A 55,459-nucleotide genomic window follows, 5' to 3' on the forward strand; every position below is an offset into this window, starting at 1 on the left:
CCGCCACCCCCGTCCGCCCCACCCGAGAGGAGGCGACCGCATGTACGAAGGCATCGTCCAGGAGCTGATCGACGAGCTCGGCCGGCTCCCCGGCATCGGTCCGAAGTCCGCCCAGCGCATCGCGTTCCACATCCTGCAGACCGAGACGTTCGACGTCACCCGGCTCGCCGAGATCCTGCTCGAGCTGCGCGGCCGTGTGCACTTCTGCGACATCTGCGGGAACGTGGCGGAGGAGGCGACCTGCGGGATCTGCCGCGATCCGCGCCGCAGCCGCGCCGTCATCTGCGTCGTGGAGGAGGCGAAGGACGTCCCGGCGATCGAGCGCACCCGCGAGTTCCGCGGGCTCTACCACGTGCTCGGCGGCGCGATCAGCCCGATCGACGGCATCGGCCCGGATCAGCTCCGCATCCGCCAGCTGCTGCAGCGGCTCGCGGACGGCGAGGTGCAGGAGGTCATCATCGCGACCGACCCGAACCTCGAGGGCGAGGCGACGGCGACCTATCTCTCGCGCATGCTCAGCACCCTCGGCATCCGCATCACCCGTCTGGCCTCCGGGCTGCCCGTCGGCGGAGACCTCGAGTACGCCGACGAGATCACCCTCGGCCGCGCCTTCGAGGGCCGCCGGCTCGTCGAGAACTGACGCGGCCGCCGGAGTCGCATGACCGCTCCGGCATGCGGTCGACCGGTAGACTCGCCCGTCGGGTCGCGACGGCGGTCCAGCCACCGACACGGGAGCAGCACGTGAGCCTGATCGTCCAGAAGTTCGGCGGGTCCTCCGTCGCCGACGCGGAGAGCATCAAGCGGGTCGCGAAGCGGATCGTCGCCACCAAGCAGGCGGGCAACGACGTGGTCGTCGCCGTCTCGGCCATGGGCGACACCACCGACGACCTGCTCGAGCTCGCCCACCAGGTCACGCCCATCCCCGCCCCTCGCGAGCTCGACATGCTGCTCTCCTCGGGCGAGCGCATCTCGATGGCGCTGCTGGCGATGGCGATCAAGAGCATGGGCTTCGAGGCCCGCTCCTTCACCGGCAGCCAGGCCGGCATGATCACGGACGCGCAGCACGGCGCCGCCCGCATCGTCGACATCACCCCGGTCCGCCTCCGCGAGGCGCTCGACGAGAACGCCGTCGTCATCGTCGCGGGCTTCCAGGGCTTCAACCGCGACACGAAGGACATCACCACCCTCGGCCGCGGCGGCTCGGACACCACCGCCGTCGCGCTCGCCGCGGGACTCGGCGCCGACACCTGCGAGATCTACACCGACGTCGACGGCGTCTTCACCGCCGACCCGCGGGTCGTCAAGAAGGCCCGCAAGCTCGATCGCATCACCAGCGAGGAGATGCTCGAGCTGGCCGCCGCGGGAGCGAAGGTGCTGCACATCCGCGCCGTCGAGTTCGCCCGCCGCCACGGAGTCACGCTCCACGTGCGCTCCTCCTTCAGCCCCAATGAGGGCACCATCGTCTACAACGCCGAGACCGCCGGCGCCGAGCAGAACGGACAAGCCGTGGAAGAGCCCATCATCGCCGGAGTCGCCGCCGACCTGAACGAGGCGAAGATCACCGTCGTCGGAGTCCCCGACATCCCGGGCAAGGCCGCGCAGATCTTCACGATCGTGGCCAAGACCGGCTCCAACATCGACATGATCGTGCAGAACGTGTCGGCTGCGGCCACCGCCCGCACCGACATCTCGTTCACCCTGCCCAAGGCCGACGGCCAGACGGTCCTCATGGCTCTCAACGCCGAGAAGGACGAGGTCGGCTTCGAGTCCCTGCAGTACGACGACCAGATCGCCAAGCTCGCGCTCGTGGGCGCCGGGATGCGCACCAACGCCGGTGTCTCCGCGAAGCTGTTCCGCTCCCTCTACGAGGCCGGGATCAACATCGAGATGATCTCCACGAGCGAGATCCGCATCTCGGTCGTCACCCGCGCCGACACCGTGAACGAGGCTCTGCGCGTCGTGCACACCGCCTTCGGGCTCGACGCCGAGGACGAGGCCGTCGTCTACGCCGGCACCGGCCGCTGACGGCCGGACACCCTCGCGATCCGGCCGTTCCTCCCGAGCGGCCGGAGCGACCGGTACCCTCTCCCTCGATCCCCCCGCCACGAGCGGCCCGCGCGCCGCACGGACGAAAGAGCACAGCATGAGCAGCACCCCCCTCCACGTGGGCGTCGTCGGCGCGACCGGCCAGGTCGGGAAGGTGATGCGCCGCCTCCTCGAGGAGCGCGACTTCCCGATCGCGTCCATCCGCTTCTTCGCCACCGCCCGCTCGGCGGGCACGACGCTGCCGTTCCGCGGCGAGGACGTCGTTGTCGAGGACGTGGAGACCGCCGATCCGTCGGGGCTCGACATCGCCCTGTTCTCGGCCGGAGCCACGGGATCGCGCGCGCAGGCGCCCCGCTTCGCCGCGGCCGGCGTCACCGTGATCGACAACTCCAGCGCCTGGCGGATGGACCCCGAGGTCCCGCTGGTCGTCAGCGAGGTGAACCCCCACGCCATCGACCAGGCGGTCAAGGGCATCATCGCCAACCCCAACTGCACCACGATGGCCGCGATGCCGATCCTCAAGGTCCTCGACCGCGAGGCGGGGCTCACGCGCCTGATCGTCAGCACCTACCAGGCCGTGTCCGGCAGCGGACTGGCCGGAGCGAACGAGCTGGCCGGCCAGGTCCGCGCCGCCGTCGCCGACGAGCACCTGCTCGACCTGGTGCACGACGGCTCGGCGGTCGACTTCCCCGCGCCGGACAAGTACGTCGCCCCGATCGCCTTCGACGTCATCCCCTTCGCGGGGAGCCTGGTCGAGGACGGCTCGAACGAGACCGACGAGGAGAAGAAGCTCCGCAACGAGAGCCGCCGCATCCTCGAGCTCCCGGAGCTGCTGGTCTCGGGCACCTGCGTGCGCGTCCCCGTGTTCACCGGCCACTCGCTCTCCGTCAACGCCGAGTTCGCCTCCGCCCTCAGCCCCGAGCGTGCTCGCGAGCTGCTGGCGCACGCGCCCGGCGTCGTGCTGCGCGAGGTGCCGACTCCGCTGGAGGCCGCGGGCAAGGACCCGAGCTTCGTCGGCCGCATCCGCGCCGACGAGGGCGCCCCGGAGGGACGCGGCCTCGCGCTCTTCATCAGCAACGACAACCTCCGCAAGGGCGCGGCCCTGAACGCCGTGCAGATCGCCGAGCTCATCGCGGCGAAGCAGCCCGTCTCCTGACCGGCGTAGACGGGGCCGGCGCCGAGCGCTCCGGCCCCCTCCGGGTGGAAAAGCCGCGAATTTGATGGGGGAGCGGGTCCCCTCCCGGCCGCGGCGTCCGCGGGCGAGCGTAAACTCGACTCTCGTGAACTCCTCGGAACCGGTCGACGTCGCCCTCATCGGTGGGGGCATCATGAGCGCCACGCTCGGCGCACTCATCACCCAGCTACAGCCCGACTGGACGATCGCCGCCTATGAGCGCCTCGGCGACGTGGCGCAGGAGTCGTCGAACCCGTGGAACAACGCGGGCACCGGTCACGCGGCCCTCTGCGAGCTGAACTACATGCCCGAGGCGGCCGACGGCTCCGTCGACCCGGCCAAGGCGATCCAGATCAACGAGCAGTTCCAGATCTCGCGCCAGTTCTGGTCGAGCCTGGTGGAGTCCGGCGACATCCGCGAGCCCTCCAGCTTCATCAACCCGGCGCCGCACATGACCTTCGTGCACGGCGAGGCCAACGTCGAGTACCTCCGGAAGCGCTACGAGGCGCTCAAGGACCAGCCGCTGTTCGCCGGCATCGAGTTCACCGAGAGCGTCAAGACCATCCACGAGTGGGCGCCCCTGCTGATGGAGCAGCGTCCCGCCGGCGGCGGCCCCTACGCGGCGACGCGCATGCCGGCCGGCACCGACGTCGACTTCGGCTCGCTGACCCACCAGCTGTTCGACCACGTCGTCGCCCACGGCGGCACGCTCGACACCGGCCGCGAGGTCACCGACATCACCCGGCAGAAGGACGGCACCTGGCGCCTCGACCTCAAGCAGGTCGTCGGAGGCACGCCCCAGTCGGTGACCGCCCGCTTCGTCTTCGTCGGCGCCGGCGGCGGTGCGTTGCACCTCCTGCAGAAGTCGGGCATCCCCGAGATCAAGGGCTTCGGAGGCTTCCCGATCTCGGGGCAGTTCCTCCGCACCGACAACCCCGAGCTGGTCGCCCGGCACAAGGCGAAGGTCTACGGCAAGGCCGCCGTCGGCGCGCCCCCGATGTCGGTGCCGCACCTCGATGCGCGCGTCGTCGACGGCGAGTCGTCCCTCCTCTTCGGCCCCTACGCGGGCTTCACGCCCAAGTTCCTGAAGCGGGGCTCGTGGCTCGACCTGCCCCTGTCGATCCGGCCGCACAACATCGGCCCGATGCTCGCGGTCGCCCGCGACAACCTCGACCTGATGAAGTACCTGATCGGCGAGGTGCTCGCCGGCCGTGGCAAGAAGATGAAGGCCCTGCGCGAGTTCCTGCCCACCGCCCGCGACGAGGACTGGTACCTGATCACCGCCGGCCAGCGCGTCCAGGTGATGAAGAAGGACGAGAAGAAGGGCGGCGTGCTGCAGTTCGGCACCGAGGTCATCACCGGAGGGGACGGCACGATCGCCGGCCTGCTCGGCGCCTCGCCCGGAGCCTCGACCGCCGTGCCGATCATGCTCGACATCGTGCAGAAGTGCTTCCCCGACCGGATGAAGGCCTGGGAGCCGCGGATCCGCGCGCTGGTGCCGAGCTACGGCTCGACCCTCAACGACGCGCCCGAGAAGGCCGAGCAGACGGTCACCGCGACCGCCGAGACGCTGGAGCTGTCCGCCTCGGTCTGATCGGCTGCGATCCGTTCGAACGTATGTTCTAATGGCTCCATGAGGTGGAGCGGGCAGTCGATCGGCACGGCCGACGAGGCCGCCCTGCCCGGCCTCGTCAAGCTCACCGACCTGGTGCGGACGGTGCGCACGCCGGAGTTCGAGGGCGTCACCTTCTACGAGGTGCTCGCGAAGTCGGCGCTCAACCGCGTGCACACCTCCTCGAAGATGCCGTTCGGCTGGAGCATCAACCCGATGCGCGGCTGCACCCACGCCTGCACCTACTGCTTCGCCCGGCCCACGCACGAGTACCTCGAGTTCGACGGCGGCCGCGACTTCGACTCGCAGATCGTCGTGAAGGTGAACGTCGCCGAGGTCCTCACCCGGGAGCTCGCGAAGCCGAGCTGGGAGCGGCACCCCGTGGCACTCGGCACCAACACCGATCCGTACCAGCGCGCCGAGGGCCGCTACCGGCTGATGCCGGGCATCATCGCCGCGCTCGCCGCCTCGGGCACCCCGATCTCGATCCTCACGAAGGGCTCGCTGCTGCGGCGAGACCTGCCACTGCTCCGCGAGGCCGCCGAGCACGTCCCGGTCGACCTCGGAGTGTCGATCGCCGTCTACGACGAGGGCCTCCAGCGCTCCGTCGAGCCGGGTGCGCCGACCGCGGCGGCCAGGCTGGCGACGGTCACCGCGGCACGGGAGGCCGGCTTCGACTGCTCGGTGTTCCTGATGCCGATCCTGCCGTTCCTCACCGACACCCGGGCGCACCTCGACGAGTCGCTCCAAGCCTGCCGCGAGGCGGGCGCCAGCACGATCATGTACTCGACCCTCTACCTCAAGCCCGGGGTGAAGGAGTGGTTCCTGCAGTGGCTCGGGCAGGAGCACCCCGAGCTGGTCGACAAGTACCGAGCGCTCTACCCGGGCCGCGACGCCTACGCGCCTCTCGAGTACCGGCGCTGGCTCTCCGCGCGCATCCGCCCGCTGATGCGCGCGCACGGGCTCGAGCGCGGCGAGGAGGACCCGGCCACCGGCTCCGTCAAGTCCTCCGCCCTGAATTCGCTGGGGACGCTGCGGACCCTCGGCGGCGAGCGGCGCTCCCTCCAGCACGACGGGCTGCTGGTCGGGGAGCTCGGGCCGGAGCGCGCCGCGATCCTGCCCGGCGTCGGGCAGCCGACGCTGTTCTGAGCCGGGGGCGGGCCCGGCCGCGGCTAGGATCGTCCGCATGGTCACCCGCTCCGGTGAGCCCTCGGGCTCCTCCGCCCGGAGCGCCCGCGACGCGCCACCCCGTGCGGTCCGGCTCGGCCTGCTCGACCCGCGCGAGGACCTGCTCGCGGCGACGAGCGCGTGGATCCGCACCCACGCCCCGGACTTCGAGGTCGTCGTGGCCGCCTCCACCTGGCACGACCTGGTGACGAGCGATGTCTTCCCCACCCAGGTGGTCGTGATGGACGTCGAGCTGCGCGAGCCGATCTCGATCGAGGCGCGGATCCGGACCTGCCGGGCGGCGGGAGCCGCGGTCGTGGCGCTCTCCGCGAGCGAGGACGACGAGGTCCGCGAGCGCGCCCTGAAGGCCGGAGCCGTGCGGCACCTGGCGAAGTCGCGCCCGCTCGCTGAGGTGATGGAGCAGACCCGCGCCGCTCTCGAGATGCGCTCGGCCGACGTCTCGTCCGCGCAGTGGCGGCCCCTGCCGTCCGGAGTCGCGGCGCAGCAGCGCCCACGGCTCAGCGCCGGCGAGCTGGAGGCGCTGCGCCTCTACGCGTCCGGATCGAGCACCCCCGAGGTCGCCGCCAAGATGAACGTGCAGTTCGAGACCGCGAAGACCTACCTGCAGCGAGTGCGCCGCAAGTACGTCGCGGTCGGCAGGCCCGCGAGCCGCCGGGCCGACCTGATCCGCCGCGCCGGCGAGGACGGGTTCCTCCCGTGACCGGCCCCTGCTCACCCCGGGGGCCCCGCCCCCGGACCCGCCCCGAGGAGACCTGATGGCCAAGCTGTACTTCCGCTACGGAGCGATGAACAGCGGGAAGAGCACGTCGCTCCTGCAGGCCGCGCACAACTACGAGGAGCGCGGGCACCGGGTGCTGCTGGCCAAGCCGGCCGTCGACACGAAGGGCGAGGAGCTGATCGTGTCGCGGCTCGGCGTGACCCGTCCGGTGGACATCCTGTTCGAACCCGACGGGGACCCGGTGGCCGTCTTCACCGCCGCCCGGGCCCGCGTGCTGGCCGAGTCGAAGCGCGACGTGAGTGCTCTGCTCGTCGACGAGGCGCAGTTCCTGCCGGAGTCGCACGTCGACGATCTGCTCCGGATCGCCATCCTCGAGAACGTGCCCGTCCTGGCGTACGGCATCCGCACGGACTTCCGCACCGCCGCGTTCCCGGGAAGCAGGCGGCTCCTGGAGATCGCCCACAGCCTCGAGGAGCTGAAGACGATCTGCCGGTGCGGGCGCAAAGCGATCTTCAACGGGCGCGTCGTGGACGGCCGCTTCGTGTTCGACGGCGATCAGGTCGCGATCGACGGAACGGCGGTCACCTACGAGTCGCTGTGCGGCGCGTGCTACCTCCAGGAGAGCCGCGGCCGGCTCCGCGGGTGACCGGTCGAGCGTTCCTCACCGGCGCGACACCCCTCCGAAACGAGGAAGTGGGTAGCCTGACGACGTGACAACACCGGAAACGGAATTACGCCTTTCGAAGCAGCAGGAAAGGTCGGGGGAAACGATGACGGCGCAAGGGGCACCGCTGAGGCGTCGGCCGTCGTGGGAGCAGGACTACCGGCGACGGCTGCTCATCACGGACGTCGTCGCGATCGTCCTCTCCGTCTTCGGCACGCAGCTCTTCTGGTTCGACCTGAACCTGAACTCGGACCTGGGGTTCAAGAACCCCGCCGACATCGCGGTCAGCTACACCTGGGTGTCCGTCGCCCTGTCGGTCGGCTGGCTCCTCGCCCTCCAGGTCTTCGACACGCGCGACCGCCGGATCGTCGGCACCGGCTACGTCGAGTACCGCCGCGTCGTCGACGCCTCCATCTGGCTCTTCGGCATCGTCGCGATCATCGCCTACCTGCTCCAGATCCTGCTCGCGCGCGGCTACATCATCACGGCGTTCCCCGCCGGGATCGTGCTGATCTGCGTCGGCCGCCTGGTCTGGCGCTCCTGGCTCACCCGGCAGCGCCGGGCGGGCCGCTTCTCGAGCCAGGTCGTGCTCCTCGGCTCCCGCGCGAGCGTCCTGCACACCGCACGCGAGTTGCGCCGCGGCACCGAGGCCGGCTACAAGCTCGTCGGCGCCGTCTCGACCTCGGTCGGCGGTGCGGACGCGCTGCGGAGCGAGCAGGAGCTCTCGGGCCTCGCGGTCCACGGGTTCACCGGGATCGACGGCGTCCGCGCCGTGATGGACGCCACCGGCGCCGACACGGTGGTCGTCACGAGCTCCGACGAGCTGGCGCCGCAGCGGATCCGCGAGCTGAGCTGGACGCTCGAGCCCGGGCGCGAGCACCTCGTCGTGGCGCCGAGCCTCACCGACATCGGCGGTCCGCGCATCCACACCCGCCCCGTCGCGGGCCTTCCGCTGATCCACGTCGAGACCCCGCGCTTCGACGGCCGCCAGCGGTTCGCCAAGCGCCTCTTCGACATCCTCGCGTCGACCATGCTGATCATCCTCAGCGCGCCGGTGCTCGTCGTCGTCGCCGTGCTGGTCAAGGTCACCAGCCCCGGGCCCGTGCTCTTCCGGCAGGAGCGCATCGGTCTGAACGGCGCGACCTTCGAGATGCTGAAGTTCCGCTCGATGGTCGTCGACGCGGAGGCGCGACTGGCGGCTCTCGCGTCGCAGCAGCGTGCGGAGGGGAACTCGATCCTCTTCAAGATGGCGAAGGACCCGCGCGTCACCCGGGTGGGCGCGATCCTCCGGCGCTTCAGCCTCGACGAGCTGCCCCAGTTCCTGAACGTCTTCCGCGGCGACATGTCCCTGATCGGCCCCCGCCCGCCGCTGGCCCGCGAGGTCGAGCAGTACGAGGAGCACGTGCACCGCCGCTTCCTGATGAAGCCGGGCATCACCGGGCTCTGGCAGGTCAGCGGACGCTCGAACCTCTCGTGGGAGGACACCGTCCGCCTCGACCTGTACTACGTCGAGAACTGGTCGATGACCGGCGACATCGTCATCCTCTTCAAGACCGCGCGCGCCGTCCTCGCCCGCGACGGGGCGTACTGATCGCCGGGGGGAGGGGCGCCGAGCCCCGCACCCTGTCCGTCTCGGTCCTCGAGACCCCGTTCCGCGTGGTCTTCGGACGCGGCGTCGGCGACGAGGACGCGGCGCGGATCGCCGACAGCTGGGCCGCCTGCGCGTCCGAGCCCGACGCGGGAGCACGCGACGTCCTCGCCGAGGTGGGGCACGATCCCTCCGTCCCGGTCGACGGCTCGCCCCGGGTCTCGAGCGCCACGCTCGCGCAGCTCGAGGAGTCCCTGACCTCGACCCTGACCCTCGAGGCGATCGGCGCCCGGCGCGCCGACCTGCTGATGCTCCACGCCTGCGGGATCTCCGACGAGTCCGGCCGCGTGCTGGCCTTCGTCGCCGCCTCCGGGACCGGCAAGACCACCATCGCCCGGACGCTCGGGTCCCGCTTCGGCTACGTCACCGACGAGACGGTCGGCGTGACCCCGGAGGGGCGCGTCCTGCCCTATCCCAAGCCGCTGTCGGTGAAGCCGCTGACCGGATCGGCGCCGAAGGCGCAGCTGGCCCCCGGGTCGCTCGCCCTCCGACCGGTCCCGGAGGCGCCCCTGCGTCTGGCGGGCGTCCTCCTGCTCGAGCGCCGCGACGGCGTCGGGACGCCCTTCCTCGAGCACGTCGACCCGGTCGACGCGATCGAGGATCTGGTGCCGCAGACCTCGTACCTCTCGGCCCGACCGCGGCCGATCGCCGATCTCGTCCGCACCCTCTCGGCGCTGGGCGGCGTCCGGCGACTGGTCTACTCCGAGGCCGCGAGCGTGGTGCACCTGGTCGAGGAGGTCTTCGCGTCCCTCGGCGCCGAGGCCCCGTCCGCCTGGTCCGACGTGGTCTCCGTGCAGCTCGACCCTGTGGGCGAGGCCCTGCCCGGCACCGTCCTGCGCACCCCTGCGGACGACGCGGTGGAGCTCGCCGACGGCCAGCTGCTCGTGTTCTGCGGCGGCACCCTCGTGCGCCTGTCCGGCATCGGCCCGACGATCTGGCGCCACGCCGGCCGGGGCTCCGATCTGCCCGGTCTCGTCGCCGCGGTGCTCGAGGAGGCGGGCCCGCCGCCCGCCGGCGTCGATGCGGAGGCGGTCGTCGAGTCGGCGGTCGTCGAGCTCGAGGGCCTCGGAGTGATCACGAGAGGGACTCCGCCGGAGCCCACCCCCGACAGGTGGCACGGTTGACGCGCCTGGCGCCGAGGGCGCGGAAGCGCTGTGTCAGAATTCGGAAGAACCCGTCGCCGGCGCCCGCCGCGTGATCCGTACCAGCGAAGGAAATCTGACTCTGTGGAACTTCGAGACGTCCTCCGGCTGCTGCGCGACCACTGGATCCCGATCGTCGCGGCGATCCTCCTCGGCACTCTCGTCGCCTTCGGCTGGTCGCTGACGCAGAAGCCGCGGTACGTCGCCGACTCGCAGGGCCTGGTCTCCGTCGCCACCACCGGTGCCGACGACAGCCAGGCGATCTACACGCAGCAGATCGCGCAGTCCGTCGCCAAGTCGAGCCTCGCCACGTACGTCCCGATCGCCACCTCGCGCGACGTGGCGCAGATCGCGATCGACAGCCTCGGCCTCGACGTCTCGCCCGCCACGCTGATCTCGGCGATCACGGTGCAGGCCGACACGGTCGCCCCGGTGATGAAGGTCAGCGCCACCGCCTCCACCCCCGAGGGCGCGCAGAAGCTCGCCGACGCCTGGGTCGCGGCCATCGCCACCAAGGTGCAGCAGGTCAACCAGGAGACGGGCGTCGGCGACACGGTCTCCCTCACCGTTCTGCAGGCCGCGGCGCTCCCGTCCTCGCCGGCGTTCCCGAACCTGCGCCTCGTCCTCGCGGTCGGCGCGCTCGCGGGCCTCGTCCTCGGTCTCGTCTACGCGTTCGTCCGCAACACGCTGGACCGGCGCATCCGCACCGCCGAGATGGTCGAGCGCCTGTTCGACCTCCCCGTGGTCGGCACCCTCCCCGTCGACAAGCGCCTCAGCGAGACCAACCGCATCGTCCCCGAGGCCGACACGACCGACTACATCAAGGCCGACGGCAAGCACGCACTCGCCGAGGCGCTGCGCGAGCTCCGCACGAACCTGCAGTTCATGAACATCGACAGCCCGCCGCGCATCATCGTCGTGACGAGCCCGCTGCCCTCGGACGGCAAGTCGACGGTGACCGCGAACCTCGCGGTGACGCTCGCCGCCTCCGGCCAGCGGACCGTCGTCGTCGATGGCGACCTCCGCAAGCCCACCGTCGCCAAGTCGTTCGGCCTCGTTCCCGGCGTCGGCCTGACCGACCTGCTGATCGGCAAGGCGGAACTGCAGGACGTCCTGCAGCCGTGGGGCCCGTCCGGCAACCTCTGGGTGCTCGGAGCCGGGTCGATCCCGCCGAACCCGTCCGAGCTGCTCGGCTCCAACGGCATGGACATCCTCCTGCACGAGATCGCTCGCGAGGCCATCGTGATCGTCGATGCGCCGCCGCTCCTGCCCGTCACGGACGGCGCCATCCTCACCGCCCGCACCGACGGCGCGCTCGTGGTCATCTCCGCGGGCAGGACGACGACCGACGAGCTGGGCAAGGCGATCCAGAACCTCGAGCGGGTCAGCGGCCACACCCTCGGCGTGATCCTCAACCGCGTGCCCGCGCGCGGCCAGGTCGGCCGGGGCTACGGCTACTACTACACGAGCTACTACGGCTCCGAGCGATCGGGTGCCCGCCCGGACACGGCCGTCGAGCCCGAGCCCGCGTCGACCTCGGCCTGAGCGCCCCGCGATGATCTTCCCGGCAGACGACTCCGCCCGCCCCGCCCGCCGGAGCTGGCGACCGGACGAACCGGTCGCCGCCTCCGCCGCCCCCGTCTTCACCGTGCTCTCGGTCTGCACCGGCAACATCTGCCGGTCGCCGATGGCGGAGCAGCTGCTGCGCGCCGCACTCGCCGACGCGACATCACCCGCGGGAGGTCCGCTCTTCGCGTTCACGAGCGCCGGAGTGAGGACGCGCGACGGACTGGCGATGGACCCGGTCTCGGCCCGCTTCTCGGCTCAGCACGGGGGAGACCCGGCCGCGCACACGAGCGCGGTGCTCGGCGACGCGATCGTCGGCGACGCCGACCTCCTGCTGACGATGACGCGCGACCACCTGGTCGACGCCTCCCGGCGCTTCCCGTCGCTCCTCCTCCGCGGCTTCACGCTGCTCGAGTTCGCCCGCGTGCTGCCGTTCGTGCTGCGGGAGGTGCCGCTGCCGACGGTCGAGGACCCCGCCGCGCGGCTCCGCGCCGTCGTGCGGCTCGCCGCCGCCCACCGCGGGCGCGCCCCGCGGGGCGAGGGCGGCGACGACATCGAGGACCCGATCGGCCGCAGCGAGGCCGTGCACGAGCGCGTGGCGGCGCAGATCGCGGCGGCTGTCGCCGACGTCTCCCGCGATCTGAGAGCATTGGCGCGGCGGTAGTCGCGCGTCCGCGGGCGCGCTGACGCCTCGCCGCATCGCATCGCTCCTCCTCACCGTCGCGACCGCGACACGAACCCGCCACGATTCGGAGAACCCCTGTGAAGCTTTCTGTCATCGGCTGCGGCTACCTCGGTGCCGTCCACGCTGCCGCCATGGCCGAGCTCGGCCACGACGTCATCGGCATCGACGTCGACCAGAAGAAGATCGACGCCCTGGCCGCCGGCACCGCGCCGTTCTTCGAGCCCGGCCTCCCGGAGCTGCTGTCCTCCGGCGTCGCGTCCGGGCGTCTGCGCTTCTCGACCGACATGGCCGACGCCGCCGGTGCGGCCGTGCACTTCGTCGCCGTCGGCACCCCGCAGAAGCCGGGCGAGAACGCCGCGGACATGACCTACGTCGACTCGGCGATCGACGGTCTCCTGCCCTACCTCGAGGCGGACTCCCTCGTCGTCGGCAAGTCGACCGTCCCCGTCGGCACCGCCGCCCGCCTGGCCGACCGCATCGCCTCCTCCGGTGCGACCCTCGCCTGGAACCCCGAGTTCCTCCGCGAGGGCTTCGCGGTCAAGGACACGATCAGCCCCGACCGGCTCGTCTACGGCGTGCCCGCGGGCGAGGCCGGAGCAGCGGCGAAGGCGACCCTCGACGAGGTCTACGCGACGGCGCTCGCGGCCGAGACCCCGCTCGTGGTCACCGACTACGCCACCGCCGAGCTGGTGAAGGTCTCGGCCAACGCCTTCCTCGCGACCAAGATCTCGTTCATCAACGCGATCGCCGAGATCGCGGAGGTCACCGGCGCGGACGTCACGCAGCTCGCCGACGCGATCGGCTACGACGTGCGGATCGGCCGCCGCTTCCTGAACGCGGGCATCGGCTTCGGAGGCGGCTGCCTCCCGAAGGACATCCGCGCCTTCTCGGCCCGCGCCGACGAGCTCGGCGTCGGCGAGTCCGTGGCCTTCCTCAAGGAGGTCGACGCGATCAACCTGCGTCGCCGCCAGCGCGTCGTCGACCTCGTCACCGAGGGCCTGGGCGGCTCCGTCGCGGGCCGCCGCATCGCGGTGCTCGGTCTGGCGTTCAAGCCGGAGTCGGACGACATCCGCGACTCGCCGTCGCTCGACGTCGCCGCCCGCCTGCACGACCTCGGTGCGACCGTGGTCGCGACCGACCCCGAGGCGATCGAGAACTCGCGCCGCCGCTACCCCGAGATCACCTACACGACCGACGTCGACGAGGCGCTGGCCGGTGCCGACGCCGTGGTCGTCGTGACGGAGTGGAAGCAGTTCCGCGCCCTCGACCCCGCGGCCACGGCGGCGAAGGTGGCCAACACCTTCCTCGTCGACGGTCGCAACTGCCTCGACCCCGCCGCCTGGCGTGCGGCCGGCTGGGAGTACCGCGGCCTCGGCCGCTGACGCGGCAGAGCCGTCGTCTCAGCGGACGCGGCTCGGCTGGTCCGCCACGACGCCGGAGGTGCCGCGGAGGGGGATGTGCGCGAAGGCGTCGTCCCACTCCGCCGCCCTCCGGCGTCGTCGTGCGCGGACGACCATCCGGAGCAGTACGCCGGCGACCGCGCCGAGGAGGGCGCCGGAGGTGTTCATCACGACGTCGTCGACGGTGGCGAAGCGCGCCGAGAGGAAGAGCAGCTGGCCCGCCTCGATGAGCGAGCTCACGACGGCGCCGACGGCGACGGCGACCCACGCCCTCCGGAGCCGCAGGTTGAGGGCCAGGAGCAGCCCCAGGGGCACGAACAGGGCGATGTTGGCAGTCGACTCGATGAACGCGTAGTCGACCATCGGGAGGCCGTGCCGGGCGAACCAGGAGGTCACCCGGCCGAGATCCCCCCGCACTCCCGCATCGACGGGCGTCGGCCAGAAGGCGATCGCTGCGAGAGCGACCACGTAGGGCACGCCGATGGCGAGGGTGAGGCGGGTGAGCGACCGGGTCACGGTGCTCCTCTCGTCGGTCGTCGGGCGGGGGCGGCGACGACGGCGGAAGAACAGTCTCGCTCCCGGCTGCTGGGATCGGGCCGGGAGGCGCGGGGGAGTGGGCTGGAGGCACGCCCGTGCGCAGGACGCTCGGGACGCCGACAGGGGTGCTCGAGCCGGAGAGCGCGGGGCGGTGATCGCGCCGGCTCCGTCGTCGACCGGGCTCCGGCCCGGGCGAGCCTCCGCCTGCGGGCGAGCCCCGCCACAGCAGAATTCCGAGAACGCCCCGGGAACGACGAAGCCCGGCCGGATCATCGATCCTGGCCGGGCTTCTCACCGGTCGGGGTAGCGGGATTCGAACCCACGACCTCCTCGTCCCGAACGAGGCGCGCTACCAAGCTGCGCCACACCCCGGTGTGCTCATCACGGAGAACCGCTCACGAGCCTCGACAATAGTAGCCGATTTCCGGACCGCCGTCGGACACCCCTCGTCAGGCCGCCGGAGTGAGCGTGACGAGGGTCACCTCGGGCCGGCAGGCGAAGCGCACCGGTGCGTAGATCGAGGTGCCGACTCCGGCGGACACGTTGAGGTACGAGCTGCGCAGTCCGTTGTCCCACGTCGTCGAGCCGGCGACCTTGTCGCGCGGGATGTCGCAGTTGGTGACGAGGGCGCCGAAGCCCGGGACGCAGACCTGCCCGCCGTGCGTGTGCCCGGCGAGGATCACCTCGGCGCCGCGGGCGACGAAGTCGTCGAGGATGCGCTGGTAGGGCGCGTGCGCCACCCCGATGCTGACCCCGGCCGGTCCGTCCTCCGCGCCGCGCAGCTCGTCCACGGCTCCGGCGACGAGGTCGATGCGGTCCAGGCCGATGTGCGGGTCGTCGACGCCGAAGAACTCGATGCGCGTCCCCTTCACCGTGATGCTTTCGGCGCGGTTGTTGAGGTCCACCCAGCCGAGCCCGTCCGAGAAGAAGCCGGTCAGCCCGTCGGTGTCGAGATCGGCCTCGTGCTGCTTGGGGTTCTTGGAGGGGCCGACGAAGTAGCGGAGCGGGTTCTTGATCCGAGGGCCGAAGTAGTCGTTGGATCCGTTGACGAAGGCGCCGGGGATCCCGGCGAAGGGCTCCAGGGCCCGGCGGATGCCGAGCACGCCGTCGCGGTGGCCGAGGTTGTCGCCGGTGTCGACCACGACGTCGGGCGCCAGGGCGAGGAGCGAGCGGATCCACTCCTGCTTCTTCGTCTGCCACGGGGCCATGTGCAGGTCCGACACGTGCAGGACGCGGATCGGCTCGGAACCGGCGGGCAGCACCGGGAACGACGTGCGCCGGACGGTGAACAGCGTCCGCTCGACGCCGATGCCCCAGGCCGCGGCGACGGCTCCGGCCGCGGCGACGGCTCCGGCCGCGGCGACGGTCGCGAGGGCGGTGGTGAGGGGGCGACGGGTGCGTCCGGTCATGGGTCCTTCTCTCGCACGTCGGCCGCGAGCGCGGCCGCGTTCATTCTGCCGGACGCTCCCTCGGGAGCAGCCGGGGGTGCAGGGGCTCAGCCCGCGCGGGGCGGGGCGCCCGGTCCGGCGCTGATCTGCAGGGTGATCTCCGCGCCCCGGGAGACGCGCGACCCGGCGGGCGGGTTCGTCTGCGCGACCGTCCCTGCCGGGCGGTCGGAGGGGACCGGAGAAGTGTCGACGCGGACCGTGAAGCCGACGGAGCGCAGGCGTGCGGCCGCCGCAGAGGGGCTCTGGCCGGTGACCTGGGGCACGGCCTCCTGCGGAGCGTCGAGGAGCGAGCGGACGGGAGCCGGGAACGCCGTCCCACCGTACTTCGCGTCGGCGACGCGCATGATGCGCGGCCAGATCTGGTGGCGCACCTGACCGGCGTTCACCCGGTTGAGACTGAATCCGCGCATGGAGGTGAAGCCGGTCACGTTGCCGACCCAGGTGGCGGTGGCGACCTCGGTGCTCGCGCCGACCATCCACGTGTGCAGCGCGTCGTCCGTGGTGCCGGTCTTGCCGATGTGCGGCACCCCGGTGCGGGGGTTGGAGGGGGCGCCGGTGCCGCCCGTCACCACTTGCTGCAGGGCGTAGCCGGCGGTCGCGGCAACCTCCTCGGACATCCCCTGGCTGCACTCGGAGGCGGGCGGCGCGACGTCCGCGCCCGTGCGGTCGACGATCCGGTCGATCGCGATGGGCGTGCAGACGGTGCCCTTGTTCGCGAAGCCGGCGAAGGCCGTGGCCATCGTGAGCGGAGCGATCTCGTTGGTGCCGAGGATGGTCGGCGCGAGCTTCTGCAGCTCGGTCCCGTCGGCACGGTGCACGCCCATCGCCAGCGCCGTGTTGCGGATGCCGCAGAGGTCCAGCTGCTGGGCCATGGCGGCGAACGAGGTGTTGATCGAGCCGGTCGTGGCCTGCAGGGCCGTGGTCACTCCTCCGTTGCCGCCCTCGTCGTTCCCGGGGTTCCAGGACTCGCCGTAGTAGACGCCGTCGGGCTCGCAGCTGTCACGGAAGGTCGTGTAGGCGCGGCGGGTGCCGTCGACGCTCTCGCCGAGCGAGTGCCCCTCCTGCAGCCACTCCGCGAGGGTGAACACCTTGTAGGTCGAGCCGACCTGGAATCCCGAGGAGCCGCCGTACCCGAAGTCGGTGTTGTAGTTGACGCTCGTGTAGTTGGGGCCCGTCAGGTCCGGATCGTTGGAGTAGTCCTTGTTCTGGGTCATCGCGAGGATGCGGCCGGTGCCGACCTCGACCGAGACGCTCGCGCTGCCGATGTTCACGTTCGCCATCGACTTGGGCACCCAGTCGTCGGTGGCCGAGACGGCGGCCTGCTGCAGGTCGGAGTCGAGGGTCGTGTAGATCCGGTAGCCGCCGCGCTTGAAGGTGGCGTCGCGCTCGTCCTGGCTCGCACCGAACGCGTCGTCGTTCTTGATGACCCAGGTGACGTAGTCGCAGAAGAAGGCCGCGACTCCGGCCGTCTGGCAGCCGGTGCTCGGCTCGGTGATGTTCGGCGTCACGGGCTCGGCGACGGCCGCCTGCGCCTGCTCGGACGTCACCTTCGACTCGAGGTCCATGCGGGTGACGATGTAGTCGCGCCGGTCCCGGGTCTGCGGGTAGCCCTCCGCGGCGGGGTTCGCCGGGTCGCCGGGCCGGTCGAAGCGGAACTTCTCGGGGTTGTTCACGATCGCGACGAGCGCGGCGGACTGCGCGAGCGAGAGGTCCTTCGCGCTCACTCCGAAGTAGTAGCGGGCGGCCGCCTCGACGCCGTAGACGGTGCCGCCGAACAGGGCGATGTTGAGGTAGCCCAGCAGGATGTCGTTCTTCGGGTACTCCTTCTCAAGCCCGATGGCGAGCCGCATCTCGGCGACCTTGCGCTCCGGAGTGGTCTCCGTGGCCTCGCGGTAGGCCGCGTCGCGCTCGATCGGATCGCTGAGCGCCTCCGCCTTCTGCACGAGCACGTTCTTGACGTACTGCTGCGTGATGGAGGAGCCGCCCTGGACGTCCCCGCCCATGGCCGTCGTCGCAGCCGCGCGGACGGTGCCGAGCAGATCGATGCCGCCGTGCTCGTAGAAGCGGGGGTCCTCGGAGGCGACCACGGCGTCCTTCACGAACGGCGAGATCTCGTCCCAGCCCACCTCGACGCGGTTCTGGGCGTAGAAGGAGGCGAGCAGCACGTCGCCGCCGGAGGAGTCCTTCGCGTACACGTCGCTCTTCTCGGCGAGCGTGCCGATCTCGAGGTACTCGGGGAGGTTGTCGAACATCTCCACCGTGTTGCCGGCGGCCATGCCGCTCAGCGCGATCGCCGGCGTCACCGAGGCGGCCACCAGGACTCCCGCGACGACGCTCATGGCGACGATGCCGATCAGACCGCCGACGGCGCCCCCGATGGTCTTCACGACTCTGGTCCCGCCCTGCCCCGACATAGAATCAGCGTAGTCGCCGCGCTCGGACGAGCCGCGGCGCTCATCCCGCCGACGCGCGGCGCTCAGCAGTCGTCCCGCACCGGCCGCACCCGAGGAGAGCCATGTCCGTCCCGCGCTGGGAGTACATCACCACCCCGCTGATGATCCACAACACCACGGCGATCCTGAACACCTGGGGATCCGAGGGCTGGGAGCTGGTCCAGATCGTGACCGGTCCCGAGGGCGGCCTCGTCGCGTACCTCAAGCGCCCCGTCGCCGAGGCCGGCGCGTGATCGCCGAGCGCCTCGCGGAGCTCGGCGTCGAGCTGCCCGCCGTGGCGGTCCCCGCCGGCGCCTACGTCCCCGCCGTCGTGCACGGCGGCCTCGTCTACACGGCCGGGCAGATCCCCTTCGTCGACGGCGCTCTGCCGCTGGTCGGCAGGGTCGGCGACGAGGTGTCGCCCGAGCAGGCGAAGGACCTGGCCCGCACCTGCGCCCTCAACGCGCTCGCGGCCGTCGCCGACGCGATCGGATCGCTCGACCGGGTGACGCGGATCGTGAAGCTCACCGGCTTCGTCGCGTCCGCCTCCGGCTTCACCGGGCAGCCCGGCGTGATCAACGGCGCCTCGGAGATGCTCGGCGACGTGTTCGGCGAGCCCGGCCGTCACGCGCGCTCGGCCGTCGGGGTGGCGGAGCTGCCCCTCGGCGCTCCCGTCGAGGTCGAGCTGATCGTCGCCTTCGACTGACGCACCGCCCCCTCCTGCCCACGCGGCGGGAGGGGGCGGCGCCCGGTCAGTCCGCGGCGATCGCGGAGGAGATCACCGCCATCACCTGCGTGTCCGCGAGCGTCGTCGTGTCGCCCACGGCGCGTCCCTCCGCCACGTCGCGCAGCAGCCGGCGCATGATCTTCCCCGAGCGGGTCTTGGGCAGCTCCTGCACCACGAAGATCCGCTTCGGGCGGGCGATCGCGCCGATGTGCTCGGCGACGTGCGCCTTCAGGGTGGCCTCGAGCTCGTCGTGCCCGTGGGCCAGCGCCTCGGCCTGACTCGCCTTCGCGATCACGAACGCGACCACGGCCTGGCCGGTGGTCTCGTCCGCGGCTCCCACGACGGCCGCCTCGGCGACGACCGGGTGCGAGACGAGGGCCGACTCGATCTCGGCCGTCGAGAGGCGGTGGCCGGAGACGTTCATCACGTCGTCCACGCGCCCCAGGAGCCAGAGGTCGCCGTCCTGGTCGCGACGCGCTCCGTCGCCCGCGAAGTAGCGGTCGCCGAACTTCGACCAGTAGGTCTCGACGTAGCGCTCCGGGTCGCCCCAGATGCCGCGCAGCATCGCCGGCCAGGGCTCGGTGATCACGAGCAGTCCGCCCTCGTCGGCGCCGACCGGCGTCCCGGAGTCGTCGACCACGTCGATCGAGATGCCCGGCAGAGCGACCTGCGCGGACCCGGGCTTGAGCGTCGTGACGCCGGGCAGAGGGGACACCATCATCGCGCCGGTCTCGGTCTGCCACCACGTGTCGACGATGGGGGTGCGGCCGCCGCCGATGACGTCGCGGTACCAGACCCACGCCTCCGGGTTGATCGGCTCGCCGACCGATCCGAGCAGGCGCAGGCTCGAGAGGTCGAAGCGCTGCGGAATCTGCCGGCCGAGCTTCATGAAGGAGCGGATCGCCGTGGGCGCCGCGTAGAGGATCGTCACGCCGTGCTTCTCGACGATCTCCCACCAGCGGCCGGGATGCGGGCTGTCCGGAGTGCCCTCGTACATCACCTGGGTGGCGCCGTTGGCGAGCGGGCCGTAGACGACGTAGCTGTGCCCGGTGATCCAGCCCACGTCCGCGGTCGACCAGTAGACGTCCGACTCGGGGTGCAGGTCGAAGACCGCGCGGTGCGTGAAGGCGACCTGGGTGAGGTACCCGCCGCTGGTGTGCAGGATGCCCTTGGGCTTACCCGTGGTGCCACTGGTGTAGAGGATGAAGAGGGGCTGCTCGGCGGGGAACGGCTTCGCGACGTGGTCGGCGTCGACCGCCACGATCTCCTCGTGCCACCAGAGGTCGCGCCCCTCGTGCCAGGCGACCTCGTTGCCTCCGCGGCGCACGACCAGGACGTGCTGGACGCTGGACTCGCCGCCGAGGGCGAGCGCGGCGTCGACCGCCGGCTTCAGGGGCGAGACGGCGCCCTTGCGCCAGCCGCCGTCGGCGGTGATGACGAGTGTCGCCTCCGCGTCGTCGATGCGCGCGCGCAGGCTCTCGGCGCTGAAGCCGCCGAAGACGACGGAGTGGACCGCCCCCAGCCGGGCGACGGCCAGCATCGCGATGACCGCCTCCGGGATCATGGGCAGGTAGATCGCGACGCGGTCGCCGGCGCGGACGCCGAGGCTCGTGAGCAGGTTCGCGGCGCGCTTCACCTCGGCGGTGAGCTCGGCGTAGGTGATCGAGCGGGAGTCGCCGGGCTCGCCCTCCCAGTGCAGGGCGACGCGGTCGCCGTGGCCGGCCAGGACGTGGCGGTCGAGGCAGTTGTAGGCCACGTTCAGCTCACCGTCGTCGAACCACTTCGCGAACGGGGGCTCGCTCCAGTCGAGGGTGCGCGTGAACGGCCGGTGCCAGTGCAGGAGCTCTCGGCTCCGGTCGGCCCAGAAGGCGAGGCGGTCGGCCGCGGCCTCGTCGTAGAGCGCGGCGGTCGCGACCGCTCCGGCGGCGAGATCGGCCGGCGGCGGGAACCGGCGGGTCTCGTGGAGGAGATTGTCGATGGCGTTCCGGTCGGCGGCCGGGGCGTCGGGGGGAGTGGACATCTGCGATTCGCTCCTTCGCGAGTGAGACGTTCGCCGGCCCGCGCGGTCGGCGTCGCACCACCGTAGCGCCCGCCTCCAGCGCGGATCGCCGAGCGCCGCAAGCTGGGTGCGGGGCGGGTGTCAGATAAGAGTCCGCAGAGAACAGGATCCGGGCTTGGCGAATCGCGATCCGTCCCCTACAGTTGCATACGGCCGAATGAACTTCGGCCCAGCGGCGCAAGTGATTCCCCCCAATCCAGCGCCGCCGAGGCGGCACCTGTTCCCCCCAATGGGTGCCGCCCCCTTCTTCCCGCCGGATCCGGCGGAGGGACGCCCCCGCTCGAGCCCTGCTCGCGGGGGCGTTTCCGCGATGCCGGGACGTCTCCTCGTCGACTGAGCTTCTCTGCGCCGTGGGGACCCTCCTCGGAGCGGCTCCCTGCCGAGAGCCCCGGGCCGCTCCTGCGCGCGCGTCCGGCCCGGGTCGTTCCTCCACAGGCGCCGACGCGGGCGTCTCTCCTCCGATCGGGCAGGGAGCGCCCCGGCGCGCGGAACGGGCTCCTAGCGTGCCGGGATGACCCGCGACTTCGTCCCCCTCGTCCCCGCCGAGCACCGCCGCGACCCGCTGCCGGTGCGGCCCGCCGCCGCCGGCCTCGGGCTGCTCGCGCCGCACGCCGCGGACCCCGCGGTGACCGACCTCTTCGTGAACGGCGGCGCGGGCCTCTGGATCGACCGGGGCGGTGGTGCCGAGCGGGTGCCGGAGTGGACGCTCGACGCCGCCGGAGCACGGCGGCTGGCCGTCGCGCTGGTCGCGGCCGGTGGACGGCACGTCGACGAGGCGAGCCCGTGCGTGGACGTCAGGCTCCGCCACGGGGTCCGTGTGCACGTCGTGCTGCCGCCGGTGGCGACCGGGGGAGCGCTCGTGTCGGTGCGGGTGCCGCGGTCGGACTCCTGGACGCTCGGGGAGCTGCAGGCAGCGGGGATGCTGGACGACGACGGAGTGCGGCTTCTGCGCCGGGCGGTCCGCGAGCGGTGGAACCTGCTGATCACGGGAGCGGGTGGATCAGGCAAGACCACCCTGCTCGGCGCCCTGCTCGGGTGCGCGGCGCCGACCGAGCGGATCGTCGCCATCGAGGACGTCGGCGAGCTCCGGCCGGCGCACCCGCACGTCGTCTCGCTCGAGGCGCGGCAGCCCAACCTCGAGGGCGCCGGTGCCGTGGGCCTGGACCGGCTCGTGCGGGAGGCGCTGCGGATGCGTCCGGACCGCCTGGTCCTCGGCGAGTGCCGCGGCGTCGAGCTGCGCGAGCTGCGGTCCGCGCTGAACACCGGGCACGACGGCGGTGCGGGGACCCTCCACGCGAACTCCCTCGAGGACGTGCCCGCGCGTCTCGAGGCGCTCGGGGTCCTCGCAGGGCTCGGGCCCGAGGCGATCGCCCGCCAGACGGTCAGCGCGATCGACCTGGTGCTCCACCTCGAGCGCCGCGCCGGGCGGCGGCGGCTGGCGGCATCCGGGACGTTCGCACTCGACGCGGCCGGCCGCCTGAGGGTCGAGGACGGGTCGCTCCCGAGCGCCTCGAGGTCGAGCGCGTGACGGGCCGCGACGGGCTGGACGAGGTCGCGGCCGTCGTGCACCGACTGGCCGTCCTCCTCGCGGCGGGAGTGGCTCCCGCGTCGGCCCTCGGGCATCTCGCGGGGGCGGAGGGGGCGGACAGCGGGGACGCGCGGCGGCGGCGACTGCTCCGGGCGGTGTCGGAGGAGGCCGGCCGCGGGGGCGACGTGACGGAGGCGCTGCTGCGCGGGACGCCGGTTTCGCGGCGGAGCGGCTCGGAGCGGAAGCGGCCGCGACGGCGAGCGCCGGACACCGGTGAGGTGACCGCGTGGGCGGCGCTGGCCGCCGCGTGGCGGGTGGCCGCCGACTCCGGCGCGCCGGTCGCCGCCGCTCTCGGCGAGCTGGCGGAGTCCCTGCGCGAGCTGGCGCGCGCCCGCCGGGACATCGAGGTGGCTCTGGCCGGTCCCTCCGCCACCGGGAGGGTCGTGAGCGCGCTGCCGCTGGCGGCGCTGGGTCTGGGGGCACTGCTGGGCTTCGACGTGGTCGGCGTGCTCCTCGGGACGGTGCCCGGTGCGGTCTGCCTGGTCGGGGGAGCCGGGTTGATGGCGGCCGCGCACGCGTGGACGCGGCGCCTCGTCCGAAGCGCGGCCCCGGCCGATCCGGCGCCCGGGCTCGCGCTCGACCTCCTCTCGGTGGCGCTGGCCGGTGGCGGCTCGATCGAGTCGTCGCGCGCCCGGGTCGTGGCGGCGCTCGCCGAGTGCGGGCTCGACTCGGGCGAGCGCGTGCTCTCCGACGCGGACCCGGTGCTCGCCCTCTCCGCGGCGGCGGGCGTGCCGGCCGGACGCCTTCTCCGGAGCGAGGCGGCTCTGGTCCGGGCACGGGCGTCCTCCGGGGCGCGGGAGCGAGCCGCTCGGCTCGGCGTGACCCTGATGCTGCCGCTCGGGATCTGCGTGCTGCCGGCGTTCCTGCTGCTCGGAGTGGCTCCGATGGTCGTCTCGGTGCTGCTCTCGACGTTCTCGGTGGCGGCGTGACGCGGTCGACCGCTCCTCCACAGGGGCGGGATCGGGAGGCGTCTCCACGGATCGGCCGGAGGGTCGATCGGTGGGATCGGGAGTCAGCGATCCTCGGAGGAGGGGCACGGAGCGGGGCGGAACGGAGCAGGACGGATGAGAAGTGACACGGCGATCAGCGGCGGGGGAGTCTCCCGGAGTCGAGGACTCGGTAGGAGCAGGGATGCGGGAAGTGGTGTGCCCGGAACGAGCCGGGGCTCGAGGAGCGGCGGAGGTGCGGCGTCCGGCGGAGGAACTGGCATCGACGTCTCCGCGGGGCGCGTCGAGTGGCGCCGACCCGGGTGGGGAGGTCTCGGCGCTCTGGGCGACGAGGAGGGGTCGGCGACGGCGGAGTACGCGATCGCGACGATGGCCGCGGTCGGCTTCGCCGGACTGCTCGTGGTCATCCTCAAGGGCGACGAGGTGCGGAGCATCCTGACCGACCTGGTGACCCGCGCGCTCACCGCGGCGGGATGAGAGGCCTTCCGCTGCTGCGCGGGCGGCTCGTCCAGGAGGAGGGCTCGGCCACTGCCGAGCTCGCGCTCGTGCTCCCGGCGGTGGTCGCGGTGCTGGCGCTGTGCCTGGGGTCGGTAGCGGCCTCGGCGCAGTACGTCCGGCTCGTCGACGCGGCCGCCGACGCGGCCCGGTCCGCGGCCCGGGGCGACGACCCCCGCGCGCCGCTCGCCCGGGTGACGGGGGCGTCGCTCACGGCGGGGGAGCAGGACGGACTGGTCTGCGTCGACGTCGCGGCCCGGCTGCGCCCGCTCCCGGCGGTCTCGCTCCCGGTCTCGGTCCGGTCCTGCGCGCTGGGCGGGGGCGGATGATCCGCCGGCTCCCCGGGGCTGTCCGCGACCGGGAGGAGGGATCGGCCGCGGTCGTGGCGATCGGAGTCGTCGCGGGCACGATCCTGGTGACGGCCGCCGTCCTCGCCGGCTGCGCAGGAGTCGTCGGGCACCAGCGAGCGGTCGCCGCCGCGGACGCCTCGTCCCTGGCAGCGGCCGACGTCGCCTCCGGCCTGCTGGCCGGGGATCCGTGCGGACGTGCCGCCGCCGTGGCCCGCGCGAACGGCGCCGAGCTCGTCCTCTGCGACGTCGACGGCGGCGTCGCGAGAACGGAGGCGGCCGTCGCCGCGGGTCCGCTCTCCCTCACGGCGCGGTCGAGGGCCGGCCCGCCGCCCTGAGGGCGGAGGCAGCAGCGGGCGTCGTCCGGACCGAGGTTCGGACGACGCCGCGGGAGCGCGTCAGTCGGAGGAGAGTCGCTGGTACCGGTACGCGGCGGCGGTCGGCAGGGCGCCGGCGCCCTCGTCGTGCTCGAGGCCGCCGGCGAGGAGGTAGATGTAGCGGGAGCCCGCCCTCGCCCCGGGGATCTCGAGGCGTGCGGCGGGGGCCTGATCGTCGCCGTATCCCCGGCGGAGGGTCTTGCCCTCCAGCGGTCCGTCGAGGAGCTTGGCCGTGTAGGCGGAGGTCGTGGTGGTGTGCGTCGTTGCCATGCCTCATCATGCGCCGATCGGCGCCGCGCGTCACCCCCGTCGACGGCAGGCCGGGCAGGCGGCTCCGAGGCCGTGTCCAGCGTCCTCCCGAGGTCCCCGTGTCCTCGGGAGGGGGCAGCACGTCCGGGGTCAGTGTGTATGGTGTGCCTGTCGGGCGCCCCCGCCGATGGGGACGCGTCGCCGTTCCCCGCACCACGTCGCCGCGCACCGTCTCCCCGCAGCAGGGGACGTCGGACCACTGGTCGTCCGACCCGACAGCACCAATCGAGGAGAACTGTGTCCGGCACGAAGAAGCTGGTGATCGTCGAGTCGCCGGCGAAAGCCAAGACCATCGCCCAGTACCTGGGCGACGGCTACGAGGTGCTCGCCTCCGTCGGGCACATCCGCGATCTCATCGAGCCGAAGAACCTCCCCCCGGAGCTGAAGAAGGGCCCGCTGGGCAAGTTCTCCGTCGACGTCGACAACGGCTTCGAGCCCTACTACGTCGTGTCCGACCAGAAGAAGAAGACGGTCGCCGACCTCAAGCGCGCGCTGAAGAACGCCGACGAGCTCTACCTCGCCACTGATGAGGACCGCGAGGGCGAGGCCATCGCGTGGCACCTCCTCGAGGAGCTCAAGCCCAAGGTCCCCGTGCACCGCATGGTCTTCCACGAGATCACGAAGGACGCGATCCAGAAGGCGCGCGACAACACCCGGGACATCGACACCTCCCTGGTCGACGCCCAGGAGACCCGCCGCATCCTCGACCGCCTCTACGGCTACGAGATCTCGCCCGTGCTGTGGCGCAAGGTCGGCCCCGGGCTCTCGGCCGGCCGGGTGCAGTCGGCCGCGACCCGCCTGGTGGTCGACCGCGAGCGGGAGCGCCTGGCGTTCGTGTCGGCGAGCTACTGGGACCTCGCCACCGTGCTGGCGCCCGAGTCGGACGCCGCGGCGGGCTTCGACGCCCGACTGGCTCGGCTCGACGGCAAGCGGATCGGAAGCGGCCGCGACTTCGACGACCGCGGTCAGCTGAAGGGCGACGTCACCGTCCTCGACGAGTCCACCGCCGGTGCCCTCGCCGAGGCCCTGCGTGACCCCGCCACCACGGTCCGGGTCTCGAACCTCGAGTCCAAGCCGTACTCGCGCCGCCCCGCCGCCCCGTTCACCACGTCCACGCTCCAGCAGGAGGCGGCGCGCAAGCTCCGCTTCTCGGCGCGCCAGACGATGAGCGTCGCGCAGTCGCTCTACGAGAACGGCTTCATCACGTACATGAGGACCGACTCGCCCGGGCTCTCGCAGCAGGCGCTGAACGCCGCACGCACCCAGGCCGCGTCCCTCTACGGAGCCGAGACCGTCCCGGACAAGCCCCGGCTGTACTCCGGCAAGAACAAGAACGCGCAGGAGGCGCACGAGGCCATCCGGCCCGCGGGCGAGACCTTCCGCACCCCGGATCAGCTCTCGGGCACCCTCCGCGGCAACGACCTCCGCCTCTACGAGCTCATCTGGAAGCGCACCGTCGCCTCGCAGATGGCCGACGCCAAGGGCTCGACCGCCACCGTGACGCTGCTCGCCGAGCCGGCCGGCGACGTCGCGAAGACCGCCGAGTTCACCGCCTCCGGAACCGTCATCACCTTCCGCGGATTCCTCCTCGCCTACGAGGAGGGGCGCGACGAGGAGCGTCACGGCGCCCGCGACGAGAAGGACGCCAAGCTGCCGGTGCTCGAGGTCGGCCAGAGCCTGGTCGTCGCCGAGGTCGAGGCCAAGGGCCACGAGACCTCGCCGCCCCCGCGCTACACGGAGGCGAGCCTGGTCAAGGCGCTCGAGGAGCTCGGCATCGGCCGGCCCTCCACCTACGCGTCGATCATCTCCACCATCGTCGACCGCGGCTACGTCACTCCGCGCGGCACCGCCCTCGTGCCCAACTGGATCGCCTTCTCGGTGGTCCGGCTGCTCGAGGACTTCTTCTCCGACCTGGTGGAGTACGACTTCACCGCCGAGATGGAGGGCGACCTCGACCGCATCGCCGGCGGCGAGGAGGACCGCGTCGCCTGGCTCAACCGCTTCTACTTCGGCGGAGGCACGCACCCCGGGCTCCGACACGTCGTGGACAACCTCGGCGAGATCGATGCGAAGAGCATCAACTCCGTCCGGATCACCGACGACATCACCCTGCGCATCGGCAAGTACGGCCCCTACCTCGAGGTGGCCCAGGAGGAGGGGCAGGAGACGCCGCGTCGCGTCAACCTGCCGCTCGAGCTGGCTCCCGACGAGCTCACGCCCGCCAAGGCGCAGGAGCTCGTCGACGCCCCGGTGCAGACCGACCGCGTGCTGGGAAGCAACCCCGACTCGGGCAAGACCGTCGTCGTCAAGGACGGGCGCTTCGGCCCCTACGTGACCGAGGTCGATCCGGAGCCGGAGACCACGGCGGATCCCGCCACCGGGGAGGTCGTCGAGCCCGCGCCCGCGAAGCGCGGCGCGAAGAAGCCCGCTGTCGTGAAGCCGCGCACCTCCTCCCTCTTCAAGTCGATGGACGTCGCGTCGATCGACCTGGCGACGGCGCTGCGCCTGCTCGACCTGCCGCGCACGGTCGGCGACGACCCCGAGAGCGGCGAGCCGATCACGGCTCAGAACGGCCGGTACGGCCCGTACATCAAGAAGGGCACCGACAGCCGGTCGCTCACCAGCGAGGACCAGATCTTCGAGGTCGACCTGCCGACGGCGCTCGAGATCTTCGCCCAGCCGAAGTACGGGGCGCGACGCGCGTCGAGCGCGCTGAAGGAGTTCGAGGCGGACCCCGTCAGCGGCAAGCCGATCCGGATCCGCGACGGACGCTTCGGCGCCTACGTGACCGACGGCGAGACCAACGTCACGATCTCCAAGGGCCTCACGATCGAGGAGATCGACTTCGAGCAGGCGGTCCAGATGCTCGCCGACAAGCGCGCGAAGGGCCCGGCCAAGAAGGCTCCGGCCAAGCGCGCGCCTGCCAGGAAGCCCGCGGCCAAGACCACGGCGGCCAAGACCACGGCGGCCAAGACCACGGCGGCCAAGACCACGGCGGCCAAGACCACGGCGGCCAAGACGACCGCGGCGAAGACGACGGCGGCCGCCAAGAAGACGACCGCAGCGAAGAAGCCCGCCGCGCCCCGCGCCACCGCCGCCAGCCGCGCGGCCGCGGCGGCCGCCGCCGAGACGTCGGACGCGACGGAGTCGTGACCGGGCTGTTCGTCACCCTCGAGGGCGGGGACGGCGCGGGCAAGACCACGCAGGCCCGGCTGCTCGAGGAGTGGCTGGGCACGCGGGGCGAGACCGTCGTCCGCACCCGCGAGCCCGGAGGCACCGAGGTGGGCCTGCAGATCCGCGAGATCGTTCTGCACCACCGCGGCGAGATCGACCCGCGGGCCGAGGCCCTGCTCTACGCGGCGGACCGCGCCCAGCACATCGGCACGCTCGTGCGACCGGCGCTCGAGCGCGGAGAGGTCGTCGTGCAGGACCGCTACATCGACTCCTCCGTCGCCTACCAGGGAGCCGGGCGGGTCCTCGACGCCGTCGAGGTCCGGCGGCTCTCGGAGTGGGCCACCCACGACCTGAGGCCAGACCTCACCGTCCTGCTCGACCTCGACCCCGCCGTCGCGCGGGGCCGGCTCGACGCGGCCCGCACCCGCTTCGACCGGCTGGAGGCCGAGAAGGCGGAGTTCCACGGGCGCGTGCGCGAGGCGTTCCTGGCGATCGCCGAGACGGACGCCGAGCGCTTCCTCGTCGTGGACGCCGCTCTCCCCGTCGAGGAGATCGCGGCCGCGGTGCGGGAGCGGGTCGCCGTCCTCCTCGACGGCGCGTCGGCTGTCGGTGCTCGCGGTTAGCCTGGTTGCATGACCGTCTGGAGCCAGCTCGTCGGGCAGGAGCACGCCATCGGCGCCCTGCAGGACGCCTCGACGCCCCGGGACGACCGTGGCCGGGAGTCGTCGTCGATGACGCACTCCTGGCTCATCACCGGCCCTCCCGGGTCCGGCCGCTCGAACCTCGCCTACGCGTTCGCCTCCGCACTGCTCTGCCGCCACGGCGGCTGCGGGGAGTGCCCCGACTGCCGCCAAGTCGCCGCCCGCTCCCATCCCGACCTCGCCGTGCTGACCACCGAGCGCGTGATCATCTCGATCGACGAGGTGCGGCGGCTGGTCAGCAGCTCGCAGTACTCGCCCTCGGTGTCGCGCTACCGCGTCATGGTCATCGAGGACGCCGACCGGATGAGCGAGCGCACGTCCAACGTGCTGCTGAAGGCGCTCGAAGAGCCGCCGGAGCGCACTGTCTGGATCCTGTGCGCCCCGAGCGAGGCCGATCTGCTCCCCACCATCCGCTCCCGCGTCCGCTCCGTGCGGCTCCGCGTGCCGAGTGTCGAGGACGTCGCCGGTCTCCTCGAGCGCCGCGACGGGGTCGACCCCGAGACCGCCGAGCGCGCCGCCCGCCAGGCTCAGAGCCACATCGGGATGGCGCACCGCCTGGCGACCGACGCGAACGCGCGCGAGCGGCGCGAGGAGACGCTCCGCATCGCCCTGCGCCTCCGCGGCGTCTCGGACGCGGTGCTCGGCGCGGCGCGGATGATCGAGGTCGCGACCGAGGACGCCAAGGCGATCACCCTCGAGCGCGACGAGGCCGAGCGGCAGCAGGCGCTGCGCTCGCTCGGCGTCGAGCCCGGGGGCACCGTGCCCGCGCAGCTCCGCTCGCAGCTGCGGGCGCTCGAGGAGGACCAGAAGCGACGCGCGACGCGGAGCCTCCGCGACGGCCTCGACCGGATCCTCGTCGACCTGCTCTCCCTCTACCGCGACGTGGTGCGCCTCCAGCTCGGAGCGCCCGGAGGCGTCATCAACGAGGAGGTCCGGACCGAGATGACCGCGCTCGCCGACGCGACTCCGCCCGACCGCACGCTCGCCGTCCTCGACGCGATCGCGACCGCCCGGCAGCGGATCGACGCGAACGTCTCCCCGGTCCTCGCTCTCGAGGCGCTGCTCGTCGTCGCGGCGCGCCGTCCGGTGGCCGCGTGAGGCGGGGGCGCCGTTCGGCCGTCGTCGTCGCGCTCGTCGCGGCCGCGTCCCTCCTGACCGGCTGCTTCGCGCCCGGCCCGAGCGTCGACCGGACCTCCACCCCCTATCCGCAGACCGTCGACGACTCCCTGGAGCGCTACTACTCGCAGGTGCTGGTCTGGGACGACTGCGGCGACGGCGCTCTCTGCACCGACGCGACCGTCCCGCTCGACTGGGACGACCCCTCGGAGGAGATCGCGTCGATCGCTCTGGTGCGCCGACCCGCGACGAAGGGCCCGGCGATCGGGTCCCTGCTCGTGAATCCGGGCGGACCGGGAGCGTCGGGCGTCGACTTCGTCCGCGACAGCGCCGACTACGCGGTCGACTCCGCGCTCGCCGCCCGGTACGACGTCGTCGGCTTCGATCCGCGCGGGGTGGGCGCCTCCACCGCGGTCTCCTGCCTCGACGCCGCGGGGCTCGACTCCTACCTCTACGACATCACGCCGGGGGAGCGGGGCAGCGACGAGTGGATCCAGGCGCAGCGCACGACCGCTGCCGCGTTCGCCGCCGCTTGCGAGGAGCGTAGCGGGCCGCTGCTGCCCGAGGTCGGCACCCCGAGCGCCGCCCGTGATCTCGACGTGCTGCGCGCGGCGCTCGGCGACGAGACGCTGCACTACCTCGGCTACTCCTACGGCACGTTCCTCGGAGCGACCTACGCCGGGCTGTTCCCGGACCGGGTCGGCCGCCTCGTCCTCGACGGCGCGATCGACCCGGCGGCCACCTCGTTCGACGTGGTGCGCGAGCAGGCGAAGGGGTTCGAGAGCGCACTGCGCGCCTACCTCTCCGACTGCCTCCGCTCGGACGACTGCCCGTTCACCGGCACTGTCGACGCGGGGATGGCCCAGCTGAAGCGCATGCTCGAGGACGTGGACGCCTCGCCGATCCGGGCCGCCGACGGCCGTGAGCTCGGCGCAAGCACGCTGTTCACCGCGATCGTCTACCCGCTCTACGACGCCACGGCGTGGGGAGCGCTGAGCGAGATGCTGGCCGGCGTCCGCCGGGGCGACCCCGCGGTCGCGTTCCAGTACGCGGACGCCTACAACGGGCGCGACGCGGACGGCCGGTACGCGGACAACACCACCGAGGCGTTCCTCGCGATCAACTGCGTCGACTACTCCTACGACGCCGACACCGCCTCGATGCGCGCCGACGAGGCCGCTCTCGAGCAGGCCGCGCCGACGATCGGCCGCTACATGGCCTACGGCGACATCCTCTGCAGCGAGTGGCCGGCGGCGTTCGAGGGCTCCCGCGAGCCGATCACCGCGGAGGGCTCGGCGCCCATCCTGGTCGTGGGCACCACGAACGATCCCGCGACGCCCTACGTATGGGCGCAGGCGCTCGCGGGCGAGCTCTCCGCCGGTCACCTGGTCACCTACGACGGCGAGGGCCACACGGCCTACAACAAGTCGACGTCCTGCGTGAACGACGCGGTCGACGCGTACCTGCTCGAGGGGACCGTCCCGGAGGTGGATCCGCAGTGCTGACCGAGCAGGAGCGGTCCCGCGAGCAGCAGCCCGGGCTCCGCGAGCGCAAGCGCCTGGCCACGCGGCGGGCGATCGAGATCGCCGTCCTCCGCCTGGCGAGCGAGCGCGGGCCGGAGCGGGTGACCATCGACGACGTCTCGCGCGCCGCCGACGTCTCCACGCGCACCTTCTTCAACTACTTCGCCTCGAAGGAGGACGCGCTGGTCGGCGGGCTCCCGGTCATCGCCGACGAGACGGCGGCGGCGTTCGTCGCGGGCCGGGGCGCCGTGCTCGAGGACCTGCAGCGGGTCTTCGTCGCCGCGATGGAGGAGCCGCTCGAGGAGGATCGGGAGCTGCACGTCCTCCGCCGCGCGCTCTTCCGCGAGCACCCGCATCTGGTCGGTCTGAAGATCGCGGGCATGCGCGAGTTCGAGCTCGCGGTCGAGGGGCTCGTCGCCGAGCGTCTCGGCCAGGAGGACGACGACGCGGAGCGGGTGCGCAGCCGGGCGCGGATGCTGACGCTCCTCGGGCTCGCCGCCGTCCGCCACGCCTGGGCGGCCTGGGTCGATCACGACGGCCGGGAGGCCCTGCCCGGACGCATCGCCCGCTCCTTCGAGGAGCTCCGCGGCGCGCTCGCCTGAGCCGAGCGCGGCGGTCGCCGCCGCCGTCGCGGAGCCTCTGCTCGACCGCGCCGTCCTGATTCACGCCCGGGGGCGCGAGCAGGCTATGCTGTGTAATCGTGTCCGGGGCTCAGGCCCCGCGTGCACGCCGCCTTAGCTCAGTCGGCAGAGCGTCTCACTCGTAATGAGAAGGTCGAGGGTTCGATTCCCTCAGGCGGCTCAAGAACTCCGTGAACTCGTTGTCCGGGTCGTCATCCGGCCCAGGTGCAATTCCCGTCTGCAACCACTGGTGTGACACTCCCGTGCGCAGCGCCCAGAGGATCACAATTAGTCGCCGCGGCACGGCCTTGCCGGTCTGGTAGTGGCTGAGGGCTGACACGCTCAGGTCCAGGTGCTCCGCCATCTCGGCGTTACTGAGCCCGGCCTCCTCTCGCGCCTTCCGCAGCCGGTCGTGCAGCTCAAAGGTCGGCACTCTGCCGCCGACAGGCATCACATTCGTCACGTCCGCAATTATGGCCACCACGGCCCAGCCATGCAACAACTGCGGCGTGTCAGTTCGTCGCTGCTGTAAACAGCTCACAGATGTGACAACATCCTCGACGTGACACACACTGACCCAGAGTTTGACCCGCGCATGATTTGGCCCGGGCAGCTCATCGGCGCGACGACCGTCGCCCAGATGCTTGGGATCGATCGCTCCACCGTCTCCAAGATGGTCAAGGATGGTCGGCTCTGCCCGCTCGCCCAGCTCGACGGTTCGACTGGTGCTTACGTCTTCGACCGCTCTGACATCAAGGCGACGAAGTGAAGACCGAGCCCCGCCAGAAGGCGGGCGTCATCGTCCGCACGAAGCTCAGCTTCGAGACGCACTTCACGCAGATCCCGAACGCCTACGCCCGCGACAACCGCATGAGCTACAAAGCTCGCGGCATCCTCGTGCTCCTCATGAGCCACGCTCCCGGCACTCCGGTGAGCCTCCAGAGCCTTGCGGACGACTCCGACCCGGACGGCCTGACCGCCGTGCGCACCGGCGTCATGGAGCTGGAGCAGCACGGCTACCTGTCGCGCGAGCCCGTCCGTGAGGGCTCCGGCGTATACGGCACCCGCTGGCACCTCACCGAGCCGACGATCCCCCTGTTCGAGGGTGACGGAACCACCGCGTCAGAAAATCGCACGCGGTCCCCGAAGCCTGTGGATAACTCGCGCACCGCGTCAGAAAATCGCATGGCAACCGCGTCAGAAAATCGCACGCAAAGAAGAACACTACTTAAGAACACTTATAGAACTACCCAGGACAACCCCAGTACGCGCACGGGGGAGTCCGAGCGGCAGAGCCGCACGCCCTCTGGCGACGCCTTCGACGTCGCGGCGTCGCTCCGCTCCGCGGCTGAAGCCATCGACTCTCCGAGCGGCCTATGCGGCGCGTTCGGAGCGCACCGAAAGGTGCACCACCAGTACCACCCACTGAACGGACGCTGCATCCACTGCGGCGAACGCAACCCCTACGAGATCGAGGGCGTTGCCTTCGACCAGCAGACAGGAGAAGTCCAGTGACCATCGACCGACCCGCCCACCGCGACGACCGACCCGAGTACGTCCTCGTGACCGTCTCGGCCGACCTCCGCCACGCCGCCACCGAGTACGAGCGCGAGGAGGACGACCACCACCTCGCGACCTTCGAGGAGCGCGAGGTGTTCCGCCACACCGCCGCGAAGCTGCGCCTCGTCGCCATGTTGGTCGAGACGCGCACCTGGTCCACCGACGTCGGGATCGCCTTCCTGGAGGCCGCACGCGGGAACCTCCTGGCCATACACGTCGGCGAGGTGGTCACCGCCAGAGCGGCCGAAGACGAGAAGCAGATGGTCCGGGACTCAGCGCACCTCCCGACCCTGGGGGTGAAGCTCTGATGCTCAGCCGTGCCGCCTTCCTCGCAACCATGGACCTCATCGCGAGCGACGCCTTCACCGAGGAGCGCTACCTCGACCTCCTCGACCAGCACGTTCCGACCTGGAGAGAGGCCGTCGAGCTGATCTGTGGAATCGCTGGGTTCGCCTCCCGGTGCCTCACCGGTGGCGTCGTCGTCGCGCTCCGCCCGAGCAGCGCCATCGCCCAGCGCGCCGCGGCGGACGTCATGCCCGCCTTCGCCGAGGCCGCCACCGCCCCGGACACCGACGCCGCGGAGGTAATCGCCCGGACCGCCGCCGTCATCCTGCCGCTCATCGAGGACCCCGCCACCACCGACGAGCGGGTTACAGCCCTCCTCGTCGCCGCCGCGCAGATCGCCCGCACCATCATCCGATCCCAGAATCCCGCCGCCATGGACGCGCGGCTCACCGCCTTCGAGGAGGCCAACTCATGAGCACCCCCGACACCATCCCCGCCGCCATCGTCCTGCCCCTCGCGGGCGTGCTCTGGACCGTCGTCCTGTGGCCGGCCATCCCCCGCCGCGTGCGCGAGTGGCTGACCCCGCACCGCTGGGTCGGATCGTCCTCGCGCTACTGCGTCGCCCACGACCGGTGCCGCGGCCGACTCCGGTACTACAACCCGCGCGGCGTCCGGCTCTGCGAGTCGGTCGTGCACTCCTCCGGCCGGGGCATCGCCCTGCCCGTCTACTGCGAGCTGCACCACGGGCACCGCGGCCGGCACTACTCCATCGACGCGGATCGGACGTGGGCACGATGAGCCCGCTCCAGACCATCCGCCTCGCCGCCTTCGAGCTGCGCCACTACCGAGCCCTCTGCCTCGTCCTCGGCCGGATGCTCGACGCGGCCGACACCCCGGGCCTGGTCGCCTCGGTGCGATCAGAGCTACGCCGAGCGGATGCCCGCGTGGCAGAGCTGGAAGGCGTCGGGCACTGATGGACCTGGACCGGTGCAACGCGGCCGGCGCCCGCATCGCCGAGGCCGTGCCCGTCGTGGACCGGAGCGACGCTGAGGTGGTCGAGCGGTGGCGCCTCGTCGCCGAGGAGCTGGCCTCGATGGGCGTGCACGCGGGGCCGCTGGTGTGGCGACACACGCTGCACGACGACGGCGGGCAGCACGGCCTGTGGTCCTACTCCGACGAGCAGGCGGCCATCGAGTGCGCCATGTGGTGGCACGTGCCCGTCGTCGCCGTGAGCATCGAGCCGATCAGTGAGCTGGTGTTCGACGTGCCGGCCGAGGAGCCCACCCTGTGGTGAAGCCGAGGGGTGGGGACGGGGCGCTCCGGGATCCCGACCTCCCGGCCGAGGACTGGGGCGGACGCAAGGCACAGACCTACGTCCGCCTCACCCTCGCCGAGTACGGGACCATCTGCCACCTGTGCGGTCTGCCCGGTGCGGTGACCGCGGACCACGTGATCCCGAGGTCGAAGGGCGGCGCGGTCTACGACCTGCGCAACCTCGCGCCCGCGCACAAGAGATGCAATGAGAGTCGCGGCAATAGAGACGCGGAAGGTCCGGCCGCAGTGATAGAGAGCGGCCTCGAATGGTTCGCGATAAGCGCGTGATTCTTTAAGAATCCGGCCTCACGGACACCCACGCGCAGCCCCGTCCATTTCTCTCCGACCTCCCACAAAAAACCGGGCTCGCCCGGAAACGCGAACCGAACGGAAAAAGATGCCCGAGTCTGATTCGATGCTCGACGGCCTGGAATTAAATGGCGGCTATGGCGCCGCTAATGGGGCGCTGCGCGAGTCGGTAGTGAAGACCATTACCGCCCTCAATGACGAGGGCCTTATCCAGCCTCGGCACTTCGCCATGTGCCAGCTCGCGCTGGAGCTGGCCGATGCGGTGACCGCGGGCACGCGCGCCGGCCGAGCGTCGGCGGTGGCGATGGCGGCGGCGCAGCTGCGCGAGACTCTCCTCGCTCTGCCGCAGCCGCGCGAGGGCTCGGAGATGGACAAGTTCAACGCCTGGGTGCAGGCGCTCAACGCCGCCGCCGCCTCCGCGCAGCCGGGCGTCCTGACCCTCCCGCCCGCCTCGTGATCGACACGTGGACCTGGCAGAACGCCCGACCCAAGTACGCGACCCCGCACAACCCCGCGGCGACCACGGACGGCCACCGCCAGGCGCTCATCGCGGACGGCATGGGCAAGAGCTTCATGGAGTGGCAGCGCTACGTCGCGTGCGTCGCTGGCGAGCGAACCGTGTTCGGCAATCTCCGCTACGAAATCGTGATCGTCACCGTCCCCCGCCAGTCCGGGAAGACCACCCTCGTCGGCCCGGTCCAGATCGACACCGTCATCTCGACGCCCAACGTGAAGACGTTCTACACCGCCCAGACCGGCAAGGACGCGCGCTCTCGCTTCACGGACCTCGTGAACCTCGTCAAGGCGTCGCCCATGTCGGGCGTCGCCAAGTTCCGCTACTCCGCGGGCGACGAGGGGATCATCTTCCCGAACGGCTCGGCCATCAAGATCTTCGCGCCGACCGAGCAGGCCCTCCACGGCGAGACCCCGCCCAAGGTCACCCTGGACGAGATCTGGGCCTTCGAGGAGGCCTTCGGCGACGCCATGCTCGAAGACGCGATCCTCCCCGCGCAGATGACGCTGGAGGGCGTGCGCCAGGTGTGGATGATCAGCACGGCCGGCACCGCGCTCTCCACGTTCATGAAGAAGTGGGTGGACCGCGGGCGCGCCTCCGTGGCCGACCGGGAGCGCGGCGGCAACGGCGGCCAGTGGTCCAAGATCGCCTACTTCGAGTGGGGCCTCCCGGACGGCGGCGACCCCTACGACCTCGACACCATCGAGAGCTTCCACCCCGCCGTGGGCTACACGGTGACCGCCGAGGGCCTGCTCCTGTACTCCGCGAACATGGCCCGCGCCAAGTGGCTCCGTTCGTTCTGCAACGTCTGGACCGAGGCCGCCGACCCCGTGGTGCCCATGGAGGACTGGGACTCACTGAAGATGAGCGACCGCACGAAGCGGCCCACGCGCAGCGATATCGCCATCACCTACGAGGTCGCCCCCGACAACGAATGCGCCGCCGTCATGGGCTCCTGGGTCGATGGCCGGGGGATCCCGCACACCCGCGTCATCCACGCTGCGCCCGGCACCGCGTGGCTGGTCGCGTTCCTCGTGAAGCTCCACGCTGAGTGGCGGCCGGCCGTCTTCGGCGCCGACGACGGCGGCCCGACTCGCGTGATCACGGCCGAGCTGCGCCGCCTCCTGAAAGACCCGGACGGCGAGAAGGTCCGCACCCTCAACGCCCGCGAGTTCGGGACCGCCTGCGTCTCCGCGCTCGGCGATATCAAGGACGGCCGTTTCCGCCACGACGGGTCCAAAACCCTCCGCTACAACATCGCCAATCTGGCCTTGAAACACATCAATGACGTGATCCGATTCTCCCGCTCCGACTCGACCGCACCCATCGCCGGAATCATCGCCGCAGCGGTCGGGATCTTCCTCTTCCAGAACAAGCCCGCACCCCTGTCCAAGCCCAAATTCCGGTCGGCCTGAAAGGCATCATGATAAAGCTCGACTTCACCACCCACTCCGTTGTCGTGGCCTGCGACAAGTGCCCGTGGTGGTCCGCGTTCGCCTTCGACCGGGAGGAGGGCTGGAGGACTGCGCGCCGTCACGAGCTGGCCTTCCACGAGGGCGACCAGCAGGCGCTCCGCGCCCTCGCCGCGTTCCTCTGGAAGGCCTCGCGTTTTCAGGAGAATACGTCCGTCTCAATAGTTGACGAGTGCCCACCCCAGACTTCATCACCCGGACCTCAGCCCGCCTGAGCGCGGCCGGCGTCGGGACGGCGCAACAGATCGCCTCCCCGTGGTCCAACGGCGACCACCTGACCCAGATCACCCTCGATGACCTCTACGGCATCACAGGCGGCATGAAGGTCACCCGCGGCAAAGCCATGAAGCTCCCCGTCATCTCGAAGGGCCGCCGCATCATGGCGGGCACCATCGGCCGCATGGGCCTGCGCACCATGAAGGCGGGCCGCCCCGCCCCGGCGCCGCTCGCGCTCCTGGCCCAGCCGGAGCGCGAGCGGTCCGCGTCGGCCACGCTCACCTGGACCGTGGACGCGCTCATGTTCTACCCGCGCACCTGGTGGATCGTCCAGGAGCGCGACTCCTACGGGTGGCCCGCCTGGGTCAAGCTCCTCCCGCACGCGGATGCGGAGTTCGACCGCGACGGCAAGCTCGCGAAGGCATGGGGCAAGCCCGTCGCCGCGGCCGACGTCATCGAGTTCGAGTCGCCCGACTCCGGCCTCCTCATCGACGCCGACGAGACGATCCGCCGCGCCTACGCGATCAACCGCGCCGCGGCCCTCGCCGAGGCCAACCCCGTCCCCTCCATCGAGCTGCACAACGACGGCGAAGACCTCGACAACGAAGAGATCGACCAGCTCCTCCAGACGTGGGTGGACGCTCGCGCCGGCAAGGGCGTCGGCTACACGTCGAAATCGCTGAAGGCGACCCCGATGGGTCAGCACCCCGAACAGCTCCTCATCGCCGGACGCGACCGCCTCGACCTCGACCTCGCCCGCCACCTCGGCATGCCCGCATGGCTGGCCGACGTCGCCGTGCAGGGCTCGACCCTCACCTACTCCAACCGCGCCTCCCGCAACTGGGAAGTCATCGACCTGTTCCTCGCGCCGCACATGACCGCGATCACCTCGCGGCTCTCGATGGCCGACGTCACGCCGCGCGGGTGGGAGGTCCGGTTCAACACCGACGACCTGACCCGCGACGACCAGAAGACGCGCTTCGAGGCCTACAAGCTCGGCAAGGATGCCGGGTTCCTCACCAACCAGTGGATCGCCGAGCAGGAGGGCTGGGACACCCCCGCCCCGGAAAAGGACCCCGCAGCATGATCACCCTCCAGCTCCTCGCGCTCATGCGCTCCGTGAAGCTGTCCACCGCCGAGCGCACCGTGGCCGGCCCCATCGTCGCCTACGACGAGCTGATCCCCTCGCACGGGATCATCATCCACGCCGGCGCCCTGACCACCCGCCAGCCCCTCGACCGCGTGAAGCTCCTGCGCGACCACGACATGGCCGACCCCCTCGGCTACATGACCGCCGTGGACGACTCGATCACCGAGGCGACCTTCCACCTCCCCGAGGGCGAGAACGGCGACCGTGCGCTCACCGAGGCCGGGAACGGCCTGCGCGACGGGTTCTCCATCGGCTTCACGTTCTCGGAGTACGCCTTCGATGACGACCTCACCCTCCACGTCTACGCCGGGGAAATCTACGAGACCTCTCTCGTCGCGATCCCCGCCGTCGCCTCCGCAGGCGTCTCCGCCGTCTCGGCCTCCCTCGACAACGCCCGAAAGGACTACCTCCACCTCATGAACGAAGCCCAGCTCCGCGCCGCCCTCTCCGCCGGAACCATCACTCAGGCGACCTTCGACGCGGCCCTCGCCGCGCTCCCGGCCGACCAGCGCACCCCGGCCGAGCCCGCAGCGCCCGCCGTTCCCGCCGAGCTGGCCGCCGGCCCCTCGGAGACCCCGCTCCCCGGCACCCGGCTGGAGACCCGCGACCGTGGGTTTTCCCTGCGAGAGGCAGCCACCCGCGTCGCCACCGCCGCCAAGCGAGGCATCGGCGCTGTTCAGATGGCGCTAGAGGAGATCACCTACACCGAGGCGAAGGCCGACGACGCCGCCGTCGCGTTCGTCAACCGGCCCGACTGGGTGGGTGAGGTGTGGCAGGCGGACACCTCCGGCCGCCCCGTCATCGACTCCCTCGGCGGCGCCAAGGAGCTGACCTCCGACAAGATCGAGGGCTGGAAGTGGACCGAGACCCCGGTGCCGGAGAAGTACGCGGGCGACCTCGCCGAGGTCCCCGGCAACGGGTTCAAGACCGAGAAGGTGTCCTTCGAGCCCGAGCGGTGGGCCTGGGCCGCGCGCCTGGACCGCAAGCTCGTGGACCTCGGGACCCCCGACCTGGTGGGCGCCCTGTTCGGCAAGCTCGCCGTGAACTACGACCGCGTGTCCGACTTCGACGTCGCCTCCCAGCTCGTCAACGCCGCGACCCTGAAGGCCAACTCCCCGACCCTCCTCGCGGCCCTCTCGACCACCGCCCGCGAGTTCCGCGCCATCGGCGCCTCGCTCGACTGCATCCGCCTCGCGGACGACGTGTTCGACCAGTTCGCCACGCTGAAGATCAACGACCTCCCCGCGTGGCTCGCGCTGAAGCTCGGCGTCAACCTCACCGACGGCACCGCCACCGTCGCCGAGGTCGGCCTCATCGAGGCGGACTCGAAGCTCGCCGCGGGCCAGTTCCTCGCCTACGACAAGCGGGCGGCGGAGGTGAAGGAGAAGCGGATCCCGAACCTGGAGGCCATCGTCATCCCCAACGGCGGCCTCGACCTCGGGTTCTTCAGCTACGGAGGCGTCATGTTCTCCGACAAGCGCGCCATCGTCAAGCGCAAGATCGTCGCCCCCGCCTCCTGATCAGCTCCCGGCCCGCGCGCCCCCCTCGCGCGGGCCGGGCACCCCGACCCGAAAGGAGCCCGACGTGGCCAGCTGGCACGACACGGCCTCGATCCGGCAGGGCTGGGCCGACGCTCCCTCCGTCGATTCGGCCGAGCTCGGAGACCTCCTGGACGCGGCCAAGGTGCAGTGCGGAGTGTTCGCCGGACTCTTCACCCAGGCCGCCGCCGACCAGGCCGAGATGGCGGACGCTCTCGCCTCGCTGGCCCCGAAGATCCCGGCGCGGATCCGCGAGGCGCACGCCCTCCAGGTGCAGGCGCTGCACACTCGCAAGAGCGCTGGCACCGACTCCTCCGGGTTCGACGGGTTCACCGTGCGCGAGTACGACATGAGCAAGCGGATCCGCCGACTCCTGCGCCCCGAGACCGGAAGGCCCAGCGTCGGATGACCGGCTCCCGCCAGCAGCTCGCCGCCGCCCTCGTGGCGGCGCTGCGCCCCCCGGCGCTCAGCCGCCGCCTCCCGTGGCTGATCATCCCGTCCCCGGATGACCTCACCGTGGATCCCACCTACCAGGCCGGGCTCCTGGTCTACCGGACCGAGATGACCCCCCTGCCCAACCGCGGCGCCACCCAGCACACCTTCGAGGTGGTCGTCATGGTGCCCCAGACCAAGGGCGGCGGATCCGCCGAGGACGCCCTCGACGCCGCCGCCGACCGACTGATCGAAGCGCTCGATCCGCTCGACTGGCTCGCCTGGACCAAGGCCGAGCGCACGAACTTCCAGGAGCGCTACCCGGCGTGGAAGTTCGACGTCACCGTGCACACCACCATCACTGAGGAGTAACCACCATGGCATTCAAGATGCAGGCCAACCGGCGCGTGTCGATCAAGATCAAGCGCGGCACCGCAGCGGCCATCGAGTACAAGGCCCAGGTCAAGAGCTGCAAGTGGGTGAAGGCCGGAGGCGACGCCCAGGTGTGGCAGGGCGGCGACCCGGACGTGAGCTTCACCGACACCACCCCCGAGACCTGGACGCTCCAGCTCGCGATGGGCCAGGACTTCGAGGACACCGCCACCCTCGCCAACGTGCTCCTGGAGTTCTCCGGCGAGAAGGCCACCGTCAGCTACCAGGCCGTGCCGGGCGGACGCATCGCGTCGGCCGAGGTGACCCTCGCCGCGCCGGCCGAAATCGGCGGCGACTTCAACACCTGGCAGGACACCACCGTCACGATGGCCAGCGACAAGCCCAAGTTCGCCGCGGCGCCCGCGAACTAGTGATCGACGTGCGCGGCTCCAGGCCGCTCCAGGCCGTGCTCCTGGGGATGAAGCAGGCGGACAAGACCGTGCGCAACGACATCAACAAGGACGCCCGCAAGAAGGCCGGACCCGTCTGGCAGGAGGCGCTGCGCGGACACACGACCACGCGGCTGGAAGTCCGCGCCCTCCTGCCGGGCGCACGGGTCGGCATCGGCGTCCGCTCCATCAAGCTCACCGCCGCGACCTCCCGGCGCCCCCTGCGCGGCGGGCTGGTCCCCTCCAGCGACTTCGCGGCCATCGAGTACGGCGCCCGCGAGCGCAAGCACCAGTCACCCATGACCTCACCGAAGGGCACCCGCTACACCGTGAACAGGATCACCGGCCGGCAGTTCCGGCCCCGCTCGCGCGGCTACGTGGTCAACCCCGCCGCGGGGACGGCCGGTAAGCGGATCGTCGCCCTCTGGGTGAAGACCGTTTACGACGGGTTCTCCGCCGCCGCTAGGGGGCGCTGATGGCTCCCATCTCCATCGACTTCCTGGCCAACGTCGGAGCCTTCCTGCGCGGAACCAAGGACGTCGAGGGCGCCCTCGATGACGTCTCCTCGGCCCTTGACGAGGTGGCCCGCGACGGCGCCGGTATCGGCGACGGGATCGGCGACAGCCTGCGCGACGCTGCGCGGGACGGCGAGCAGGCCGGAGACGATATCGGCCGCTCGATGCAGGACGCCTCCCGGTACGGGGAGCAGGCCGGGGACAAGATCGGCCACTCCCTCCAGGACGCTGCCCGCGACGGCGAGCGGGCCGGAGAGAGCATCGGCGACTCCATGAAGGACGCTGCCCGCGAGGGCGAGCGCGCCGGAGACGATATCGGCCGCTCGATGCAGGACGCCTCCCGAGACGGAGAGCAGGCCGGAGACAAGATCGGCCGCTCCCTCCAGGACGCTGCCCGCGACGGCGAGCGGGCCGGGGACGATATCGGCGACTCGATGAAGGACGCTGCGCGCGAGGGCGAGCGGGCCGGAGAGAGCATCGGCGACTCGATGAAGGACGGGGCGCGCGAGAGCGAGCGCGCCGTCGACAAGATCGAGGACTCCTTCCGAGACATGGCCCGCAAGGTCAAAGCCGAGACGAAGGCCGCGGGCGACGGGCTCGGCGACTCGATGCGCGACGGCGCGAGCCGGGCCTCGGACGGCGTGCGCGAGATCGGCGACGAGGCGGCCTCGACCGCGAAGGAGGCCGCAGCGTCCTTCGACGGCTCGGCGGAGTCCATCGGTGACGCCTTCCAGGAGGTCGCCGCGAACGCGTTCGCCGGGTTCGGTCCGGCCGGCCTGATCGCCGGTGTCGCCGCCGCGGCCGGTATCGGTGTCGTCCTTACCAAGCTCCAGGAGGGCGGCGAAGAGTCCGAGGCCATGAAGCAGAAGGTCTCCGACCTCACTGCCGAGCTGGTCGACGTCGGCACCCAGAGCGGGCCGAGCCTGGACTACCTCGTCGGCCGACTGAAGGAGATGGCGTCCTCGGCGGAGGACGGCGAGCAGAGCCTCTCGGACCTCTACAAGCTGAGCGAGGGCGCCGGCGCTTCCAGCTTCGAGAAGATCGCTCAGGCCTACGCGGGCAACGTCGAGGGCCTGGACGAGCTGATCGCCAAGGAGCGCGAGCATCAGAAGTCGCTGGAGGAGGAAGCCTCCCAGATTGACACCACGAAGGACACCTCCTACGGCGCGGCCGTCTCCCGGGCCGAGGACTCCGCCAAGATCGTCTCCGGGCTGGAGCGCGCCCGCGATATCGCCGCAGAGGCGCAGCTCGCCGAGGAGGCCTACATCGCCTCGGGCGCCGCCGAGCTGGAGGCGAAGGCCGAGCGCACCGCCGCCTACGCCGACTCCATCGCCGAGAACCTGACCGAGGCCGGGTCGGACTGGGAGAAGTACGCCGACGACGAGACCGGCGCGCTGAATCTGGAGAAGTACAACGCGAACATCGAGGCCCGGGTCGCGGCCATGGAGAACTACCGCTCGAACATGGCGGGCCTCCAGGGGAACATCAACCAGGACGCCCTCAACTACTTGCAGTCCCTCGGCGCCGACGCGGCCCCCCTGATCCAGGCCTACGTGGACGCTCCGAACGAGCAGAAGGACCGGACCGCCGCGAACTGGGCCACCCTCGGCCAGACCGCCGCATCGTCCTACACCGCCGATCTGAAGCGCGGGATCCCCGGCCAGGTCGCCGGTCCCAACGTCATCATCCCGAGCCCCGACATGTCACCCGTCGAGCGCGCCATCCAAACGTTCGGAACGCGCCGCATCGTCGTGAACGTCGAGGGGCGCATTACCAAGATCGGACAGCAGGTCTACGACTGATGGTCACCCTTAGCCACTCCGCCGGCCTGACCGCGCCCGTGCGCGTCCTGGAAGTCTCGTCCGTCTCGCAGACGTCCAACCTCCGCACGATCATCCACGAGCTGATCGGCAACCCCGTCCCCGATATCACCGTCCGCCCAGCCGGCCCCCGCACCGGCACCCTGACCTACGTGCTGGCCGACAAGGCGGCAGGGCAAGCCGCCGAGCTCCTGCACCGGACCCCCGGCATCATCCGGTTGGACGACCCGGGCATCCTCACCATGACCTACTACGCGACCGGTGCGCTCCGCCTGTTCCTCGACCCCCGCGCTCGCCACTCATGGGTGCTCACCGTCGACTTCATCGAGGTGATCCGGTGATCTCGCAGCACCTCGCCTCGCTCAGCCTCTACGACGACACCGACCTCCTGATCGGCACGTTCGCGATCAAGTCGGGCAGCCTGTCCCTCGACGACAACCGCGCCCCGTTCGTGACCGCCTCCGTCGTCCTGACCCTCCCCAAGACCTCCATCGAGCGCTTCGCAATGGACCCCCGCGCGCGCCTCATTCGCGCCGTCCTGGAGCTGCAGAAGGTCTACAGCGGCTCGCTCCCCATCGCGGCAATCACCAACCGGTACCGCGAGCGCGGCCTCGCAGGAGTCACCGAGGACATGACGCGCCCCGCGACCAGCAACCCCTCCACCCTCGCGGACCTCGCGGCGAACTTCGAGAACCACTGGAACGGCTACCCCTCGCCTCCCCGCGAGCGCCTGCTCGTGGAGATGTACCTCGTGGAATCGGTAGCCGACTACGCCGCCGACGAGCTGTCCCTGACGCTGGCCGGCGCCGAGTTCCTCATGCAGCAGGACGTGTCCTCCGGACAGGCCCCCTACGCCCCGGGCGCGGTCGCGCTCCTGGACGTGGTGCGCTACGTCATCGAATCGCTCGGCATCGGGTACGTCCTCGAATCGGACGCCGCGTCCCACGCCCTGATCGAGGCGGACGCGAGCGAGTGGAAGACAGGAGTGAGCGGGTGGGACTACCTGCGCCCCCTCGTGGAGGCGGCAGGCCTGCGCCTCTGGGCGGACGTATCCGGCTTCTGGCACCTCCTCAAGCGCATCCCCTCCGACAGCATCTCCGCGTGGTCCACCGCCAACACCAAGGCCCTGACGGACAAGGTGTCCCGCTCCGGCTCGTGGGGCGACGCGGTGGTCGTCATCTACGAGTGGGAGGACGCGGACGGCAACCAGCGCGAACAGGTCGACTACGCCAAGCTCCTCGCGAATCCGAACAAGCCGCGCGTGTTCCGCCGATCCTCGCCCTATCCCGGCCCCGGCGCCGCTGCCTACCTTCTCCGGTTCGTGCAGACGCGCGGCCGTGACGTCGAGCTGACGGCCGTCTCCGACTACACCATCGCCCCCGGAGGCCGCGCCTACGTGCAGCTCCCCTCCGGGACGAGGCTGACCAAGACCATCGCCGCCGTGCAATACGCGCTCGGCAACGACGACATGACCGTGACACTCCGCGACCAGCTCGCAGAAGGCGAAGAGGACTGATGGGCTACTTAGACGCCGAAGGGCTGTACGTCTACGAGGAGACCGACCTCGCCATCCCGAACCACTCCTTCTCGGAGCTGCTGAACATCGGGCTGCGCAGCATCAAGAACTTCGCGCCCGGATCAGTGAAGCTGGCCGACCTCCTCGCGCGCGTCAAGAAGGGCGACCTGTTCTTCAACCCGTACGACTACGGCGCGGTCGGGAAGGGCAACCCGGCCGACGCAGCCGCGGACACGGCCGGGTGGAAGGCAGCCCTCGCCGCCGCCGCCGCCTTCGGACCGGCGTTCGGCACGGCCACCGTCCGCGCCCCGGGCGGCATCTTCTACGTCAACGACACGCTGACGTGGAACCTGCGCGTGAGCCTCCAGGGTCCGGCCGAAATCCGCTCCACCATCACGGACCCGTCCAAGTATCTGTGGGTCGCGTACACCGACGCGGCGGGCGATGCGACGAACCCGGGCGGCTCCCCGGTCGATCAGCACGCGACCGCCATGGTGCAGATCATCAACGTCGGCGCGGGCAACGCGGGCGGCAACGGCCTGCGCATCGGTCGCCTCGACGGCACCGCCCCGACCGAGAAGCCCTCGCACATCAGCATCGACAAGAGCGTGTTCCGCAACTTCAATGAGGGCGTCCGCTTCGGAGCTAACACCTACATGGTGAAGTTCGATCACGTCGCGATCCAGGCGTGCAAGGTCGGTATCCGGCACCTCGCCGCCGCGAACTCCGGCGAGCGGCTGGTGTTCCAGGACTGCTCGATCACCGGCAACAATCTGGCCATCGACGCGCAGACCGACCAGGCGATGGACTTCAACGTCTGCTCCTTCTCCTACAACCACCGTCAGATCCTCCGCTCCAAGTCGGCTCGCGTGTTCTTCAACGGTGGTCACGTCGAGATGAACTCGCCGTACGCGCCGTGGTTCGACCTCCTCGACGTGTCCGCGTTCGTCCAGTTCACGGGCGTGCGGTTCCTGCTCGGCCAGCAAGACAACTACACGAGCGTCGTGAACGTCACCCCCGATGGCCTCCAGTTCCCGTCCCGCCGCGCCTACGAGACGGGTGACGCGCTGCTCATCAACGCGGAGAACGGGTCAGGCCTGGCAGCCGGGTCCACCTACTACGTGCTCTCCAACAGCGCCACAGGCCTCGTCGTCGTCTCGGCCACGCGAGGCGGGGCGCCGGCCGCGACCCTGAACGGCACGATCACGTCGCTGAAGGCGACCATCCCGCCCGGAGGCTACGTCCCCGTCATCTCGACCACCCAGCCGACGCAGCGCGTGAACATCGTCGGCGGCTCCTTCGACGGGTCGGCGTCGGACGTGACTTACCTGTCCTCCGGCCCCGGGATCGTCACGACCACGGTCGGCACGGCCACGTTCAACAACAGCACCCTGAATATGCAGATCAACGATCAGCAGACGCTCCTGCGCGACGGGCACTTCAACGAGGCGTCCATCGTGGACGACCTCTTCCTCCAGACCATCGGCGGCCACGACACCGCCGTGCTGTCCTCGGAGCAGGCGTCCTCCGGCACCCAGTCACTCAAGCTCACCCACCTCGCCAAGGGCGAGACGGCCGACCTCTACGTCTACGTGCCCATCGCCCAGGGTGCCCGGGTCAACGCTCGTCTGCGAATGATGATCATGAACACCGACTCCACCGTCGTCATCAACGTTCGCTACGGACAAGCCCACGTCGGGGCCAACCCGGGCGGCGGCACGAACCTCGGCGGCAGCGGCTTCGCCCTCGGCCCGATCCTCGGCACCTCGAACCGCAGCGGGTCAGCCGTGCCCGCGTGGATCACGTTCCGACAGCCGTTGCTCTCCTGGACGCCCGCGCCCCTCTGGGCCACCCACTTCATCCTCCAGATCAAGACGACGGCCGTCGTCAGCAACGGAGTCGTCTATCTGGACGACATCGAGATCAGCCAGTTCTAGAGAGGGAACCATGCAGATCATCCACGGCGCCCGCGGGCGCATCACCACCCACTTCCACGAGGACATAGGCCGCGGGTTCCTGCACCGCGGCATCGACCTCGGCCACGGCGACGGCACCCCCGACGACCTCGCCGTCTATGCGCCGGCGACCGGGATCGTCGTCGCCGCCGGCCGAGATGGGACGTACGGCAACCGCCTCATCATCAACCACGGCAACGGCTGGACGAGCCTGCTCGCCCATCTCGCCGCCTACACGGTCCGCCCGGGATCGCAGGTTCACCGCGGCGACCTCATCGCCACCATGGGCAACACCGGCACGGTGTTCGTCCACCTTCACCAGGAGCTCCGGGAGCACGGCCAGTGGGTCGATCCGGAGCTGCACCTTCACCCAGAACAGGACGAAATCGACATGCTCTCCCCCGAAGACCGCACCCTCCAGACCGAGCTGCGCGACGAGCTGCGCGGCTTCTCCCAGCGCATCGACGCCGCGGGCGGCATCGGCGAGCTGTTCCGCCTCCTCCAGGATGGCCTGGACGAGATCGAGAGCGCGGCCGACCGCCGTGCCGGGGACCTCGCCAAGGTCATCACCCGCGAGGGCAAGGGCGCCCGCGCCTACGTCCACGCCGACACGGGCGAGGTGCGCGTCATGTCCGCGGTCGGGAAGTGGTGGCTCCCCGTCGCCGCGGACGGCGCCGAGGCGACCGTCACCCGCCTGTGCGACCGCGGAATCTGCCAGAGCTGGTGGGACCGGAAGACCCTCTCGCCCGAGGACTTCGACCAGTGGGGGCGCGAGTTTGACCGCCTCCAGTCCGGCCCGATCTTCGCCGCGGCGGTGACCGCATGAGCATGACCGACCCCCGATCCCCGAACAAGAACCTGGCGCTGGTCGTCGTCGCCGTCATCGTGCTGGTCGGCCTGGCCGGCGCGCTCTACCTCCTGATCGAGCGCCCCGACGCCTCCGCCACGTTCATCAACATGGTGACCACGCTCCTCGGCCTCCTGATCGTCGCGAGCGGCCTCGCAATCGCCGTGGACCGCTCCCAGAAGGCCACCACCGAGCGGCTCGACGCGCAGGACTCGACGCTCCACACGATCAAGGCGAACACGAACGGCACCCTGTCCGAGCTGCGGGCGACGAATGCACAGCAGGCGGCAGAGCTGCAGGAGCTGCGCGAGGCGGAGGCCCGCCGTCAGGAGGCGAGTCGACACCAGGCGCAGTGAGCTGACGCGCGACGAGGCCCACACCGATTCGGGTTCGGTAGGGGCCTCGTCGTCGTGCTCGCTAGGCGGCGAGCGGCATGGCCTCCGGGAGCCGGAGGGTCACAAGGCCTGCGCGAAGCTGTGCGAGGGTGACGTCGGTGTAGAGCGAGGTGGTTGCCATGCTCTCGTGGCGCATCAGCTCCTGGACGATCCGGGCCTGCACACCCTCCGCGACGAGCGCGGTGCCGTACCAGTGCCTGAGCTGGTGCGGGGTTCCGGGGACGCCGGCGCGCTGCATGGCGCTCCCGATGCCCTGACGTATGCCGTCCGCGGAGACGTGCTCGGCGCCGTTGTAGGCCGGGAACCAGTAGCCTCGCCGCGGCCACTGAGCAGCCTCCTCCGCGAGCTGCGGGTGCAGCGGGAGTAGCGCCGTCTTGCCGCCCTTCCCCGTGACCGTCATCGTGCCGCCTGCGAGGTCGAAATCGTCGCCGTGGACCTTGGCTATCTCGTGCACCCGGAGGCCCGCGAGGACCGCCAGGAGGACGTAGGCGCGCGTCCGGGACCGATTGCACACGGCGAGCAGCGCCCCGAGCTGAGGCGACGACACAGGGCGCGGGCGACCCTTCGGGCGCTTCGGCCGCGGCGTCGAGAGCGAGGGATCGTCCGCGCGCTGACCGGTCCGCACCAGCCACTCGCAGTAGGCGCGGATCGACGCATGGTAGGTCGCGCGGGAGGAGGCCGCGAGCGAGCGCCGGCCACAGAACCGCATGACGTCCGCCGGCGTGATCCCGAGCGGGTCGAGGTCGGCGCAGAGTGCACGGATCACTCCTGCGCGCTCAGCGATCGTGCGGGCCGAGAGGCCCTGCGCGTTCTGCCACAGCGTCCAGTCTTCGAGGAGACGCGCGAGGGCGAGGGCGTGCAGCATGGTGGTCCCAATCGAGGTCCGGGATAGGGGGGTCCCTGATTAAAAGCTCAGGGACCCGTCATTAAGCGACGCTTGACGACAGCTCGCGCGCCGTGCTTCCCCACCGACTGACCCGCTTGTAATGAGAAGGTCGTGGGTTCGATTCCCACAGGCGGCTCCCTCTCCCGTCATCCGCGACGTCCCGGCCGGATCCGCGAGTTCCCGGCCTCATCCGCGGCGTCCAGGTCGCGTCGAACTCGCGTCGCTACCCTGTTGCGGATGACCGACACGCCTCCTCCCCGCCGTCGCCGCACTCTCGTGGTCGCCGCGGTGCTCGTGGCCGCCGTGCTCGGTGGCGGCGCCTTCGGCGTGGGGACGGCCCTCGGCAGCGCCGCGGAGCCCGGGGCGCTGCCCGTCGCCTCGACCCCGACCGCCACCGCGACTCCCGCACCGACGCCGACGGCCACGGCGCGGCCCACCGCCGAAGCGGCGGCCGAGGCGCTCCGCACCTGCTCGGTGGCGGGGCTCGCCGCCGACCCGCGCCTGGGCTCGATGCAGGCGCGTGTGGTCGAGGCCGCGACGGGCGAGGTCCTGTTCGACCGCGGGGGCGGGACCGCGTCCCGCACCGCCTCCGCCCTCAAGATCCTCACGGCCGCGTCGGCGCTCGCGGTCCTCGGCCCGGACACGCGCATCGCCACCACCGTGGTCCGCGGGAGCGAGCCCGGAAGCGTCGTCCTCGTCGGCGGGGGAGACCTCACCTTGACCCGGCTCCCGACCGGCCGGGAGTCGACCTACGCCGGAGCGGCCCACCTCGACGATCTCGCGGCGCAGGTCGAGAGCGCCTGGGAGGCCGACCCCTCCACCGCCGGGACGCCGATCACGTCGCTGGTGCTCGACTCCTCCCTCTACTCGGGCGAGACCTGGCAGCCGAGCTGGAACCGCAAGGAGCAGGTCGACGGCTACATGCCCGAGATCACGGCGCTCCAGGTGGACGGCGATCGCGAGGACCCCACGGCCTCGACCTCCGAGCGCGGCACGGATCCGGTCGGCCGGGCCGGAGAGGCGTTCGCCGACGAGCTGGACGGCTCGCCCGTGGTCTCCACCGGGACCGCTCCCGCGGGCGCCGCGGTTCTCGGCTCGGTCGAGTCGGCCCCGGTCGGCACGCTCGTGCAGCAGATGCTGCTCGTCTCCGACAATGCGATCGCCGAGATGCTCGCGCGGCTCGTCGCGATCCGCACCGGCGCGGGCAGCGACTTCGCTGCCGAGCAGGCCGGTGTGCTGCAGGGGCTCGCCGGTTACGGTGTCGACACGTCCGGGATCGCGATCGTCGACGGCTCCGGCCTGAGCGACGACAACGCGGTCGCGCCGGCGTACTTCACCGAGCTGCTCCGGAAGGTGCAGGCCCGCGAGGGGCAGCTGGGGATCCTCCTGGACGGCCTGCCGGTGTCGGGCCGGACGGGCTCGCTCTCCTACTCCGACCGCTTCGCCGGCGACAACGCCGCGGCCGACGGCGCGGTGCGGGCGAAGACGGGCTGGATCGACACCGGCTACACCCTGGCCGGCGTGGTCACCGCGGCGGACGGCACCGAGCTGACCTTCGCGGTCTACGCTCTCGGCGACGTCTCCGACTCGGCGAAGACCGCGATCGACACTCTCGTGACGGGCGTCTACCGCTGCGGATCCTCGCTCTCCGACTCCTGACCCGGGCGGGTCGACCTCCCGCTCCTCCTCGCCACCTCCTCCCGGAAGGCCCACGATGACCACCGCACTCCTGATCGTCGACGTGCAGAACGACTTCACCGAGGGCGGCGCGCTCGCCGTCACAGGCGGCGCGGCCGTCGCCCGGGGAATCACCGAGCATCTGGCGGCGCACGCCGACCGCTACTCCGCGGTGCTGGCCTCCCGCGACTGGCACGAGGGCGATTCCGACAACGGCGGCCACTTCGCGGTGGAGCCGGACTTCGTCGACAGTTGGCCCGTCCACTGCGTCGCCGGCACGGACGGCGCGCGGTTCCACCCGGCACTGGACACCGCTCTGATCGACGTGCAGATCCTCAAGGGGCAGGGCCGCCCCTCCTACTCGGCCTTCGAGGGCACGACGGAGGCGGGCGAGGAGCTCGGCGCCGTGCTCGCGGAGCGGGGCGTCACTGCGCTCGACGTCGTGGGACTCGCGACCGACCACTGCGTGCGCGCCTCGGCGCTCGACGCGCGACGGGCGGGGCTCGAGGTCCGCGTGCTCCAGGACCTGGTCGCAGGCGTCTCCGAGGAGGCGAGTGCCGCGGCGCTGCGCGAGCTGACGGAGGCGGGAGTCCGCGTCGAGCGGTCCGTCTGAGGGCTCGTCCCTCCACAGGGCTCACGGAGGCGCAGGTCCTCGCGGCTCCCGGCGACCCCGCCCCCGGAGCGATCGCCCGTCCTACACTGGGAGGACGAGAAGCTCCTCCCGGCGCGGTCTGCGCGCTCCGATCCGAAGAAGTGGTTCCCTCCTGTGACTGATTCCGTCGCGTCCCGCGCCGCCGAGACCGCTCTGCTCGCCCGCATCCCCACGCAGCTGCTGATCGGCGGTGAGTGGGTGGACGCCTCCGGCGGCGGCTCGATCGACGTCGAGGACCCGGCCACCGGAGCGGTCCTGGTCTCGATCGCCGACGCGACTCCGGAGGACGGGGTCCGGGCGCTCGACGCCGCCGTCGCCGCCGGTCCGTCGTGGGCCGCGACGGCGCCGCGGAAGCGGGGCGAGATCCTCCGGCGGGCGTTCGACCTCCTGCAGGAGCGCACCGAGGAGTTCGCGCTCCTGATGGCGCTCGAGATGGGCAAGCCGGTCGCGGAGGCGAGGGGCGAGGTCGTGTACGGCGGCGAGTTCCTCCGCTGGTTCAGCGAGGAGGCGGTGCGCATCAGCGGACGCTACGGTGTCTCGCCCGAGGGCAGCGGCCGGATGATCGTCTCGCAGCACCCGGTGGGCCCCTGCTACCTGATCACCCCCTGGAACTTCCCGCTCGCGATGGCGACGCGGAAGATCGCTCCGGCGCTGGCGGCGGGCTGCACCGTCGTCGTGAAGCCGGCCGAGCTCACTCCGCTCACCACGCTCGCCTTCGCGGCGCTGCTCGCCGAGGCGGGGCTCCCCGACGGCGTACTCAACGTGGTCACCACGTCCTCGGCGGGAGCCGTGTCGGCTCCGATCCTGTCGGATCCCCGCCTGCGGAAGGTGTCCTTCACCGGCTCCACTCCCGTCGGGCGCACGCTGCTGCAGCAGGCGTCCGAGAACGTGCTGCGGACCTCGATGGAGCTGGGCGGCAACGCGCCCTTCGTCGTGTTCGAGGACGCCGACCTCGACCGGGCGGTCGAGGGCGCGATGCTCGCGAAGTTCCGCAACATCGGCCAGGCCTGCACGGCCGCCAACCGCTTCTTCGTGCACGAGTCGATCGCCGAGGAGTTCGCCGCGCGGATCGTGGAGCGCGTGCGCGCTCTGCGCGTCGGCCGCGGCACCGAGGACGGGGTGACCATCGGCCCGCTGATCGACGAGCGCGCGGTCGAGAAGGCGTCCGCGCTGGTGGAGGACGCCGTCTCCCGCGGCGCGCGCCTGCTCACCGGCGGCGATCGGATCGAGGGGGCCGGCCACTTCTACCGGCCGACCGTGCTCGCGGGGGTCGACCGGGAGAGCGAGATCCTGCGCACGGAGATCTTCGGCCCGGTGCTCGCGATCGTGCCGTTCACCGACGAGGACGACGCCGTCGAGCTCGCCAACGACACCGAGTACGGACTGGTGTCCTACGTCTTCACGCGCGACCTCGCCCGCGGTCAGCGGATGATCGAGCGGCTCGCCACCGGGATGATGGGCCTCAACGTCGGCGTGGTGTCGAACGCGGCGGCGCCCTTCGGCGGGGTGAAGCAGTCGGGCCTCGGCCGCGAGGGCGGACTCGAGGGGATCCACGAGTACCTCAGCACCAAGTACACGCTCACCCCCGACCCCTTCGCCTGATCCGGTGGAGCGGATCGAGGTCACCGCGCTCGACGACCCGAGGCTGCGCGACTACGCCCACGCCACGGACGTCGCGCTGAAGAACGCCCGCGGCCCGCACGGCCTGTACATCGCGGAGTCGGCGCTCGTGCTCGAGCGTGCGCTCGCCGCCGGGCACCGGCCGCGCTCGGTGCTCGCCCTCGGCGGATCGGCAGGCGAGGCCGAGCGCCTGGTCGGCTGCTTCGACGTCCCCGTCTTCACGGGCCCGGGTGAGCTCCTGGCCGAGCTCACCGGGTACACCCTGCACCGCGGCCTGATCGCGGCGATGGACCGGCCCGTGCTGCCCGACCCGTCCGACCTGCTCGCGGGAGCGCGCCGCGTCGTCGTGCTCGAGGACGTGGTCGACCCGACGAACGTCGGCGCGATCTTCCGCTCCGTCGGGGCCATCGGAGCCGATGTCGTGCTGGTGACGCCGCGCTGCTCCGATCCGTACTACCGCCGCGCCATCCGCGTGAGCATGGGAACGGTCCTCCAGGTGCCCTGGACACGCGTCGGCGACTGGCCGTCGACGCAGCGGCTCCTGCACGGAGCGGGCTTCACGATCGCGGCGATGGCTCTGACCCCGGAGGCGGTGCCCCTGCGGGACTTCGCCGCCCGCGCTCCGGAGCGCGTCGCCCTCGTGCTCGGCACCGAGGGGCAGGGTCTCACCGCCGACGCGCTCGCCGCCGCCGATGTCGCCGTCCAGATCCCGATGCGGCACGGGATCGACTCGCTCAACGTCGCTGCGGCGTCGGCGGTCGCGATGTGGGCGCTCGCCGAGCCCTCCTGACAGGCGCGCCTGTGCCCCGTTGGGGGTGCCACTGGGGCGTGAGAGCGCGCCCAGCGCTCGCCGGAAGCATCGACTGCGCTACCGTGGCCGCACTCCTGCCCGCAGCCGTCACGAACGAGGTCGTCCATGCTCCTGCGCACGACGCTCCGCCCGCCCGTCGCGCTGCTCGTCGGAGTCGCGCTCGCACTGAGCCTCACCGCCTGCTCCGGTCCCGCCGCGGAGGTGCCGGACGGGTCCGTGCGCGACTCGGGCTCCGTCGCGACCGCCGCCCCGGCGCCCACCGGCACAGCCGATCCCGAGAGCGGCGCGCGCATGACCCGCCTGATCAGCGACTGCCTCGCCCGCTACGGCCTGAGCGACCGGCCGCCGCTCGCGAGCCCGCTTGCGGAGGAGGAGGTCCGCCTGGCGGCGCAGCGCGCCCGTGACGCCTACGACGCCACCCTGACCGACTGCTCGGCGCAGGCGCTCGCGTCCGGAGAGCCGAGCAGTGATCCGACGGGGGAGCCCGGCAGCGAGCCGACCGACGAGCCCGACGCCGACTCCACCCCCGCTCCGGCGGGCTGACCGTGCGACTCGAGGGGACGTCCGCGCTGATCGCGGGGGGAGCATCCGGACTGGGAGCCGCGACGGCGACGGCGCTCGACGCCGCAGGAGCGCACGTGGTCGTGCTCGACCTGCCGCACGCGGTGGAGGCCGCGCGTCTGCCCGCCTCCGTGCAGCTGATCGCCGGGGACGTCCTCGATCCGGACGCCGTCTCGCGCGCCGTGGCGGCGGCGGGGGAGCTGCGCGTCGCCGTGAGCTGTGCGGGCGTGGCCACACCCGGGCGGCTGCTCGGACGCGACGGGCCGCTGCCGCTCGAGCAGTTCGACCGGGTGCTGCGGATCAACACGACCGGGACGCTCAACGTGCTGCGCCTCGCCGCGGCGTCGATC

At 71.5% G+C, this 55,459-nt stretch carries 60 protein-coding genes and 2 tRNA genes (1 of these 62 cut by a window edge); 54 read left to right on the forward strand and 8 right to left on the reverse strand.

All coding sequences use genetic code 11. From position 1 onward, the window contains the following. Positions 1-40: 40 nt before the first annotated feature. From recR to C5D09_RS06205, 12 genes are all read left to right on the forward strand, one after another. Positions 41-640 (forward strand): recombination mediator RecR, encoded by a 600-nt coding sequence (gene recR / locus C5D09_RS06150; RefSeq protein WP_104222157.1) that lies wholly within the window; start codon positions 41-43, stop codon positions 638-640. Between the two features lie 101 nt (positions 641-741). Then, positions 742-2,025 carry an aspartate kinase gene (locus tag C5D09_RS06155; protein WP_104222160.1) on the forward strand — a complete coding sequence of 428 codons (1,284 nt, stop codon included), beginning with the start codon at positions 742-744 and terminating at the stop codon, positions 2,023-2,025. Between the two features lie 118 nt (positions 2,026-2,143). Further along, complete coding sequence (locus C5D09_RS06160) at positions 2,144-3,202, forward strand: aspartate-semialdehyde dehydrogenase (RefSeq protein WP_104268848.1); 1,059 nt, start codon at positions 2,144-2,146, stop codon at positions 3,200-3,202. A 64-nt stretch (positions 3,203-3,266) separates the two neighbouring features. Next, positions 3,267-4,814: a malate:quinone oxidoreductase gene (locus C5D09_RS06165; protein ID WP_104260362.1), complete on the forward strand. Its 1,548-nt coding sequence runs from the start codon at positions 3,267-3,269 to the stop codon at positions 4,812-4,814. A 39-nt stretch (positions 4,815-4,853) separates the two neighbouring features. Beyond that, complete coding sequence (locus C5D09_RS06170; protein WP_104247319.1) at positions 4,854-5,981, forward strand: Rv2578c family radical SAM protein; 1,128 nt, start codon at positions 4,854-4,856, stop codon at positions 5,979-5,981. A 37-nt stretch (positions 5,982-6,018) separates the two neighbouring features. Continuing rightward, positions 6,019-6,720, forward strand: a complete 702-nt coding sequence (locus C5D09_RS06175; RefSeq protein ID WP_146076549.1) for a LuxR C-terminal-related transcriptional regulator — start codon at positions 6,019-6,021, stop codon at positions 6,718-6,720. A 55-nt stretch (positions 6,721-6,775) separates the two neighbouring features. Continuing rightward, complete coding sequence (locus C5D09_RS06180; protein ID WP_104227256.1) at positions 6,776-7,384, forward strand: thymidine kinase; 609 nt, start codon at positions 6,776-6,778, stop codon at positions 7,382-7,384. A gap of 124 nt (positions 7,385-7,508) precedes the next feature. Then, the gene (locus tag C5D09_RS06185) at positions 7,509-8,993 is read left to right on the forward strand and encodes a sugar transferase (protein WP_104222171.1); all 1,485 of its coding nucleotides are present in this window, start codon (positions 7,509-7,511) and stop codon (positions 8,991-8,993) included. A gap of 65 nt (positions 8,994-9,058) precedes the next feature. Next, the gene (locus C5D09_RS06190; RefSeq protein ID WP_104227255.1) at positions 9,059-10,174 is read left to right on the forward strand and encodes a hypothetical protein; all 1,116 of its coding nucleotides are present in this window, start codon (positions 9,059-9,061) and stop codon (positions 10,172-10,174) included. A 102-nt stretch (positions 10,175-10,276) separates the two neighbouring features. Further along, entirely contained in the window at positions 10,277-11,737 is a 1,461-nt protein-coding gene (locus C5D09_RS06195) for a polysaccharide biosynthesis tyrosine autokinase (protein ID WP_181127344.1), read from the forward strand. Between the two features lie 10 nt (positions 11,738-11,747). Then, entirely contained in the window at positions 11,748-12,422 is a 675-nt protein-coding gene (locus tag C5D09_RS06200; protein WP_104268850.1) for a low molecular weight phosphatase family protein, read from the forward strand. Between the two features lie 98 nt (positions 12,423-12,520). After that, positions 12,521-13,825, forward strand: a complete 1,305-nt coding sequence (locus tag C5D09_RS06205; RefSeq protein ID WP_104268851.1) for a UDP-glucose/GDP-mannose dehydrogenase family protein — start codon at positions 12,521-12,523, stop codon at positions 13,823-13,825. Positions 13,826-13,843: 18 nt separating this feature from the next. Here the strand turns inward: C5D09_RS06205 and C5D09_RS17795 are convergent, their stop codons facing one another. From C5D09_RS17795 to C5D09_RS06225, 4 genes are all read right to left on the reverse strand, one after another. Next, a complete protein-coding gene (locus C5D09_RS17795) occupies positions 13,844-14,359 on the reverse strand; it encodes a VanZ family protein (protein ID WP_244229599.1) in 516 nt (171 codons plus the stop codon). 319 nt (positions 14,360-14,678) lie between these two features. Next, a tRNA-Pro gene (locus C5D09_RS06215) sits at positions 14,679-14,752 on the reverse strand. 77 nt (positions 14,753-14,829) lie between these two features. Then, entirely contained in the window at positions 14,830-15,789 is a 960-nt protein-coding gene (locus tag C5D09_RS06220) for a metallophosphoesterase (protein WP_104268853.1), read from the reverse strand. 86 nt (positions 15,790-15,875) lie between these two features. Further along, positions 15,876-18,242, reverse strand: a complete 2,367-nt coding sequence (locus tag C5D09_RS06225) for a transglycosylase domain-containing protein (RefSeq protein WP_104268854.1) — start codon at positions 18,240-18,242, stop codon at positions 15,876-15,878. Between the two features lie 101 nt (positions 18,243-18,343). Here C5D09_RS06225 and C5D09_RS17435 point away from each other — a divergent pair, with 101 nt between their 5' ends. Next, positions 18,344-18,514 carry a hypothetical protein gene (locus tag C5D09_RS17435; RefSeq protein ID WP_164861113.1) on the forward strand — a complete coding sequence of 57 codons (171 nt, stop codon included), beginning with the start codon at positions 18,344-18,346 and terminating at the stop codon, positions 18,512-18,514. Next, on the forward strand, positions 18,511-18,966 hold the full coding sequence (locus C5D09_RS06230; protein ID WP_219813051.1) for a RidA family protein: 456 nt from the start codon (positions 18,511-18,513) through the stop codon (positions 18,964-18,966). The genes C5D09_RS17435 and C5D09_RS06230 overlap by 4 nt, the downstream gene beginning before the upstream one ends. Positions 18,967-19,012: 46 nt before the next feature. On the opposite strand, the gene acs is transcribed toward C5D09_RS06230, so the two are convergent. Further along, the gene (acs, locus tag C5D09_RS06235; RefSeq protein WP_104233737.1) at positions 19,013-21,007 is read right to left on the reverse strand and encodes an acetate--CoA ligase; all 1,995 of its coding nucleotides are present in this window, start codon (positions 21,005-21,007) and stop codon (positions 19,013-19,015) included. 550 nt (positions 21,008-21,557) lie between these two features. Between acs and C5D09_RS06240 the strand changes: the two genes are divergently transcribed. The 5 genes from C5D09_RS06240 (at position 21,558) to C5D09_RS06260 (ending at position 24,761) form a co-directional block, all read left to right on the forward strand. After that, the gene (locus C5D09_RS06240; protein ID WP_104268855.1) at positions 21,558-22,574 is read left to right on the forward strand and encodes a TadA family conjugal transfer-associated ATPase; all 1,017 of its coding nucleotides are present in this window, start codon (positions 21,558-21,560) and stop codon (positions 22,572-22,574) included. After that, the gene (locus C5D09_RS06245) at positions 22,571-23,563 is read left to right on the forward strand and encodes a type II secretion system F family protein (protein ID WP_104268856.1); all 993 of its coding nucleotides are present in this window, start codon (positions 22,571-22,573) and stop codon (positions 23,561-23,563) included. The genes C5D09_RS06240 and C5D09_RS06245 overlap by 4 nt, the downstream gene beginning before the upstream one ends. A gap of 216 nt (positions 23,564-23,779) precedes the next feature. Next, entirely contained in the window at positions 23,780-24,058 is a 279-nt protein-coding gene (locus C5D09_RS06250) for a DUF4244 domain-containing protein (RefSeq protein ID WP_244229600.1), read from the forward strand. Next, a complete protein-coding gene (locus tag C5D09_RS06255; protein ID WP_104222193.1) occupies positions 24,055-24,405 on the forward strand; it encodes a TadE family type IV pilus minor pilin in 351 nt (116 codons plus the stop codon). The genes C5D09_RS06250 and C5D09_RS06255 overlap by 4 nt, the downstream gene beginning before the upstream one ends. Then, complete coding sequence (locus C5D09_RS06260) at positions 24,402-24,761, forward strand: Rv3654c family TadE-like protein (protein ID WP_104222195.1); 360 nt, start codon at positions 24,402-24,404, stop codon at positions 24,759-24,761. Before C5D09_RS06255 ends, C5D09_RS06260 begins: the two co-directional genes overlap by 4 nt. A 60-nt stretch (positions 24,762-24,821) precedes the next feature. Here C5D09_RS06260 and C5D09_RS06265 read toward each other — a convergent pair whose 3' ends face one another. Beyond that, positions 24,822-25,070 (reverse strand): hypothetical protein, encoded by a 249-nt coding sequence (locus C5D09_RS06265; RefSeq protein ID WP_104222197.1) that lies wholly within the window; start codon positions 25,068-25,070, stop codon positions 24,822-24,824. Between the two features lie 276 nt (positions 25,071-25,346). Here C5D09_RS06265 and topA point away from each other — a divergent pair, with 276 nt between their 5' ends. The 6 genes from topA (at position 25,347) to C5D09_RS06295 (ending at position 32,424) form a co-directional block, all read left to right on the forward strand. Beyond that, positions 25,347-28,262: a type I DNA topoisomerase gene (gene topA / locus C5D09_RS06270; protein ID WP_104250600.1), complete on the forward strand. Its 2,916-nt coding sequence runs from the start codon at positions 25,347-25,349 to the stop codon at positions 28,260-28,262. After that, complete coding sequence (tmk, locus tag C5D09_RS06275; protein ID WP_104267511.1) at positions 28,259-28,906, forward strand: dTMP kinase; 648 nt, start codon at positions 28,259-28,261, stop codon at positions 28,904-28,906. The genes topA and tmk overlap by 4 nt, the downstream gene beginning before the upstream one ends. Before the next feature lie 9 nt (positions 28,907-28,915). Then, positions 28,916-30,082: a DNA polymerase III subunit delta' gene (locus C5D09_RS06280; RefSeq protein WP_104222203.1), complete on the forward strand. Its 1,167-nt coding sequence runs from the start codon at positions 28,916-28,918 to the stop codon at positions 30,080-30,082. Further along, on the forward strand, positions 30,079-31,605 hold the full coding sequence (locus tag C5D09_RS06285) for an alpha/beta hydrolase (RefSeq protein ID WP_104268857.1): 1,527 nt from the start codon (positions 30,079-30,081) through the stop codon (positions 31,603-31,605). Before C5D09_RS06280 ends, C5D09_RS06285 begins: the two co-directional genes overlap by 4 nt. Continuing rightward, positions 31,599-32,225 carry a TetR/AcrR family transcriptional regulator gene (locus C5D09_RS17440; RefSeq protein ID WP_181027157.1) on the forward strand — a complete coding sequence of 209 codons (627 nt, stop codon included), beginning with the start codon at positions 31,599-31,601 and terminating at the stop codon, positions 32,223-32,225. The genes C5D09_RS06285 and C5D09_RS17440 overlap by 7 nt, the downstream gene beginning before the upstream one ends. Positions 32,226-32,351: 126 nt before the next feature. Further along, positions 32,352-32,424, forward strand: a tRNA-Thr gene (locus C5D09_RS06295). On the opposite strand, the gene C5D09_RS17980 is transcribed toward C5D09_RS06295, so the two are convergent. Then, positions 32,380-32,694 (reverse strand): helix-turn-helix transcriptional regulator, encoded by a 315-nt coding sequence (locus C5D09_RS17980; protein ID WP_104268907.1) that lies wholly within the window; start codon positions 32,692-32,694, stop codon positions 32,380-32,382. The genes C5D09_RS06295 and C5D09_RS17980 overlap by 45 nt on opposite strands. Before the next feature lie 111 nt (positions 32,695-32,805). On the opposite strand from C5D09_RS17980, the gene C5D09_RS17095 reads away from it, so the two are divergent. The 23 genes from C5D09_RS17095 (at position 32,806) to C5D09_RS06410 (ending at position 48,863) form a co-directional block, all read left to right on the forward strand. Then, on the forward strand, positions 32,806-33,012 hold the full coding sequence (locus tag C5D09_RS17095; RefSeq protein ID WP_146085611.1) for a helix-turn-helix domain-containing protein: 207 nt from the start codon (positions 32,806-32,808) through the stop codon (positions 33,010-33,012). After that, entirely contained in the window at positions 33,009-33,758 is a 750-nt protein-coding gene (locus C5D09_RS06305; RefSeq protein WP_104268858.1) for a hypothetical protein, read from the forward strand. The genes C5D09_RS17095 and C5D09_RS06305 overlap by 4 nt, the downstream gene beginning before the upstream one ends. Continuing rightward, a complete protein-coding gene (locus C5D09_RS06310; RefSeq protein WP_104268859.1) occupies positions 33,755-34,111 on the forward strand; it encodes a hypothetical protein in 357 nt (118 codons plus the stop codon). The genes C5D09_RS06305 and C5D09_RS06310 overlap by 4 nt, the downstream gene beginning before the upstream one ends. Next, positions 34,111-34,563, forward strand: coding sequence for a hypothetical protein (locus C5D09_RS06315; protein WP_104268860.1), 453 nt, complete (start codon positions 34,111-34,113; stop codon positions 34,561-34,563). The genes C5D09_RS06310 and C5D09_RS06315 overlap by 1 nt, the downstream gene beginning before the upstream one ends. Continuing rightward, on the forward strand, positions 34,560-34,886 hold the full coding sequence (locus tag C5D09_RS06320) for a hypothetical protein (RefSeq protein WP_104268861.1): 327 nt from the start codon (positions 34,560-34,562) through the stop codon (positions 34,884-34,886). The genes C5D09_RS06315 and C5D09_RS06320 overlap by 4 nt, the downstream gene beginning before the upstream one ends. Further along, positions 34,883-35,062: a hypothetical protein gene (locus C5D09_RS06325; protein WP_146085612.1), complete on the forward strand. Its 180-nt coding sequence runs from the start codon at positions 34,883-34,885 to the stop codon at positions 35,060-35,062. Before C5D09_RS06320 ends, C5D09_RS06325 begins: the two co-directional genes overlap by 4 nt. Then, a complete protein-coding gene (locus tag C5D09_RS06330) occupies positions 35,062-35,382 on the forward strand; it encodes a hypothetical protein (protein ID WP_104268863.1) in 321 nt (106 codons plus the stop codon). Before C5D09_RS06325 ends, C5D09_RS06330 begins: the two co-directional genes overlap by 1 nt. Continuing rightward, the gene (locus tag C5D09_RS06335; protein ID WP_219813052.1) at positions 35,376-35,690 is read left to right on the forward strand and encodes an HNH endonuclease; all 315 of its coding nucleotides are present in this window, start codon (positions 35,376-35,378) and stop codon (positions 35,688-35,690) included. Before C5D09_RS06330 ends, C5D09_RS06335 begins: the two co-directional genes overlap by 7 nt. Before the next feature lie 127 nt (positions 35,691-35,817). Further along, complete coding sequence (locus C5D09_RS17100; protein ID WP_146085613.1) at positions 35,818-36,168, forward strand: hypothetical protein; 351 nt, start codon at positions 35,818-35,820, stop codon at positions 36,166-36,168. Beyond that, complete coding sequence (locus tag C5D09_RS06345; RefSeq protein WP_104268865.1) at positions 36,165-37,640, forward strand: hypothetical protein; 1,476 nt, start codon at positions 36,165-36,167, stop codon at positions 37,638-37,640. The genes C5D09_RS17100 and C5D09_RS06345 overlap by 4 nt, the downstream gene beginning before the upstream one ends. An 8-nt stretch (positions 37,641-37,648) precedes the next feature. Beyond that, positions 37,649-37,912, forward strand: a complete 264-nt coding sequence (locus C5D09_RS06350; RefSeq protein WP_104268866.1) for a hypothetical protein — start codon at positions 37,649-37,651, stop codon at positions 37,910-37,912. Beyond that, on the forward strand, positions 37,870-39,000 hold the full coding sequence (locus C5D09_RS06355) for a phage portal protein (protein WP_104268867.1): 1,131 nt from the start codon (positions 37,870-37,872) through the stop codon (positions 38,998-39,000). Before C5D09_RS06350 ends, C5D09_RS06355 begins: the two co-directional genes overlap by 43 nt. Further along, positions 38,997-40,583, forward strand: coding sequence for an HK97 family phage prohead protease (locus C5D09_RS06360; RefSeq protein ID WP_104268868.1), 1,587 nt, complete (start codon positions 38,997-38,999; stop codon positions 40,581-40,583). The genes C5D09_RS06355 and C5D09_RS06360 overlap by 4 nt, the downstream gene beginning before the upstream one ends. Before the next feature lie 64 nt (positions 40,584-40,647). Further along, the gene (locus tag C5D09_RS06365) at positions 40,648-41,010 is read left to right on the forward strand and encodes a hypothetical protein (protein ID WP_104268869.1); all 363 of its coding nucleotides are present in this window, start codon (positions 40,648-40,650) and stop codon (positions 41,008-41,010) included. Next, positions 41,007-41,405 (forward strand): hypothetical protein, encoded by a 399-nt coding sequence (locus tag C5D09_RS06370; protein ID WP_104268870.1) that lies wholly within the window; start codon positions 41,007-41,009, stop codon positions 41,403-41,405. Before C5D09_RS06365 ends, C5D09_RS06370 begins: the two co-directional genes overlap by 4 nt. A gap of 5 nt (positions 41,406-41,410) precedes the next feature. Further along, positions 41,411-41,836 carry a hypothetical protein gene (locus tag C5D09_RS06375; protein WP_104268871.1) on the forward strand — a complete coding sequence of 142 codons (426 nt, stop codon included), beginning with the start codon at positions 41,411-41,413 and terminating at the stop codon, positions 41,834-41,836. A gap of 8 nt (positions 41,837-41,844) precedes the next feature. Then, positions 41,845-42,330 (forward strand): hypothetical protein, encoded by a 486-nt coding sequence (locus C5D09_RS06380; RefSeq protein ID WP_146085614.1) that lies wholly within the window; start codon positions 41,845-41,847, stop codon positions 42,328-42,330. Then, complete coding sequence (locus tag C5D09_RS06385) at positions 42,330-44,171, forward strand: hypothetical protein (protein WP_104268873.1); 1,842 nt, start codon at positions 42,330-42,332, stop codon at positions 44,169-44,171. The genes C5D09_RS06380 and C5D09_RS06385 overlap by 1 nt, the downstream gene beginning before the upstream one ends. Then, the gene (locus C5D09_RS06390) at positions 44,171-44,530 is read left to right on the forward strand and encodes a hypothetical protein (protein WP_104268874.1); all 360 of its coding nucleotides are present in this window, start codon (positions 44,171-44,173) and stop codon (positions 44,528-44,530) included. Before C5D09_RS06385 ends, C5D09_RS06390 begins: the two co-directional genes overlap by 1 nt. Beyond that, a complete protein-coding gene (locus C5D09_RS06395; protein WP_104268875.1) occupies positions 44,527-45,705 on the forward strand; it encodes a hypothetical protein in 1,179 nt (392 codons plus the stop codon). The genes C5D09_RS06390 and C5D09_RS06395 overlap by 4 nt, the downstream gene beginning before the upstream one ends. After that, positions 45,705-47,642, forward strand: a complete 1,938-nt coding sequence (locus C5D09_RS06400) for a hypothetical protein (RefSeq protein ID WP_104268876.1) — start codon at positions 45,705-45,707, stop codon at positions 47,640-47,642. Before C5D09_RS06395 ends, C5D09_RS06400 begins: the two co-directional genes overlap by 1 nt. 10 nt (positions 47,643-47,652) lie before the next feature. Continuing rightward, positions 47,653-48,486, forward strand: a complete 834-nt coding sequence (locus C5D09_RS06405) for a M23 family metallopeptidase (protein ID WP_104268877.1) — start codon at positions 47,653-47,655, stop codon at positions 48,484-48,486. Between the two features lie 2 nt (positions 48,487-48,488). Then, positions 48,489-48,863, forward strand: coding sequence for a hypothetical protein (locus C5D09_RS06410; RefSeq protein ID WP_104268878.1), 375 nt, complete (start codon positions 48,489-48,491; stop codon positions 48,861-48,863). A 61-nt stretch (positions 48,864-48,924) separates the two neighbouring features. On the opposite strand, the gene C5D09_RS06415 is transcribed toward C5D09_RS06410, so the two are convergent. Then, positions 48,925-49,767, reverse strand: a complete 843-nt coding sequence (locus C5D09_RS06415) for a tyrosine-type recombinase/integrase (RefSeq protein ID WP_104268879.1) — start codon at positions 49,765-49,767, stop codon at positions 48,925-48,927. 258 nt (positions 49,768-50,025) lie between these two features. On the opposite strand from C5D09_RS06415, the gene dacB reads away from it, so the two are divergent. The 6 genes from dacB to C5D09_RS06445 form a co-directional block, all read left to right on the forward strand. Beyond that, positions 50,026-51,447: a D-alanyl-D-alanine carboxypeptidase/D-alanyl-D-alanine-endopeptidase gene (gene dacB / locus C5D09_RS06420; protein WP_104268880.1), complete on the forward strand. Its 1,422-nt coding sequence runs from the start codon at positions 50,026-50,028 to the stop codon at positions 51,445-51,447. A 55-nt stretch (positions 51,448-51,502) separates the two neighbouring features. Further along, the gene (locus C5D09_RS06425; RefSeq protein ID WP_104262888.1) at positions 51,503-52,078 is read left to right on the forward strand and encodes an isochorismatase family protein; all 576 of its coding nucleotides are present in this window, start codon (positions 51,503-51,505) and stop codon (positions 52,076-52,078) included. 153 nt (positions 52,079-52,231) lie between these two features. Then, positions 52,232-53,719, forward strand: coding sequence for an NAD-dependent succinate-semialdehyde dehydrogenase (locus C5D09_RS06430; RefSeq protein ID WP_104260349.1), 1,488 nt, complete (start codon positions 52,232-52,234; stop codon positions 53,717-53,719). 4 nt (positions 53,720-53,723) lie between these two features. Further along, positions 53,724-54,527: an RNA methyltransferase gene (locus tag C5D09_RS06435; RefSeq protein ID WP_104268881.1), complete on the forward strand. Its 804-nt coding sequence runs from the start codon at positions 53,724-53,726 to the stop codon at positions 54,525-54,527. Between the two features lie 126 nt (positions 54,528-54,653). After that, the gene (locus C5D09_RS06440; protein ID WP_104233723.1) at positions 54,654-55,091 is read left to right on the forward strand and encodes a hypothetical protein; all 438 of its coding nucleotides are present in this window, start codon (positions 54,654-54,656) and stop codon (positions 55,089-55,091) included. Positions 55,092-55,093: 2 nt separating this feature from the next. Beyond that, a protein-coding gene (locus C5D09_RS06445; RefSeq protein WP_104268882.1) for an SDR family oxidoreductase crosses the window boundary here: on the forward strand, positions 55,094-55,459 show its 5' end (the start). The gene runs 378 nt beyond the window's last position; 366 of the gene's 744 nt are visible here — the first part of the coding sequence; it begins with the start codon at positions 55,094-55,096; its stop codon lies beyond the right edge, outside the window.

It is taken from the genome of Rathayibacter sp. AY1C9 (genome assembly GCF_002932315.1).
GTDB lineage: Bacteria > Actinomycetota > Actinomycetes > Actinomycetales > Microbacteriaceae > Rathayibacter.

Excerpts from the sequence above, each read along its gene's own strand:
- C5D09_RS06415 (WP_104268879.1), bottom strand. The coding sequence starts at position 49,767 with ATGCTGCACGCCCTCGCCCTCGCGCGTCTCCTCGAAGACTGGACGCTG.
- C5D09_RS06320 (WP_104268861.1), top strand. The coding sequence starts at position 34,560 with ATGAGCACCCCCGACACCATCCCCGCCGCCATCGTCCTGCCCCTCGCG.
- C5D09_RS06325 (WP_146085612.1), top strand. The coding sequence starts at position 34,883 with ATGAGCCCGCTCCAGACCATCCGCCTCGCCGCCTTCGAGCTGCGCCAC.
- C5D09_RS06350 (WP_104268866.1), top strand. The coding sequence starts at position 37,649 with ATGATAAAGCTCGACTTCACCACCCACTCCGTTGTCGTGGCCTGCGAC.
- C5D09_RS06405 (WP_104268877.1), top strand. The coding sequence starts at position 47,653 with ATGCAGATCATCCACGGCGCCCGCGGGCGCATCACCACCCACTTCCAC.
- C5D09_RS06370 (WP_104268870.1), top strand. The coding sequence starts at position 41,007 with ATGACCGGCTCCCGCCAGCAGCTCGCCGCCGCCCTCGTGGCGGCGCTG.
- C5D09_RS06220 (WP_104268853.1), bottom strand. The coding sequence starts at position 15,789 with ATGACCGGACGCACCCGTCGCCCCCTCACCACCGCCCTCGCGACCGTC.
- C5D09_RS06180 (WP_104227256.1), top strand. The coding sequence starts at position 6,776 with ATGGCCAAGCTGTACTTCCGCTACGGAGCGATGAACAGCGGGAAGAGC.
- C5D09_RS06255 (WP_104222193.1), top strand. The coding sequence starts at position 24,055 with ATGAGAGGCCTTCCGCTGCTGCGCGGGCGGCTCGTCCAGGAGGAGGGC.
- C5D09_RS06175 (WP_146076549.1), top strand. The coding sequence starts at position 6,019 with ATGGTCACCCGCTCCGGTGAGCCCTCGGGCTCCTCCGCCCGGAGCGCC.
- C5D09_RS17100 (WP_146085613.1), top strand. The coding sequence starts at position 35,818 with ATGCTCGACGGCCTGGAATTAAATGGCGGCTATGGCGCCGCTAATGGG.
- C5D09_RS06410 (WP_104268878.1), top strand. The coding sequence starts at position 48,489 with ATGACCGACCCCCGATCCCCGAACAAGAACCTGGCGCTGGTCGTCGTC.
- dacB (WP_104268880.1), top strand. The coding sequence starts at position 50,026 with ATGACCGACACGCCTCCTCCCCGCCGTCGCCGCACTCTCGTGGTCGCC.
- C5D09_RS06240 (WP_104268855.1), top strand. The coding sequence starts at position 21,558 with ATGACCCGCGACTTCGTCCCCCTCGTCCCCGCCGAGCACCGCCGCGAC.
- C5D09_RS06170 (WP_104247319.1), top strand. The coding sequence starts at position 4,854 with ATGAGGTGGAGCGGGCAGTCGATCGGCACGGCCGACGAGGCCGCCCTG.
- C5D09_RS17980 (WP_104268907.1), bottom strand. The coding sequence starts at position 32,694 with ATGCCTGTCGGCGGCAGAGTGCCGACCTTTGAGCTGCACGACCGGCTG.
- C5D09_RS06165 (WP_104260362.1), top strand. The coding sequence starts at position 3,267 with ATGGGGGAGCGGGTCCCCTCCCGGCCGCGGCGTCCGCGGGCGAGCGTA.
- C5D09_RS06200 (WP_104268850.1), top strand. The coding sequence starts at position 11,748 with ATGATCTTCCCGGCAGACGACTCCGCCCGCCCCGCCCGCCGGAGCTGG.
- recR (WP_104222157.1), top strand. The coding sequence starts at position 41 with ATGTACGAAGGCATCGTCCAGGAGCTGATCGACGAGCTCGGCCGGCTC.
- C5D09_RS06375 (WP_104268871.1), top strand. The coding sequence starts at position 41,411 with ATGGCATTCAAGATGCAGGCCAACCGGCGCGTGTCGATCAAGATCAAG.
- acs (WP_104233737.1), bottom strand. The coding sequence starts at position 21,007 with ATGTCCACTCCCCCCGACGCCCCGGCCGCCGACCGGAACGCCATCGAC.
- C5D09_RS17435 (WP_164861113.1), top strand. The coding sequence starts at position 18,344 with ATGTCCGTCCCGCGCTGGGAGTACATCACCACCCCGCTGATGATCCAC.
- C5D09_RS06425 (WP_104262888.1), top strand. The coding sequence starts at position 51,503 with ATGACCACCGCACTCCTGATCGTCGACGTGCAGAACGACTTCACCGAG.
- C5D09_RS06390 (WP_104268874.1), top strand. The coding sequence starts at position 44,171 with ATGGTCACCCTTAGCCACTCCGCCGGCCTGACCGCGCCCGTGCGCGTC.
- C5D09_RS06330 (WP_104268863.1), top strand. The coding sequence starts at position 35,062 with ATGGACCTGGACCGGTGCAACGCGGCCGGCGCCCGCATCGCCGAGGCC.
- C5D09_RS06265 (WP_104222197.1), bottom strand. The coding sequence starts at position 25,070 with ATGGCAACGACGCACACCACCACGACCTCCGCCTACACGGCCAAGCTC.
- C5D09_RS06160 (WP_104268848.1), top strand. The coding sequence starts at position 2,144 with ATGAGCAGCACCCCCCTCCACGTGGGCGTCGTCGGCGCGACCGGCCAG.
- C5D09_RS06400 (WP_104268876.1), top strand. The coding sequence starts at position 45,705 with ATGGGCTACTTAGACGCCGAAGGGCTGTACGTCTACGAGGAGACCGAC.
- C5D09_RS06260 (WP_104222195.1), top strand. The coding sequence starts at position 24,402 with ATGATCCGCCGGCTCCCCGGGGCTGTCCGCGACCGGGAGGAGGGATCG.
- C5D09_RS06225 (WP_104268854.1), bottom strand. The coding sequence starts at position 18,242 with ATGTCGGGGCAGGGCGGGACCAGAGTCGTGAAGACCATCGGGGGCGCC.
- C5D09_RS06315 (WP_104268860.1), top strand. The coding sequence starts at position 34,111 with ATGCTCAGCCGTGCCGCCTTCCTCGCAACCATGGACCTCATCGCGAGC.
- C5D09_RS06185 (WP_104222171.1), top strand. The coding sequence starts at position 7,509 with ATGACGGCGCAAGGGGCACCGCTGAGGCGTCGGCCGTCGTGGGAGCAG.
- C5D09_RS06385 (WP_104268873.1), top strand. The coding sequence starts at position 42,330 with ATGGCTCCCATCTCCATCGACTTCCTGGCCAACGTCGGAGCCTTCCTG.
- C5D09_RS06360 (WP_104268868.1), top strand. The coding sequence starts at position 38,997 with ATGATCACCCTCCAGCTCCTCGCGCTCATGCGCTCCGTGAAGCTGTCC.
- C5D09_RS06440 (WP_104233723.1), top strand. The coding sequence starts at position 54,654 with ATGCTCCTGCGCACGACGCTCCGCCCGCCCGTCGCGCTGCTCGTCGGA.
- C5D09_RS06280 (WP_104222203.1), top strand. The coding sequence starts at position 28,916 with ATGACCGTCTGGAGCCAGCTCGTCGGGCAGGAGCACGCCATCGGCGCC.